52 protein-coding genes (1 of these 52 cut by a window edge) are annotated in these 56758 nt (G+C 68.6%); 16 read left to right on the forward strand and 36 right to left on the reverse strand.

Annotation, left to right across the window (positions count from 1 at the left end):
* Nucleotides 1–250: 250 nt before the first annotated feature.
* The 3 genes from ACIRGA_RS03680 to ACIRGA_RS03690 are packed head-to-tail and all read right to left on the reverse strand — an operon-like array spanning nucleotide 251 to nucleotide 3657.
* Entirely contained in the window at nucleotides 251–2014 is a 1764-nt protein-coding gene (locus ACIRGA_RS03680) for a gamma-glutamyltransferase family protein (protein ID WP_400936205.1), read from the reverse strand.
* Nucleotides 2015–2046: 32 nt separating this feature from the next.
* On the reverse strand, nucleotides 2047–2451 hold the full coding sequence (locus tag ACIRGA_RS03685; protein ID WP_400936790.1) for a hypothetical protein: 405 nt from the start codon (nucleotides 2449–2451) through the stop codon (nucleotides 2047–2049).
* Nucleotides 2452–2463: 12 nt separating this feature from the next.
* Nucleotides 2464–3657 carry an FAD-dependent monooxygenase gene (locus ACIRGA_RS03690; protein ID WP_400936207.1) on the reverse strand — a complete coding sequence of 398 codons (1194 nt, stop codon included), beginning with the start codon at nucleotides 3655–3657 and terminating at the stop codon, nucleotides 2464–2466.
* Nucleotides 3658–3768: 111 nt separating this feature from the next.
* Between ACIRGA_RS03690 and ACIRGA_RS03695 the strand changes: the two genes are divergently transcribed.
* Complete coding sequence (locus ACIRGA_RS03695; RefSeq protein WP_400936209.1) at nucleotides 3769–4347, forward strand: TetR/AcrR family transcriptional regulator; 579 nt, start codon at nucleotides 3769–3771, stop codon at nucleotides 4345–4347.
* On the opposite strand, the gene ACIRGA_RS03700 is transcribed toward ACIRGA_RS03695, so the two are convergent.
* Nucleotides 4342–5652 carry a UDP-glucose dehydrogenase family protein gene (locus ACIRGA_RS03700; RefSeq protein WP_400936211.1) on the reverse strand — a complete coding sequence of 437 codons (1311 nt, stop codon included), beginning with the start codon at nucleotides 5650–5652 and terminating at the stop codon, nucleotides 4342–4344. The two genes, ACIRGA_RS03695 and ACIRGA_RS03700, sit on opposite strands and share 6 nt — an antisense overlap.
* Before the next feature lie 158 nt (nucleotides 5653–5810).
* Between ACIRGA_RS03700 and ACIRGA_RS03705 the strand changes: the two genes are divergently transcribed.
* The gene (locus tag ACIRGA_RS03705) at nucleotides 5811–6569 is read left to right on the forward strand and encodes an SDR family NAD(P)-dependent oxidoreductase (protein ID WP_400936213.1); all 759 of its coding nucleotides are present in this window, start codon (nucleotides 5811–5813) and stop codon (nucleotides 6567–6569) included.
* A 69-nt stretch (nucleotides 6570–6638) separates the two neighbouring features.
* Here ACIRGA_RS03705 and ACIRGA_RS03710 read toward each other — a convergent pair whose 3' ends face one another.
* The 3 genes from ACIRGA_RS03710 to ACIRGA_RS03720 all read right to left on the reverse strand — a co-directional run bounded on the left by ACIRGA_RS03710 (nucleotide 6639) and on the right by ACIRGA_RS03720 (nucleotide 9802).
* Nucleotides 6639–7313, reverse strand: coding sequence for a class I SAM-dependent methyltransferase (locus ACIRGA_RS03710; RefSeq protein WP_400936215.1), 675 nt, complete (start codon nucleotides 7311–7313; stop codon nucleotides 6639–6641).
* Nucleotides 7314–7431: 118 nt separating this feature from the next.
* Nucleotides 7432–8076, reverse strand: a complete 645-nt coding sequence (locus ACIRGA_RS03715) for a PadR family transcriptional regulator (RefSeq protein WP_400936217.1) — start codon at nucleotides 8074–8076, stop codon at nucleotides 7432–7434.
* A 79-nt stretch (nucleotides 8077–8155) separates the two neighbouring features.
* Nucleotides 8156–9802: a TM0106 family RecB-like putative nuclease gene (locus tag ACIRGA_RS03720; protein ID WP_400936219.1), complete on the reverse strand. Its 1647-nt coding sequence runs from the start codon at nucleotides 9800–9802 to the stop codon at nucleotides 8156–8158.
* Between the two features lie 90 nt (nucleotides 9803–9892).
* Here ACIRGA_RS03720 and ACIRGA_RS03725 point away from each other — a divergent pair, with 90 nt between their 5' ends.
* Complete coding sequence (locus ACIRGA_RS03725) at nucleotides 9893–10357, forward strand: DUF6474 family protein (RefSeq protein WP_400936221.1); 465 nt, start codon at nucleotides 9893–9895, stop codon at nucleotides 10355–10357.
* A 54-nt stretch (nucleotides 10358–10411) separates the two neighbouring features.
* Here the strand turns inward: ACIRGA_RS03725 and ACIRGA_RS03730 are convergent, their stop codons facing one another.
* From ACIRGA_RS03730 to ACIRGA_RS03745, 4 genes are read right to left on the reverse strand one after another with little or no spacing between them, the layout of a single operon-like run.
* Entirely contained in the window at nucleotides 10412–11374 is a 963-nt protein-coding gene (locus ACIRGA_RS03730) for a glycine betaine ABC transporter substrate-binding protein (RefSeq protein WP_400936223.1), read from the reverse strand.
* 1 nt (nucleotide 11375) lies between these two features.
* Nucleotides 11376–12152, reverse strand: a complete 777-nt coding sequence (locus tag ACIRGA_RS03735; protein WP_400936225.1) for an ABC transporter permease — start codon at nucleotides 12150–12152, stop codon at nucleotides 11376–11378.
* Entirely contained in the window at nucleotides 12149–13333 is a 1185-nt protein-coding gene (locus tag ACIRGA_RS03740) for an ABC transporter ATP-binding protein (protein ID WP_400936227.1), read from the reverse strand. The genes ACIRGA_RS03735 and ACIRGA_RS03740 overlap by 4 nt, the downstream gene beginning before the upstream one ends.
* Complete coding sequence (locus tag ACIRGA_RS03745; protein WP_400936792.1) at nucleotides 13320–13967, reverse strand: ABC transporter permease; 648 nt, start codon at nucleotides 13965–13967, stop codon at nucleotides 13320–13322. The genes ACIRGA_RS03740 and ACIRGA_RS03745 overlap by 14 nt, the downstream gene beginning before the upstream one ends.
* A 302-nt stretch (nucleotides 13968–14269) precedes the next feature.
* Here ACIRGA_RS03745 and ACIRGA_RS03750 point away from each other — a divergent pair, with 302 nt between their 5' ends.
* The 4 genes from ACIRGA_RS03750 to ACIRGA_RS03765 all read left to right on the forward strand — a co-directional run bounded on the left by ACIRGA_RS03750 (nucleotide 14270) and on the right by ACIRGA_RS03765 (nucleotide 17186).
* Nucleotides 14270–14758, forward strand: coding sequence for a hypothetical protein (locus tag ACIRGA_RS03750; RefSeq protein WP_400936229.1), 489 nt, complete (start codon nucleotides 14270–14272; stop codon nucleotides 14756–14758).
* A gap of 68 nt (nucleotides 14759–14826) precedes the next feature.
* Entirely contained in the window at nucleotides 14827–15594 is a 768-nt protein-coding gene (locus tag ACIRGA_RS03755) for a YcnI family protein (RefSeq protein WP_400936231.1), read from the forward strand.
* Entirely contained in the window at nucleotides 15595–16158 is a 564-nt protein-coding gene (locus ACIRGA_RS03760; protein ID WP_400936233.1) for a copper resistance protein CopC, read from the forward strand.
* A complete protein-coding gene (locus ACIRGA_RS03765) occupies nucleotides 16155–17186 on the forward strand; it encodes a copper resistance D family protein (protein ID WP_038507174.1) in 1032 nt (343 codons plus the stop codon). The genes ACIRGA_RS03760 and ACIRGA_RS03765 overlap by 4 nt, the downstream gene beginning before the upstream one ends.
* Before the next feature lie 10 nt (nucleotides 17187–17196).
* On the opposite strand, the gene ACIRGA_RS03770 is transcribed toward ACIRGA_RS03765, so the two are convergent.
* Entirely contained in the window at nucleotides 17197–17763 is a 567-nt protein-coding gene (locus ACIRGA_RS03770) for a dihydrofolate reductase family protein (RefSeq protein ID WP_400936235.1), read from the reverse strand.
* A gap of 213 nt (nucleotides 17764–17976) precedes the next feature.
* On the opposite strand from ACIRGA_RS03770, the gene ACIRGA_RS03775 reads away from it, so the two are divergent.
* The gene (locus ACIRGA_RS03775; RefSeq protein WP_400936237.1) at nucleotides 17977–20052 is read left to right on the forward strand and encodes a tetratricopeptide repeat protein; all 2076 of its coding nucleotides are present in this window, start codon (nucleotides 17977–17979) and stop codon (nucleotides 20050–20052) included.
* Between the two features lie 212 nt (nucleotides 20053–20264).
* Here ACIRGA_RS03775 and ACIRGA_RS03780 read toward each other — a convergent pair whose 3' ends face one another.
* Nucleotides 20265–21203, reverse strand: a complete 939-nt coding sequence (locus ACIRGA_RS03780; protein ID WP_400936238.1) for a phosphotransferase family protein — start codon at nucleotides 21201–21203, stop codon at nucleotides 20265–20267.
* On the reverse strand, nucleotides 21163–22575 hold the full coding sequence (locus tag ACIRGA_RS03785) for a helix-turn-helix domain-containing protein (RefSeq protein WP_400936240.1): 1413 nt from the start codon (nucleotides 22573–22575) through the stop codon (nucleotides 21163–21165). Before ACIRGA_RS03785 ends, ACIRGA_RS03780 begins: the two co-directional genes overlap by 41 nt.
* A 318-nt stretch (nucleotides 22576–22893) precedes the next feature.
* Between ACIRGA_RS03785 and ACIRGA_RS03790 the strand changes: the two genes are divergently transcribed.
* Together ACIRGA_RS03790 and ACIRGA_RS03795 are read left to right on the forward strand one after the other, a co-directional pair.
* Nucleotides 22894–23268 (forward strand): hypothetical protein, encoded by a 375-nt coding sequence (locus ACIRGA_RS03790; protein ID WP_016330535.1) that lies wholly within the window; start codon nucleotides 22894–22896, stop codon nucleotides 23266–23268.
* A 13-nt stretch (nucleotides 23269–23281) separates the two neighbouring features.
* On the forward strand, nucleotides 23282–23692 hold the full coding sequence (locus ACIRGA_RS03795; protein ID WP_400936243.1) for a hypothetical protein: 411 nt from the start codon (nucleotides 23282–23284) through the stop codon (nucleotides 23690–23692).
* A gap of 315 nt (nucleotides 23693–24007) precedes the next feature.
* On the opposite strand, the gene ACIRGA_RS03800 is transcribed toward ACIRGA_RS03795, so the two are convergent.
* Both ACIRGA_RS03800 and ACIRGA_RS03805 read right to left on the reverse strand, forming a co-directional pair.
* Nucleotides 24008–25264, reverse strand: coding sequence for an MFS transporter (locus ACIRGA_RS03800; protein WP_400936245.1), 1257 nt, complete (start codon nucleotides 25262–25264; stop codon nucleotides 24008–24010).
* Nucleotides 25257–26579 carry a GH1 family beta-glucosidase gene (locus ACIRGA_RS03805; RefSeq protein WP_400936247.1) on the reverse strand — a complete coding sequence of 441 codons (1323 nt, stop codon included), beginning with the start codon at nucleotides 26577–26579 and terminating at the stop codon, nucleotides 25257–25259. The genes ACIRGA_RS03800 and ACIRGA_RS03805 overlap by 8 nt, the downstream gene beginning before the upstream one ends.
* 126 nt (nucleotides 26580–26705) lie before the next feature.
* On the opposite strand from ACIRGA_RS03805, the gene ACIRGA_RS03810 reads away from it, so the two are divergent.
* Nucleotides 26706–27350, forward strand: a complete 645-nt coding sequence (locus ACIRGA_RS03810; protein ID WP_400936248.1) for a TetR/AcrR family transcriptional regulator — start codon at nucleotides 26706–26708, stop codon at nucleotides 27348–27350.
* 448 nt (nucleotides 27351–27798) lie between these two features.
* Here the strand turns inward: ACIRGA_RS03810 and ACIRGA_RS03815 are convergent, their stop codons facing one another.
* On the reverse strand, nucleotides 27799–28983 hold the full coding sequence (locus ACIRGA_RS03815; protein WP_400936250.1) for an amino acid deaminase/aldolase: 1185 nt from the start codon (nucleotides 28981–28983) through the stop codon (nucleotides 27799–27801).
* A gap of 87 nt (nucleotides 28984–29070) precedes the next feature.
* Between ACIRGA_RS03815 and ACIRGA_RS03820 the strand changes: the two genes are divergently transcribed.
* Nucleotides 29071–30375 (forward strand): D-arabinono-1,4-lactone oxidase, encoded by a 1305-nt coding sequence (locus tag ACIRGA_RS03820; protein ID WP_400936252.1) that lies wholly within the window; start codon nucleotides 29071–29073, stop codon nucleotides 30373–30375.
* Here ACIRGA_RS03820 and ACIRGA_RS03825 read toward each other — a convergent pair.
* The 5 genes from ACIRGA_RS03825 to ACIRGA_RS03845 form a co-directional block, all read right to left on the reverse strand.
* A complete protein-coding gene (locus ACIRGA_RS03825) occupies nucleotides 30372–31319 on the reverse strand; it encodes a ribose-phosphate diphosphokinase (protein ID WP_400936254.1) in 948 nt (315 codons plus the stop codon). The two genes, ACIRGA_RS03820 and ACIRGA_RS03825, sit on opposite strands and share 4 nt — an antisense overlap.
* Nucleotides 31320–31369: 50 nt before the next feature.
* On the reverse strand, nucleotides 31370–32020 hold the full coding sequence (locus ACIRGA_RS03830) for an NAD(P)H-binding protein (RefSeq protein WP_400936256.1): 651 nt from the start codon (nucleotides 32018–32020) through the stop codon (nucleotides 31370–31372).
* Nucleotides 32021–32039: 19 nt separating this feature from the next.
* Nucleotides 32040–32690 (reverse strand): hypothetical protein, encoded by a 651-nt coding sequence (locus tag ACIRGA_RS03835; protein WP_395876830.1) that lies wholly within the window; start codon nucleotides 32688–32690, stop codon nucleotides 32040–32042.
* 319 nt (nucleotides 32691–33009) lie between these two features.
* Nucleotides 33010–35280 (reverse strand): serine/threonine-protein kinase, encoded by a 2271-nt coding sequence (locus tag ACIRGA_RS03840; RefSeq protein ID WP_400936258.1) that lies wholly within the window; start codon nucleotides 35278–35280, stop codon nucleotides 33010–33012.
* Nucleotides 35271–37517, reverse strand: a complete 2247-nt coding sequence (locus tag ACIRGA_RS03845) for a protein kinase (protein ID WP_400936260.1) — start codon at nucleotides 37515–37517, stop codon at nucleotides 35271–35273. Before ACIRGA_RS03845 ends, ACIRGA_RS03840 begins: the two co-directional genes overlap by 10 nt.
* 118 nt (nucleotides 37518–37635) lie before the next feature.
* Between ACIRGA_RS03845 and ACIRGA_RS03850 the strand changes: the two genes are divergently transcribed.
* Together ACIRGA_RS03850 and ACIRGA_RS03855 are read left to right on the forward strand one after the other, a co-directional pair.
* Nucleotides 37636–38706: an HpcH/HpaI aldolase/citrate lyase family protein gene (locus tag ACIRGA_RS03850; RefSeq protein ID WP_400936262.1), complete on the forward strand. Its 1071-nt coding sequence runs from the start codon at nucleotides 37636–37638 to the stop codon at nucleotides 38704–38706.
* A complete protein-coding gene (locus ACIRGA_RS03855; protein ID WP_400936264.1) occupies nucleotides 38703–39557 on the forward strand; it encodes an HpcH/HpaI aldolase/citrate lyase family protein in 855 nt (284 codons plus the stop codon). The genes ACIRGA_RS03850 and ACIRGA_RS03855 overlap by 4 nt, the downstream gene beginning before the upstream one ends.
* Here the strand turns inward: ACIRGA_RS03855 and ACIRGA_RS03860 are convergent.
* The 9 genes from ACIRGA_RS03860 to ACIRGA_RS03900 all read right to left on the reverse strand — a co-directional run bounded on the left by ACIRGA_RS03860 (nucleotide 39554) and on the right by ACIRGA_RS03900 (nucleotide 48744).
* Nucleotides 39554–40159, reverse strand: coding sequence for a hypothetical protein (locus ACIRGA_RS03860; RefSeq protein WP_400936265.1), 606 nt, complete (start codon nucleotides 40157–40159; stop codon nucleotides 39554–39556). The genes ACIRGA_RS03855 and ACIRGA_RS03860 overlap by 4 nt on opposite strands.
* 280 nt (nucleotides 40160–40439) lie before the next feature.
* Nucleotides 40440–41819: an amidase gene (locus tag ACIRGA_RS03865; RefSeq protein WP_400936267.1), complete on the reverse strand. Its 1380-nt coding sequence runs from the start codon at nucleotides 41817–41819 to the stop codon at nucleotides 40440–40442.
* 11 nt (nucleotides 41820–41830) lie between these two features.
* Nucleotides 41831–42589 carry an SDR family NAD(P)-dependent oxidoreductase gene (locus ACIRGA_RS03870; RefSeq protein WP_400936268.1) on the reverse strand — a complete coding sequence of 253 codons (759 nt, stop codon included), beginning with the start codon at nucleotides 42587–42589 and terminating at the stop codon, nucleotides 41831–41833.
* Nucleotides 42586–44007 carry an aldehyde dehydrogenase family protein gene (locus ACIRGA_RS03875; RefSeq protein ID WP_400936270.1) on the reverse strand — a complete coding sequence of 474 codons (1422 nt, stop codon included), beginning with the start codon at nucleotides 44005–44007 and terminating at the stop codon, nucleotides 42586–42588. The genes ACIRGA_RS03870 and ACIRGA_RS03875 overlap by 4 nt, the downstream gene beginning before the upstream one ends.
* Nucleotides 44000–44770, reverse strand: a complete 771-nt coding sequence (locus tag ACIRGA_RS03880) for an ABC transporter ATP-binding protein (protein ID WP_400936272.1) — start codon at nucleotides 44768–44770, stop codon at nucleotides 44000–44002. Before ACIRGA_RS03880 ends, ACIRGA_RS03875 begins: the two co-directional genes overlap by 8 nt.
* Nucleotides 44767–45504: an ATP-binding cassette domain-containing protein gene (locus ACIRGA_RS03885; RefSeq protein ID WP_400936274.1), complete on the reverse strand. Its 738-nt coding sequence runs from the start codon at nucleotides 45502–45504 to the stop codon at nucleotides 44767–44769. The genes ACIRGA_RS03880 and ACIRGA_RS03885 overlap by 4 nt, the downstream gene beginning before the upstream one ends.
* Nucleotides 45501–46313 (reverse strand): ABC transporter permease, encoded by an 813-nt coding sequence (locus ACIRGA_RS03890; RefSeq protein WP_400936276.1) that lies wholly within the window; start codon nucleotides 46311–46313, stop codon nucleotides 45501–45503. The genes ACIRGA_RS03885 and ACIRGA_RS03890 overlap by 4 nt, the downstream gene beginning before the upstream one ends.
* Nucleotides 46313–47257, reverse strand: a complete 945-nt coding sequence (locus ACIRGA_RS03895; protein WP_400936278.1) for an ABC transporter permease — start codon at nucleotides 47255–47257, stop codon at nucleotides 46313–46315. Before ACIRGA_RS03895 ends, ACIRGA_RS03890 begins: the two co-directional genes overlap by 1 nt.
* The gene (locus ACIRGA_RS03900; RefSeq protein WP_400936280.1) at nucleotides 47254–48744 is read right to left on the reverse strand and encodes an ABC transporter substrate-binding protein; all 1491 of its coding nucleotides are present in this window, start codon (nucleotides 48742–48744) and stop codon (nucleotides 47254–47256) included. Before ACIRGA_RS03900 ends, ACIRGA_RS03895 begins: the two co-directional genes overlap by 4 nt.
* Before the next feature lie 60 nt (nucleotides 48745–48804).
* Here ACIRGA_RS03900 and ACIRGA_RS03905 point away from each other — a divergent pair, with 60 nt between their 5' ends.
* Together ACIRGA_RS03905 and ACIRGA_RS03910 are read left to right on the forward strand one after the other, a co-directional pair.
* Nucleotides 48805–49548: a FadR/GntR family transcriptional regulator gene (locus tag ACIRGA_RS03905; protein WP_400936282.1), complete on the forward strand. Its 744-nt coding sequence runs from the start codon at nucleotides 48805–48807 to the stop codon at nucleotides 49546–49548.
* A gap of 21 nt (nucleotides 49549–49569) precedes the next feature.
* Complete coding sequence (locus ACIRGA_RS03910; RefSeq protein WP_400936284.1) at nucleotides 49570–50625, forward strand: patatin-like phospholipase family protein; 1056 nt, start codon at nucleotides 49570–49572, stop codon at nucleotides 50623–50625.
* A 42-nt stretch (nucleotides 50626–50667) separates the two neighbouring features.
* Here ACIRGA_RS03910 and ACIRGA_RS03915 read toward each other — a convergent pair whose 3' ends face one another.
* From ACIRGA_RS03915 to ACIRGA_RS03935, 5 genes are all read right to left on the reverse strand, one after another.
* Nucleotides 50668–51264 (reverse strand): class F sortase, encoded by a 597-nt coding sequence (locus ACIRGA_RS03915; RefSeq protein ID WP_400936285.1) that lies wholly within the window; start codon nucleotides 51262–51264, stop codon nucleotides 50668–50670.
* A 4-nt stretch (nucleotides 51265–51268) separates the two neighbouring features.
* The gene (locus tag ACIRGA_RS03920; protein ID WP_400936287.1) at nucleotides 51269–51940 is read right to left on the reverse strand and encodes a hypothetical protein; all 672 of its coding nucleotides are present in this window, start codon (nucleotides 51938–51940) and stop codon (nucleotides 51269–51271) included.
* Nucleotides 51941–52243: 303 nt separating this feature from the next.
* Nucleotides 52244–52576, reverse strand: a complete 333-nt coding sequence (locus ACIRGA_RS03925) for a hypothetical protein (protein ID WP_400936289.1) — start codon at nucleotides 52574–52576, stop codon at nucleotides 52244–52246.
* A 9-nt stretch (nucleotides 52577–52585) separates the two neighbouring features.
* The gene (locus tag ACIRGA_RS03930) at nucleotides 52586–53626 is read right to left on the reverse strand and encodes a trans-sulfuration enzyme family protein (RefSeq protein ID WP_400936291.1); all 1041 of its coding nucleotides are present in this window, start codon (nucleotides 53624–53626) and stop codon (nucleotides 52586–52588) included.
* A 25-nt stretch (nucleotides 53627–53651) separates the two neighbouring features.
* Nucleotides 53652–56758, reverse strand: the 3' portion of a protein-coding gene (locus tag ACIRGA_RS03935; RefSeq protein ID WP_400936293.1) for a penicillin acylase family protein. It continues 130 nt past the right edge of the window; only the last 3107 of its 3237 coding nucleotides appear in the window; its start codon lies off the right edge, out of view; it ends in the stop codon at nucleotides 53652–53654.

Below are 56758 nucleotides of genomic sequence, written 5' to 3' on the forward strand. Positions count from 1 at the left end.
TTGGTTTGTTTGGCCGGGGGGGGGGCGTTTTTTTTTGTTGTGGGGGGTTTTGTGGGGGGGTTTTGTTTTTTTAATTTGCCCAAAAAAACAAACAACCCCCCCCCCCACCCCAACGAGAACAGTACACAGAGGCATCAATCGGACACTCAATCGCTAGCCAGTGTCCCTTGTGGACAGTGAAGCCCGGGTATCAGCCCTACACTCTCGACTTTGCCGGGGTCCTGCGCCAGGCCTTCACGGCACGTGAGTGTCAGCGGCCGGCCGCGTAGCCCTGCATGCCGCGCGCGTTGGCGGCGGCGCGAAGCACGCCGCCGGAACGGGAAACGGCCGAAAGCCGTCCGAGCGCCCAAGGTCCCGCATCGACGACGTCGTGCCCGCGTGCGGCCAAAGCGTCCATTGTGGACTGGCCGAGCCGGGATTCGACGACCAGTTCCCGCGGCGTCCACGAACGCGGATAGAACGAGCTCGGGAACGCGGTGGTGTGCCAAGCGGGCGAGTCGATCGACTCCTGCAGGTTCAGCCCGCCGAGTGTGTGCGCCAGCCAGAAACACAGCTGCCACTGGTCCTGCTGATCGCCGCCCGGGGTCCCGAACGCGAGCACCGGCTCGCCGTCCCGCAGGCCCATCGACGGCGAAAGCGTGATCCGCGGCCGCTTCCGAGGCGCCAGCGAGTTCGGCAAACCCTGTTCCAGCCAGAACATCTGCCCACGGGAATCGAGACAGAAACCGAGCTCCGGGATCGTCGGGCTCGACTGCAGCCAGCCACCCGACGGCGTCACCGAGATCATGTTCCCCGCCGCGTCGACGACGTCGATGTGCACGGTGTCGCCGCGGGTCTCGCCCAGCGGCCCGACCGTCGGCTCCCCCGTCGCGCCGGAACCGGATTCCAGGCCGCGCAGCCTTTCAAGGATCGCGGGCAGCCGCGGCGAGGGGCCACCGGGACGGAGTTCGGCGGACGCTTCGTCGGTGATCAAGGAACGGCGGGCGTCCGCGTACTCGCGGGAGATCAGCAACTCGATCGGCACGTCGGGCGAATCCCCGTACCACGCCTCACGATCCGCGAACGCCAGCTTCGCCGCTTCGACGGCCAAGTGCACCGTGCGCTCCGTCGGGATTCCGTCCACATAGGACAGTTCGTCGCGCAGGCCGTCCAGCAACCGTGCCTGCTGCAGCAGCGCCGGGCCTTGCGTCCAGGCGCCCATCTTCACCAGGCCCCAGTCACCGAAATCGACCTGCAGCGCGTCCTCGTACGTCGCTTCCCAGCCCGCGATGTCCTCGCCGGTGAGGAGACCGGCGTGATCGCGGCCGGAGTCGTCACGGAATGCCTTGCGGCTGAACGCCTCGATCGCTTCGGCGACGAAACCTTGCGACCACGCGCGGCGTCCGGCGTCGATCTGCGCCTCGCGGCCGCTGACCGACTCGGCCTCGGCGAGCAGCCGCTCCCACGTGTCCGCGAGCGCCGGATTGCGATGCAGGCCCTCGACGGGCTTGCCGTCCGGCATCCAGAGCGCCGCCGACGTCGGCCAATGCTCGGTGAACAGGTCCTGGACCGCGCGGATGGTGTCGCCGACCCGGCTGACCAGCGGAATCCCGTTACGCGCGTAGGAAATCGCGTAGCCGAGCACATCGCGCAACGATTTCGTGCCGTGATCCCGCAGGAGCAGCAGCCAGCCGTCCCACGCGCCCGGGACGGTCGCGGGGAGCAAGCCGCTGCCGGGGATCAGGTCGAGCCCCAGCTCCGCGAAGTATTCGGGCGTCGCGGCCGCGGGCGAGACCCCCTGACCTGCGAGGACTCTCGGAGTCCGGTCCGTCGCGGTGACGAAGATGCCGGGGACCTGCCCCGCCGGGCCGCAGAGATGCGGCTCGGCGATCTGCAGGACGAACCCGGCCGCTACCGCCGCGTCGAAGGCGTTGCCGCCGTTTTCGAGCACCGCCATGCCGGTGGCCGAGGCCAGCCAATGCGTCGATGCCACCATGCCGTGGGTGCCGGCCAGTTCCGGCCTGGTCGTGAACACCTGGCCGATACTACGCTTTGCTAACTACTTTTTCAGTCCCAGCAATTGAAGATGACTTCACCGAGGTTCTCAGGTCGCCAATACCTGGCTTCGCGATCGTTCACCCACGGCGGCGCCGTGAGGTCGATCGGCGCTTCAAGCTCTGCCCGCGTGTACAACCTGTGCCCGGGAAGTAGCTCTCGCAGAACAGCCAGCAGTCCTGGCTCGTCAACGAAGGTGATCGATCCATAGTTGACGGGCGCTTCGGCGATTCCGAAGATCTCACACCGTCGGCCGTCCCACTCTTGTGCCCACAACACCGCGGCGGTCCGGTGCGGATAGGCGATCTCCGCCTGCTCGAAGTTCCCCGGCTCCTGGTACGACCGGAACCGGGTGACCCGGCCGCGTGTTCGCCGAGCCGCCTCGTAGCAGGCCCGGCGAAACTCCTTCTCCTCCATCACCCACCGAAACTATCCCCGCGCGGCCACCGGGGCGTCATAGTTTTCCAGCGTCGCCGCGTTCGCCGCCCGCGAGGTGATCCACGTGAACACCTTGGTCATCGGCCGCGAACCCAGCACGCGGTACAGGAAGTTGCGGTAGCCGACCATGAACCGCGTCTTCGGCGCGAGGAACGTGCCGATCCCGGCCGCCTGCTTCTGCGAGATCTTCACCGGACCGCGCAGTTTCTTTTCGTAGCGAGCGAAAGCGACTTCGTGGTCGCCGTGCGCGGCGGCGAGTTCCCCCGCCAGGATGTACGCGCCCATCATCGCGAGCCCCGTACCCGAACCGCCCGGACCCGCGCACCAGGCCGCGTCACCGAGCAGCACGACCCGGCCCTGTGACCACTTGTCGAGGTGGATTTGGCTGAGCGAGTCGAAGTACAGCGTGTCGGCGGCGCCGAGGCCTTCCAGCAGTTTCGGGATTTCCCAGCCGAAATCGGCGTAGCGCTCGGCGAGCACCTTCTTCTGCGCCTCGACATCGCGCCGGCGCACCTCCAGCGACTCCGAAGTGAAGACGAAGCTGACATTGAGAGCCGAGCGGTCGCGACCGCTGGCGACCATGACCGTCCGGCCGGGGACGCTGCAGATCTGGCCGAGATGGTCGAGGTCCAGGTGGTTGGGCGCGGTGAAGCCCGCGGTGTGGAAGCCGAGGTCGGTGCGGAACAGCTCTTCGTCGCCGAACGTCAGCCGCCGCACCCCGGAGTGCAGCCCGTCCGCGCCGACGACCAGGTCGAATCTGCGCGGCTCGCCATGGGCGAAGCTGACGTCGACGCCGTCCGAGACCTCGTCGAGCCCGGTGATCCAGTCGCCGAAGACGTACTCGACGTCGTCTTTCGTGTGGTCGTAGAGGATGCGCGTCAGGTCTCCGCGCTCGATCTCGACTTCGCCGCTGAAGAAGACCGACGGCATCTGCGCGACCTTCTTGCCTCGCGGGTCGACGATGACCTGCGCACCCATCGCGGTTTCCTTCGCGCGGATGTCGTCGAGGATTCCCATGCGCTTCAGCAGGGTCATCTGCTCGCCGCGGAAGTCGACCGCGCTGCCGCCTTCACGCAGAGCCGGGGCGCGTTCGACGACGGTCGGCGCGAAACCGCGCTTCCGCAGCCAGAAGGCGAGGGCCGGACCCGCGATGCCGGCGCCGGAGATCAGAACGGTGGTCGTCATGGCTGCTCCCTGGTTCGTGGTGATGGGAACGACCGTACGGCAGATTTGCACGCTTGGTCAAGCCGCTTGGTCAAACCAAATGGATAAACCGCGTGGTCTAGGATCTCGGGCATGGGTAATCGCGAGGACCTGATGGCGGGCGCCATCGAGTGTTTGAAGGAAAAAGGCTGGTCACGCACGACGGTGCGGGACATCGCGACGGCGGCGGGCGTCAGCCACGCGGCGATCGGCTACCACTTCGGATCGCGCGAAGCCCTGCTGCTGACGGCGTTCTCGCAGGCGATGGACGACTGGGGCAAGGAGATCCAGGTCGAGATGCGGGGCGCCGTCGACCCCGGCGCCTCACCGTCCGAGCAGTACGCGGCTTCCTGGCGCGCGATGATCGACTCCTACGGGCGCAACCGGCAGCTGTGGATCGCCTCGATCGAGGCGTTCGTGCAATCCGAGCATCACCCTGAGCTGCGGAAACAGCTCGCCGCCGCGCAGCGCGAGGGCCGCCGGGGAATGGCGGCGGGCATCCTCGGGATCGACGAGGACACCCTCACCGAAGCGGATGAGCGCCGGATCGGCGCGGTGGCGACAGCGCTGAATTCGGGCGTGATGCTGCAGCACATGCTCGCCCCGGAGAACGGTCCGACGGCCGAGGAGGTCGTGGAAGGGCTGCTCAAGCTCGTTTCACTGGTGTCATGAGACGGCGACCTTCCGCCGCAGCGCCGCCCGCGGCCGCCCGACGCCCTGCCACGACAGGCCTGCGTCCAGGATGCGTTGCGGGTCAAGGAGATTGCGCGTGTCGACGACCGAATCGCCGTCCATCTGCTCGGCCATGTAGGTCCAGTCGAGCCGTTTGAACTCGTCCCATTCCGTCAGCACGACGACGGCGTCGGCCGCCTTCGCGACCTGGTACGGGTCGTCGACCACGGTCATGCCGTCGATATGCCCGCCGACGGCGGGGTCGTAGGCGGTCAGTTCCGCGCCGAGCGCGCCCAGAACGGAGGCGACCGCGAGCGCGGGTGAGTCGCGCAGGTCGTTCGTCCCGGCCTTGAACGCCAGCCCGAGGACGCCGATCCGCGAACCGGCCAGCGTGCCACCGACGGCGCCGGCGATCTTCGCGACGATCCGGTCCCGCTGCGCGATGTTCTCTTCGATCGCCGAGGTGAGCAGCGTGAAATCGTATTGCACCGACTCGGCGACCTTGACCAGCGCGCTGGTGTCCTTCGGCAGGCACGAGCCGCCCCAGCCGGGGCCGGGTTTGAGGAACGAGCGGCCGATGCGGCGGTCGTACCCCATGCCCTCGGTGACCAGGTCGATGTCCGCGCCGAGGCGTTCGCACAGTTCGGCGATCGAGTTCACATAGGACAGTTTCATCGCGAGGAAGCAGTTCGCCGCGTACTTCACCAGTTCCGCGCTGGCCGCGTCGGCGACGACGACCGGGGCGGCGAGGTCGGCGTAGAGATCGCCGACCCAGCGAGCGGCCGCGACGTCGTCCGAACCGACGACGATCCGGTCGGGGCCCAGGAAGTCCTCGACCGCGGTGCCCTCGCGCAGGAATTCCGGATTCGACACGACCGGCACGTCCGTGCGGCCGAGCATCGCCTGGATGCGCTTCGACGTCCCCACCGGGACGGTCGATTTGGTGACCAGCGCGCAACCCGAAGGAATGACGTCGCCGATCTCGGTGGTCACGGCTTCGACGGCCCGCAGGTCCGCCGAGCCGCCCGCGCCCATCGGCGTTGGCACACAAAGGAAAACGGCCTCCGCGCCGCGAACGGCCTCGCGCGCGCCGACCACGAACTCAAGTCTTCCGCTGGTCAGCCCCCTCGACACCAGCTCCGACAATCCCGGCTCCAGGATGTCCACCCGTCCGGCGGAAAGCCTTGCGACCTTGGCCTGGTCGACATCGACGCAAGTGACTCGATGCCCCAGGCCGGCCAGGCAGGCCCCCGTGGTCAATCCGACGTAACCGGTCCCCACCACCACGATCCGAGCAGCGCTCATGCTGCTGAAGGTGACAGCCGGAGTTGACCTCCGAGCGAACGGAATGCTTCAGGCCCGAATACTCCTCACGACATGCTTCGCACCGGAGTGAGCCATCCCACCTGGGCCCGATGCGAACGAGCGTTAACCTATGAACGGTTGCCGACGAAAGGGAGAACATGCAGATCACCGATACCGCGGCGCTCGTCACGGGTGGCGCGTCCGGGCTCGGCGGCGCGACCGCGAAGGCGCTCGCCGCGAAGGGCGCGCGGGTCTTCGCGCTGGACCTCGCCGGTGCCATCGCCAACGCCGAGCAGGTCGAGGGCATCACCTACGTCGAGGCGGACGTGACCGACCCCGAGCAGGTACGGGCCGCCGTCGCGACCGCGGCCGAATCCGGGGTGCCGCTGCGGACCGTGGTGAACTGCGCCGGGATCGGGCCGTCCGCGCGGATCCTTTCGAAGAAGGGCCCGCACGACCTCGCCCTGTACGCGAAGGTCGTCCAGATCAACCTGATCGGCTCCTTCAACGTGCTGACGCTGGCCGCCGAGGCCATCGCCAAAACCGAGCCGCTGGCCGACAACGCGCGCGGCGTCATCATCAACACCGCGTCGGTCGCCGCCTTCGACGGCCAGATCGGGCAGGTCGCGTACTCGTCGTCCAAGGGCGGCATCGTCGGGATGACCCTGCCCGCCGCGCGCGACCTCGCGTCGCACGGGATCCGCGTGCTGACCATCGCGCCGGGCATCGTCGACACCCCGATGCTGGCGACGGTGAGCGAGGAGTTCCGCGCTTCGCTGGCCGAGGGCGTGCCGTTCCCGAAGCGGCTCGCGCGGCCGGACGAGTACGCGCAGCTCGCGCTGTCGCTGATCGACCACGACTACCTGAACGGCGAGGTCATCCGGATGGACGGCTCGCTGCGCATGGCTCCTCGCTGAGCCTCTCCCGCGTGCTGTGAAAGGCCCGTTGCTTGCAAATTTTGCAAGCAACGGGCCTTTCACAGCATCTCAGGGACGGGTGAGGCGCACGTCCATGCCGATGCCCGCGGTGGTGACCTCGCAGGTCCGGAACGCGGTTTCGGCGACCAGTCCGCCGAAACCGACAGGCGTGTAGGCACGCCGCCGGAGCCCGCCGAGTGCCTGCCGGACACCGAGCGCGGCGAGTTTGCCGAGCTTCATGCTCTCGACCTCACGCACGATGTCGCCGTCGGTCGCGTCCCGGTTCATGTCCTGGACCACGGCCGTGCCACCCGGACGCAGTACGCGGTACATCTCGTCGAGCGACTTCACCGGCCACACGAAGTTCTTGAACGCGGCCTGGCAGACGACGAAGTCGAACGACTCGTCCTCGAACGGCATACCGGCGACGTCCCCTTCGCGGAACTCGGCGTCGACGCCTTGGTTTCGCGCGTACTCACTCGCGATCTCGACGAACGCCGGTGCGACGTCGAGGCCGGTGACGGAGAACCCGAGCCTCGCCAGTTCGACGGCGAAGTAGCCGGGACCGAAGGCGACTTCGAGGATCTTCGTGTCTTCCGGCAGGTCCGCGGTGAGTTCGCGGGCCTGCTTCCGCCAGAGTTCGATCTGCGGTTCGGTTCCGCGCTGTTTGGCGTAGTTCCGTGCCAACGCGCCGCCCATCTCCGGGATGAGCTTGAACCGCTTCCTGTCCTTGATGTTCGTCATGGTCTCTCCAGGTTGATTCCCGGAGCCCGGTTATCCTCGAAGTGCCGTCTCGTGGCCGGGTTCCGGTTGCGGGATCGTTCGCCCCGGCGGGGTGCTGCAACACCTCGCCGGGGTTCTTTCAGCCGGTCGTGCTCCCCCTTTCGACAAGCTCGGCCACATCGGCCGGAAGTACTCCGGTCTCGTGGAAGGTCCGCCAGTCGGCGAGACCGGGCATCGAACCGGAAGTCAGTTCCCCGAGGATCGAGCGGACCCAGTCCGCTTCCGCCTGCCGCATGGCCAGGTGATACTCGGCTTCGAGCAGCACCAGCCGCGGGATCTCCTCGAGGAGCCGCGCCAGTTCCGCGCGCCCCGCGGCGATCTCCTCGTCCAGCGCCACCAGCCGGGTGCGGAACAGGGTGATCACCTCGTCCGGGCCGAGCCATCCCAGCACCGACAGCCCGGCGACGAACTTCGGCTCCTCCGGTGCGAGCTCGGCCAGCAGTTCGCGCAACCAGTCGAGCATTTCGTCACGGCCGGCGTCGGTGATCCGGTACACCGTGCGCTCGGGGCGAGCGCCGTCGCGAGTGCTCTCGACGGCCTCGATGAAACCGTGTTTCCCCAGGTTGCCGACGACGGTGTAGAACGAGCCCCATTTGATCCCCATGTCGCGGTCCTTGCCGCGCGCCTTCAGGATCGAGGCCATTTCGTACGGATGCATCGGCCGCTCGTTCAGCGTGGACAGGATCGCCAGCGCCAGCAGATTCCCGACCTTGCGCCGCTTCACCCAGCCTCCTCGTAGACGAGTACTCGTCTACGAGTATCCACAGGGGCACGAGTGATCGCAAGGTCGGCGAGAGCCGGGGTCAGAGGTCGTTCATGTACGGCACGGACGTCTGCGCGTGGTCGGTCATCCAGTTCCGCAGCGCGTATGTCGCCAGGACGTCGTCCTCGTTGTAGCGCAGCAGGCGCTCCCGCTGGACGTCGTCGGGGACACCGCCGTCCATGCCGACGGCGTCGCGGTACCACCTCATCGACGCCTCGCCGCCCGCTTCCGGGTCGCGCCAGGCGAATCCGGCGACCGGCGCGATCACCTTGAGCCCCTTGCCCTGCGAGCACAGGAACTGGTCGGTGACGCTGCGGAAGAGGTCGATCCATTCCTCGGAGTCCACAAAGGACGCGATCTCGGCCTTCTTGGGGACGCCGGGGTGATCGCCGAACCGGCTCGCGGAGCCGAAGAGCCAGCGGTTCTCGGCGAGCGCGTTGTAGCAGTAGGCGCGGAAGGTCAGGCCCGCGGCGAGCGTGCGCTCGCGGACTTCGGTGAACCAGGCCCAGAACTCGGCGAACGACCGGGCCTCGTCCGCGGTCGGCAACGGCTCCCAGGTCGCGAACGCCCGGTAGCCCTGCTCCATCCCGATGTCGGCGCCGGTCAGCAGTGAACCCCACAGGTACGCGCCGGAATCACCGAAGCTCTCCATGTCGACGTCGACCTCGACATCGCCGCGCGAGACCTCGACGCGGTCGACCTTGCGCACCATCGTGAGATCGGCGAGCCAGGCGCGCGCCAGGATGATCGAGTCGGCGAAGGTGCCGCCGGTCCAGTTCATCGGCGGGGGCTCGTCGGCGGGATCGAGCGCGGCCAGCTTGTCCACTGTGGACACACCGGCGCGGCGCAGCTCCATCGCGTCCTCGCCGCGGACGACCAGGCTGACGTCGCGGGTTTCGGTGAGCACGACCTCGCACGTCGGCCACCAAGGGCAGCGCCGGCATTCGAGGACACGAGACGGTTCGGCGAGCGGCTCGTCCCCTTCGGCGGCGGCGTTCGCGATGGCGAGCCTGTCGGCGAAGCGGCTCTGGTACTCCGTCAGCGCGCTTCGGCCACCAGGCCAGGTGGCCGCGGACAGGTCGTGCCAGACGACGACGTCCGCGTCGAGCCCGATGACGCCGCCGACGGCGCGGTGTCCTTCGTGCTTTCCGAGCGCTTCGAGCATCCGGTAGAGGTGCGCGAGCCGCATCTGGTCCCGCGGCTGCGAACGGACCTTTCGCGCCGGGTCGGGCAGCCGGTTCGCCGGGTCGAGGTCGGTCATCGCCGTGGTCGGCGCGCCCGCGCCGCGATCGGTGATGCGATGCCGCACGACCAGCACCGGCACGTAGCCGTCGCCGGTGTGGACCAGGAGTTCGGAGCCGCCACGCCGGTGACCGGCACGATCGACCGGCAACAGCGCGCCCCAGATGTAGCGCGCTTCGGCGGCGAAGGCCTCTTCGGTGAGCTGCACGCGCTCGGCGGCCGGGAGGTCGCGGGGGATCTTGACCCAGGTCGCGCCGGGTCCCGTCGCGTCCATGAGCTGCCGCACGATCGCGTCGCGATGCGCCGACGCGTCGGCGATCCGCTGCTGCGCGGCGGGGTCGGGCGGGGCGAGCGGCACCTCGCGCATCGCCGGATCGTGTTCGAGGTGCACGCGACGCCGGCAGCGGCTCACCGCTCCCGCGTCCAGTAGCACCTCGTTACTCACGGACAACACTCTAGAAGGCCACCGGCAAGCCGACATGCCCGCCACATCGGGGACCAGTAAGTTCGACTGTGACACAGCGTGGGAGGTGCCATGGCGCGCAAGGCCAAAGCCATCGAGGGCGAAGGCAGGATCACCCCGAAGAAGGCGAAGAACGCCGTCGCGGTGGCCAAAGTGCTCGGACCGGCCGTACTGCCGGTGATCGCGCCGTACGCCGTTCGAGCGGCGGGTGCCGCACGAGAGCTATACGACCGTTATCAAGCGAAGAAACTCGGCGTCGCCGTCGACCAGCTCGGCGAGTACAGCGGGCGCGGTGCCGCACTGCACGCGCGGATCGCGGGGCTGACGCAGGGGCTCGCGGAGCTGAAGAGGTCCGCGAAGGCGACCGACGCCGACGCGGCCTTCGCGAAGGACACCCAGGGGACGCTGGAGCAGCTTTCGGCGACCGTTCGCGCTTCGGAGCGGATGCCCGCCGCGCGGCGGAAGGCGGCGCACCGGGCCGTGGCCGGCGAGCTGGACCAGCTCGAGGGAAAGCTGCTGCACCGACTGGGGATCTGACTCGGGCTCGTGAGTGGCTAGGACGGTTAGAACCGCCCTAGCCACTCACGAGGACTACTTGATGAAACCCTTCTTCTTCATCCACTCGTAGGCGACCTCGCCCTGGTCACGACCGTCGACGTCGACCTGCTTGCACAGCTCGATCATCTGCTCGTTGTCGAGGGCCGCGCTGACGGCTTCCAGCGGTCCGCGGATTTCCGGGTGCTGGTTCAGGAATTCCGTCCGCAGCGTCGCCACGGCGTTGTACTGCGGGAACGCCTTCTTGTCGTCTTCGAGGACGCGGAGCTTCAGCCCGGCGATCCGGCCGTCGGTCGTGAAGATCTCGCCGATCGGGCAGGTCCCGCTCGCCACGGCCGAGTAGATCGTCCCGATGCCGAAGTTCTTGATCACCGGGTTCTGGAACCCGTACGCCCGCACGGCGGCGGGGAAACCGTCCTGACGGCTGGTGAACTCGGTCTCCAGGCAGAACACGTTCTGGTCAGGCTTCTTCTTGAGGAACGCCGCCAGGTCCGACGTCGTCTTCAGGTTGTTCGCCGCGCCGTAGGCCTCGGTGACCGCGAAGGCGTACTGGTCGTTGAGCGGTGAGTAGTTCAGCCAGGTGACGCCGAATTTCGCCTCGTCGGCCGCCTTCGTGGCTTCGTACTGGGCTTGTTCCCCGCCGGGGACGGGGAGTTCGTTGCCCTGGTAGTTGATCCAGCCGGTGCCGGTGTACTCCCAGGTGACGTCGGTCTGGCCGGCGAGCAGCGCCTGCCGCGAGGAGTTCGACCCCTTGATGTCGGTCAGGTCGACGACGTCCGCGCCCGCCGCGGAAAGCGCCATCTCGGCCATGTAGCCCAGGATGATGTTCTCGGTGAAGTCCTTCGAGCCCACCGTCACCTTGACGCCCTTGAGCGACTCGATGGGCTGGATCGAACCGGGTTCGATCTTGTACGGCAGCGCGGTGTTGACCTCGAGCCCGCACGCGGAAAGCGTGCCGCACAACAGGACCGCGCCGAACAGTGCTTTCAGACGTCGCATGTCAGCGCAGTCCCTTCGGTCCGAAGAACTGTTCCGCCACCGCGCCGAGCCAGTCCACCAGCAGCGCCAGCGCGACGGCGAGCACCGAGCCGGTGATCAGCACCTTCGTCAGGTTGAGCTTGTAGCCGGTGTCGATGAGCAGGCCGAAACCGCCGGCGTTGACGAACATGCCGAAGGTCGCCGTGCCGACGGCCAGCACCAGCGAGGTCCGCAGGCCGGCCAGGATCAGCGGGACGGCCAGCGGGAGCTCCACCCGCCACAGCACACCGGAGGCCGACATGCCGATCCCGCGGCCGGCGTCGATCAGCGCGGGCTCGACCTGCTGGATACCGACCATCGTGTTCCGCAGCACCGGAAGCAGCGAGTAGAACGCCAGTGGCAGCGCGGCGACCCACAGCCCGCCGGTGGCGCCGGTGACGATGAACCACAGCACCAGCACGCCGAGCGCGGGCGCGGCTTGGCCGATGTTCGCGACCGCCAGGAAGACCGGCGCCGCCCATTTCGCCCAGGGCCGCGTCACGAGCACGCCGAGCGGTACCGCCACGGCGACCACGATCGCGGTGACCACGACGGTCATCGCCAGGTGGTCGCGCAGCGCGGCGAACAGCCCGGCGGCGTTGAGGGTCTCCTTCTCCGTCGCGGTGAGGTCACTGCTGAACACCCAGATCAGCACCCCGGCGACGATCAGCAGCACCGCGGCGGGCTGGGCGAACAGCCGGACCCGTTCGGCGCTTCTCGACGAGGACTCGGTGGAGAAGCCGGTATCGACGGCCGTCATGCGGTCACACCTTCCGCCGGGTTGTCGTCGGAGTGCTCCTCGCGCAGCTGCTGGATCGTCGCGATGACGGTGTCGAGCTCGATCGTCCCGGCGTATTCGCCGCGAGCGCCGGTCACCGGGACGCTGCCGCCCTCGGCGAGCATGGCTTCGAGCGCGTCCTGCAGGGTCGACTGGAGGCTGACGTAGTCGCGCAACGGTTTGCCCGCGGTGGCCAGCGAGGTCGCCTTGGTCAGCTCGCGGACGTGCACCCACCGCATCGGACGGCGGCGCTGGTCGAGCACCAGCACGAAATGCTTGCGCTGCTGGGTCAGCTTCTCGCGGACCTCGGAGGGCGATTCGCTGACCGTCGCCGTCAGCGCGTCCTGCTTCAGCTCGACGTCGCGGACCCGCAGCAGCGTCAACTGCTTCAGCGAGGCACCGGCGCCGACGAAACCGGCGACCGTGTCGTCGGCCGGGTTGGCGAGGATCGCGTCCGGGGTGTCGTACTGGAGGATCTTCGACTGGTTGCCGAGCACCGCGATCTTGTCGCCGAGCTTCACGGCCTCGTCGAAGTCGTGGGTGACGAAGACGATCGTCTTCTTCAGCTCGGTCTGCAGCCGCAGCAGTTCGTCCTGCAGGTTGCCGCGGGTGATCGGGTCGACCGCGCCGAACGGCTCGTCCATCAGCAGCACCGGCGGGTCGGCCGCGAGCGCCCGCGCGACGCCGACGCGCTGCTGCTGCCCACCGGACAGCTGACGCGGGAACCGGTCGCGGAAATCGGCCGGGTCCAGCCCGACCAGGTCCATCATCTCCTCGACCCGGTCGTTGACCTTCTTCTTGTCCCAGCCGAGCAGCCCCGGCACCACCGCGATGTTCTGCGCGACGGTGAAATGCGGGAAGAGCCCGGCCTGCTGGATCGCGTAGCCGATGCGGCGGCGCAGGGTGTCGACGTCGAGCTTCAGCGCGTCGTCACCGCCGATGGTGATGCGGCCCGACGTCGGCTCGATCAGCCGGTTGATCATCCGCATGGTCGTGGTCTTGCCACAGCCGGACGGGCCGACGAAGACCACGATCTTGCCCGCGGGCACCACCATCGAGAAGTCGTCGACCGCGGGCTCACGGGTGCCGGGGTAGCGCTTCGTGACGTTCTCCAGCTCGATTTCGACGCCGGATACGGTTTCAGGAGACTCAGCCACGGACACCCCTAGAGACGGTCAAACGGTTGATCAGGACGTAAACGGCGTCGAGGATCAGCGCGAGGACGACGACCCCGAGCGTCCCGGTGAGTGCCTGGTTGAGGGAGTTCGTGCTCCCCGCGTTGGTGAGGCCGGAGAAGACCTCGGAGCCGAGGCCCGGGCCCTTCGCGTAGGCCGCGATGACCGCGATGCCCATGAGCATCTGCGTCGCGACCCGCATGCCGGCGAGGATCGCGGGCCAGGCGAGCCGCAGCTCCACCCTGGTCAGCACGCCGAACCGGCTCATGCCGATCCCGCGCGCCGCGTCACTGACCGCCGGATCCACGCCGCTCAGCCCGACGATCGTGTTCCGCACGATCGGCAGCAGCGCGTAGAGCACCAGGGCGATGACGGTGGTGTTCGCGCCGAGGCCGAACACCGGGATGAGAAGCCCCAGGAGGGCGAAGGAGGGGACGGTGAGGATCGTGCTCGCCAACGCCGTCGCCACGGCCGACCCGACCGGGCTGCGGTAGACGGCGACGCCGATCACCACGCCGAGGACGGCGGCCAGGATCGTGCACTGCACGACCGCGCTGACATGGAGGAGCCCTTGGAGGGCGAGTCTGTCCCACCGATCCGAGATGTACTCGAAGAGATTCATCGCGTGCTGGTTCTCCCGCCGCCTCTGGGTGAGACTCCTCACCCATTCGGAGTAGCTGTATCGGGAGCCTGACTACCCAAAAGCCGCGCGGTCAAACCCCGGTTTACCGCCTTTTATCCTGCAAACCTTCCCCATTCGGCCTAAATGGGCAAACGCACGCGCCGTTCCGGCGGTGTCTTTCCCACTGCTCAACAGCCGGGAGGAGATCGACCACCCGGGCGTACGTCGAATACTCTTCACCCGTGAGTAAGGGCAGCCATCACCGAAGCGCGTTACGCGTTGTGCGTGGTGGCTTGCTGGGCGTGAGCTCCGCGGCGCTGGCCGTGACCGCTCACCTGATCGGCGACGGCGATCTCCCCGATACGGCGATGACGCTGTTGCTCACCGTGCTGATCGGCTGGAACGCCGCCGCGCTCGCCGCGAAGGCCCGCGGGCCGCTGGCCACCATCGTCGACCTCGGCGCCGGTCAGGTCGTGATGCACCTCGTGCTCAGCTCGCTGAGCAGTCACGAACCACACGGCGGCCCCGGACCCGTTTCGGGCGGGCTCGCGATGACCGCCGCGCACGTCATCGCCACGCTGGTCACCGCGTTGCTGCTGGCCAAGGCCGACGGGCTGCTGCTCGGCGTCCTCTCCTGCCTGCGCGCGCTGGTCCCCTTCATCCTCAACGCGCTCCCGGTGCCCGTCGCGGTGGCGTCCCCGGTGCTCGCCCGTCCGGCGGGCCCCGGTCACCTCGTCCGGGTGGACCTCCGCCGCGTCCACGGCAGGCGCGGCCCGCCGCTGTTCTCCTGAATCCCAGCTCTTCCCCCGTAATCGGCGAGGCCCCGAGCCCGCCGTCTCACTCACGTTCAGGAGTTTTCGTGTCCAAGCACGTCTTCAAGCGCGCCGGTTTCCTGGCCGCCACCGTCGGTATCGCCGGCCTGCTGTCCGCCGGGGTCGCCTCGGCCCACGTCACCGCCAACGTCTACGGCCCCCAGCCGGAAAAGGGCGGCTACGGGTCGATCTTCTTCCGCGTCCCCAACGAGGAGAAGGACGCCGGGACGGTCAAGGTCGAGATCACGGTCAAGCCCGAGTACGCGCTCAGCTCCGTGCGGACGAAGCCGATCCCCGGCTGGAAGTCCGAGGTCGTCAAGTCCAAGCTGCCCGCCCCGGTGACCACCGCGTCCGGCACGCAGATCACCGAGGCCGTCACCAAGGTCTCCTGGACCGCGGAGCCCGGCACCAAGATCGCCGCCGGTTCGAGCGAGTTCCAGGAGTTCCAGATCAGCGCGGGCCAGTTCCCGACCACGGTCGACGCGATCGAGTTCCCGGCCACCCAGACGTACGAGAACGGCAAGGTCGTCGAGTGGAACCAGCCGACCCCGGCCTCCGGTGAGGAGCCGGAGCACCCCGCGCCGAGCGTGAAGCTCGCCGAGAAGACCGGCGACGGGCACGGCGGCGGCCACGGCACCGACGCGAAGGCCTCCGAGGAATCCCACGCCGCGTCGTCGTCTTCCGACAACACCGCCCGCTGGCTCGGCGGCGCCGGCCTGGTCGTCGGCGCGCTCGGCCTCGGCGTCGGCGCCGGTGCCACCCTGCGCGCCCGCCGCGCGACCGCCGCTTCCAGCAAGACCGAGGGAACCGAATAAATGCGTAAGGCGCTCATCGCGCTGGCGATCACCGGGGTGGCGTGGCTCGCCACCGCCACCCCGGCGCTGGCGCACAACGTCCTGATCTCCTCGGACCCGGCGAAGGGTGCTTCGCTCGCCGCCGGGCCCGCGAAGGTCACGCTCACGTTCGACCAGTACGTCCAGAACGCGAACGTCAACCAGATCGCGGTCATCGGACCGGGCGGCGGCCAGTGGGCCGAAGGCCAGGTCGAGGTCCGCGACAGCGTCGTGACCGTGCCGCTGCGGCCGCTCGGCCCGGCGGGCGAGTACAAGATCGGCTACCGGATCCTGTCCGCGGACGGGCACGCCGTGACCGGTGAGGTGCCGTTCACCCTCACCGCCGCGGGCACCGGGACCCCGGCGAGCGCCGACGCCGCGCGCAGCAACGCGGGCCAGGCCGACACGACCAAGGCGACCGGCGGTGAGAGCTCGTCCGGCGTGCCGATCTGGGTGTGGATCGCGGGCGCCGTCGTGCTGCTCGCCGTCGGACTGACCGTCGCACTGCGCACCGGCGCCGGTGACAAGGAGAAGAGCGGCTCATGACCCAGGCCGAGACCACCTCGCGCGCCCGCGTCGCCGTCCTGTTCTGCGTGGTGACGGCGGGGATCGTCGGCGCCCTGATCGGTGTCGCGCTGACGGCCACCGCCCCGGTGCCCGGGGTCGCGCAGGTCAGCGAGGTGGTCTCGGTCTCGATCCCGATCGTGCGGGTGCTGCTGGACATCTCGGCGGTCGCCACGATCGGGCTGGCGCTGCTTTCGGTACTGGTCGGCTACGACCGGCCGAAGCTCTCCGAGCCGATCATGCGGATCGCGCGGCCCGCGAGCGTCGCGGCCGCGCTGGTCTGGGCGACCACCGCGCTCGTCGCGCTGATCCTGCAGACCGCCGAATACCGGCCGGGGTCCAGCACGCTGTCGATGTCGGACGTCGGGAGCTACATCGCCGACGTCGGCGCAGGGAAGGCGCTGCTGATCGTCGCGGTCCTGGCCCTGCTGCACGCGGGACTCGGGATCCTCGCGCTGAAACACGGCGAGAAGGTGCCCGCCGAGGTCCGCGTCGGGCTGGGCCTGTTCGCGCTGCTGCCGCTGCCGGTCACCGGGCACGCGTCGAACTGGAACTACCACGACTACACGATGATCTCGATGGAACTGCACGTGATGAGCGCCGTCGCCTGGACCGGAGGGCTCGGGGCGATGGCGGTGCTGCTCGTCGGGAACCGGACACTGCTGGCGCACGCGCTGCCGCGGTTCTCCAAACTGGCGACGCTGTGCCTGATCCTGGGCGCGGCGACCGGGCTGTTCAACGGGCTGATCGAGATCTCGCTCAACCCGTCGCTCGGGTTCTGGGAAGGCGTCTTCACCACGCCGTACGGGCAGCTGGTGCTGCTGAAACTGTTGTGCACCGGCGTGATCGCGAGCCTCGGCGCGTACACGCGCTGGAAGCTGATGCCGCAGATCGTGCGGCACAACCGGACCGCGCTGGCGGCGTGGGCGACGCTGGAGCTGACGGTGATGGGGCTCGCGTTCGGCTTCGCCGTCGTCCTCACGCGAGCCCCGGTCGTGCCGACGACCTAGGCGGCGGCGCCTAGTTCCCGACCGCGTACCGCAGGATCACTACTCCGTTCTCGAACGCGGTGGCCTCGATCGGCTTCAGGTCGCGCCGGTCTTCGAACAAGCGCGTCCCCTTGCCGCGCGACACCGGGCTGACCATCATCCGGAACTCGTCGACGAGACCGGCGTCCAGCAGCGACCGCATGAGCGTCAGGCTCCCCCACAGCCACAGGTCCTTGCCGGGCCGCTCCTTGAGTTCGCGGACGGTGGCAGCCGCGTCGCGGGTCACGGTCGCGGCGGGGAAGCCGCCCCACGGGGCGTCCTCCAGCTTGGACGAGGCGACGAACTTGGTGAGCCCGTTGACCTTCTCGCCGTATTCACCCTGCTCTTCGGCGTGAGGCCAGTAGTCCTTGGCCATGGCGTAGGTGTTCGCGCCCAGGATCATCGTGTCGACCGAATCGACGAGCCCCATCACGCTCGCCTTGAACGCCGGCTCGGTCTTCTCGGAGAACGGCTCTCCCGAGACGAAGCTCAGGCCGCCGTCCTCCTCCGCGACGATGCCGTCGACCGTGACCCATTGCTGAACGATGAGCTTGCGCATGTCCGTCCCTCCGGTTCGCGCGGCCGCTCCGGCCGCGATCGCCCCGGGGACGACACCGTCGCGCCGGTCTCGACATCGCGAGCCACACATTCGGGGAAGCTGTTACACACCTTGCTCCATCCGGCCGCATTTGGCCGGTTTCCCTGTCCTCTTCGGACCTTCACCGCGATGCTCTACGCGTTCGCTGGGGTTAACCCGAAGAGGGGATGGTCGATGGGCGGCCCGTTGCCGGGTGAAAGTGAAGTCAGCACGCCACAGGTACCGCGGCAGCGATCGGCGGTGAAGCTCACCCGGCAGGTGAGTTCGGGCCCGCGCCAGCTCCCGCCCGCGCCCGCGCATTTCACCAACCGCACCGCCGAACTCGCGTTGCTCGAAAAGCTGCTGACCCAGCACGACACCGACGGGCCGGTCGTCCAGCTGATCAGCGGTCAGGGCGGGATCGGGAAGACCGCGCTGGCCACCGCGTGGGGACGCCGGCTCGGTGACCGCTTCCCGGACGGGCACCTGTGGGCGGATCTCGGCGGGTTCAGTACCAACGGCCCGCTCTCGGCGAACGAAGCACTCGGCCGGTTCCTCCGCGCGCTGGGTGTTCCGCCGGAGGGGCTGCCCTCGGACGTCGAGGAGCTCACCGCCCTGTACCGCACGACGACCGCCGAGCGACCGTTGCTCGTGCTGCTCGACAACGCGGGATCGACCGAACAGGTGCTTCCGCTGCTGCCCGCCGGCGAAGGAAGCCTCGTGATCGTGACTTCGCGGCGGCGTCTGGGCAGGCTCCAGACCGAACATCGCGCGCGGCTGGTCGAGCTGGCCCCGTTCGGTTCCGCGCACAGCGCCGAACTGCTGGGCCGCGCGGTCGGCGCGGAGCGGGTCGGTGCCGAAGCCGCACAAGCGCGCGACATCGCCGAGCTGTGCGGCGGCCTGCCGATCGCCCTCACCACGGTGAGCGCCAAGCTGGCCGGACGGCCGAAGATGTCGCTGGAGAAGATCGCCACCGAACTGGGGAAGGAATATCGTCGACTGGCCACGCTGTCGACGAAAGAGGCGCAATCGGTGGAAGCCAGCTTCAACCTCTCCTACGACGAGCTCCCCTCGGACGCGGCGGCGCTGTACGCGGCGCTCGGGCTTCATCCCGGCCCTGATTTCGGGGTCGGGGTGGCGGCCGCGTCGATCGCCGTCCGCGAGGAGGTCGCCGACGACCTGCTGGACCAGCTCGTCGACGTCGGCCTGTTGATCGACCGCGGCGACGACCGGTACACCTTCCACGATCTCGCGCGGCTGCACGCCAAGGAGAAGACGGCGGGCAACGAGTACGACCGCGACATCGCGGTGCGCCGCATGCTCGAGTGGTACCTCTTCGCCGCCTCGAAGGCCACCGCCGTGACGGTCCCCGACCAGGACCCCATCCCGTACCGCTACGAGTACCGGCCACCGACGGCGGTCTCGTTCGCGTCCCCCGACGAGGAACTCGCCTGGCTCGAACTGGAACGCGAGAACCTCATCGCGGCCGTCAAGACCGCCGAAACGTGGCAGCTGCCCGAACTCGGCTGGCAGCTCGCCGCCGCGATGTGGCCGCTCTTCCTGCTGCGCAAGCACTATCCGGATTTCCTGGAGGTGAGCCAGGCAGGCGTGCGCTGCGCGCGGGCTTGGGGCAACGCCTCCGCGGAGGCCCTGATGCACAACCGCTCCGGCGCCGCCTGCCGCGGCACCGGCCGGTACGACGAAGCCGTCTCGCACTACGAGGCGGGACGCGAAGCCGCGCGGAAGGCGGGCAACGAGGTCGTCGAGATCCGGTCGGTGGAAGGCCTCGGCCTGGTCGCGCTGGCACAGGGCAGGCTCGACGACGCGGTGAACTGGTTCACCGAAGACCACCGGTTGAGCGAACGCCAGAACCGGACGCACGACGTCGGACTCGCGCTGATCAACCTCGGCTCGACCCAGCTCCGGGCCGGTCGGCCCGAACCGGCGATCGAGCACCTCACCCGCGCTCGCGAGGCACTGGCCGCCGACCCGTACAACGTGGCCCGCGCCCGCACCGAGCTCGGCCGCGCCCTCACCGCGACCGGGGAGCTCGCGGCCGCGCGGACCGAACTCGAAGCGTCGCTCGCCACCATGGAGGCCAGCGGGTCGAGGTTCGAGGTGGCCAGGGCCTTGTCCGCGTTCGGTGAAGTCGCCGAAGCGGAAGGAAATCCCGACGAGGCCAGGCGGTACTACGACCGGGCGTTGCCCATCCTCGTCGGCCTCGGCCGCCCGGAGGCTGACGCTCTGCGCACGCGGCTGGAAGGGCTGTGACCCGACGGCACCGATCGGTAGGCGGCGACCGGGTGAACTCCCCGCTCTGAATAACTCAGCGTAGCTGCAAGTTGCACATTTGGGGGAGCATTGGGCCGAGAGAAGTGATTAGCCCGGGCGAATTCGTCACCGATTGATCGACGAATTCGGACAAGCGACGAACGGTCATTCGCCGTCGGCGAATGCACGTGCAGATGCCTTTCCCGGGTGAGTCACCGATACCGGTTCCAGCGGGCTCCGGTGCGTCCGTTCCGGAGATCGTTCAATCGTTTTCGCAGCTCATCCCGCACGCTGGGATGACTCCGGAGAATGGGAAGAACACTCGTGGTGAGCTTCAGTTCACGGATCGCGCGCAGTACCGAGTACCCGGACCACGTGGTGACGTCGAATCCGTACCGCTGCGCGAACACGCGATAGCGGGCCGGTGGATCACCGAACCGTTCATGGCCGACGGCGAGCGGGGTCAGATCCCATTCCGGCGGCCCGACACAGGAGGAATCGAAATCGCACAGCACCGGCCCGTCCGGTCCGGGGATCAGGTTCCCGGTGTGCGCGTCCCCGTGGACGAGGCCGCGGGGCAGGGGGAAGTCGAGGTCCGCTAGCGCGGCTTCGACCTCGGCGCAGCGTTCGAGCAGGAACCGGCGGTCGCCGTCGTCCAGCTCCTCCGCGTCCCAGACCCGGGCGCGGACGGCTGCGAACGGCGCCCATTCGGCGAGCCCCTCGGGCGGCGGGAGCGCGTGGACCCGGCGCAGCAGCACGGCTAGATCGGCCGCCTTCGGCTTACGACCCCCCGCCGGCACCTTCCACCAGACCGTCACGAGCTGTTCGCCGACCGGCAGCGGCTGGTCGAGGCCGGGAACGAGACGGATGGCGGGCACGTCGTGCCGTTCGAAATGCCGCGCGACCCGCACGACCGTGCCGACGCGATGCCGCAGGCGGGTGGAGCCGACGATGCGGACGACGAACGGCGCGCTCGCCAGCTCGTAGACGGCGTTGTTGGTGAACCTCAGCAGGCGGGCGCCTTCGGGGTCCACGCCCAGCAGATCGCACGTCCGCCCGAGGGCGTCGCGCAGGATGGCGGGGGTGAACCGGCCGCCCGGTCCGGTCGGCTCAGGCGGCGTAGAAGGAGTTGAGGCGGTCGGCGAGGTCACGGGCGTCGGCGTTGTTCCGGCGGCGTTCCGCCTCGACCTGCAGCGGTCGCATCCGGTCCTTCACCCGCTCCGACTTGATGCCCTCGGCACAGTCGATGGCCTTCGTGCCCACCTTGGCGCCGTGGTCGAGATCGCCTTCGAGCAGGTGGTTCGTGGCCAGGGCGCTGAGCATGAACGTCTTGCTGCGGGCCATGTCGTCGGTGTAGGACTCGACGGCCTTGGTCAGCGCGGGGATCGCGTACTTGGTGTGCTCGGCGTTCTTCTCGGCGAGCACGGTGTGCACGGTGCCGATCATGGCGTAGACGTCGGTCTCGGTGAAGAACTTGACCCAGGATTCGGCCTCGGCCAGATCGGCGCGGGCGAACTCGTCCTTGCTCCGGCCGAGCAGCTTCGTGGCCTGCTCTTCGTTGCCCATCATCGCGTAGGCCCACGCCTCGTTGGCGCAGAGCACGGCGACCGCCAGCTCGGAGCCCGATTCCTGGGCGGCGATCTGACCGAGCTGGAACAGCTTCAACGCGTCGTTCGGCGCGTCGTTGTGCAGGTAGACCCGGCCCATCCGGTACAGCACGTTGGCCACCAGCGGGTGGCTGTCGCCCTGTTTGGCCAGGTCCAGCGCGTTCGCGAAATGCCCGCGGGCGGAATCCATGAGGCCGGTGTCGAAGGAGGTCCAGCCTGCCAGGCTGTGCAGGTCGGCGAGGGCGACGTACAGGCGGTTCTTGACCATCTCGGTGCCGTTGGACTCGAGCATCTGCTGTCCCCAGGACAGCTGCGCGACCACGGCGTCGCGGCAGAAACCGCCGCCGTACTGGTAGTCGAGGGACCGGAGCGCTCTGGTCGCGGCTTCCACCTGGCGGACGTCGGTCATGCCGATGCGCCCGGGGGCGGGCGTCTTCGCGGGCCCCGCCGACCACGTACCCGATTCCGGACCGAACACCGCCGCACCCATCGTGACCTGGGCGGCGTGCGCGAGGAACCTCCGTCGCTTCACGGACTCGTCCTCCTCCGCCTGCTGGCCGTCGGCAGCGCCGACGACCTTTATCGCTGTCGCCTCGTCATAGGCGAGACCCATGTATCCCCGGGGGACACCAAGGCCGTCAGCGATGCGGGTGAGCACGTCGTACGCCATCACCTGGCGACCCTTGAGGATCTCGGACACCTCGGACTGCGACTGGCCGGTCATCGCGGCGATCTGACGCTGCGAAACACCGTGCTTGCGCAACAGCCGGTACACGGAGGAGATCTCCCGTGTGGCCAGTGCGGCTCGCATCTCCGGCTGCTCCCAGGCATCCGGCGGCACGGGGTGACTCTGGCGGCCCGAAGCACCTGAAGCGTCCGAGCCGGCGACAGCGCCGCCACCGATACTGGCGTCCATTGCGCCCCCTCACAGTTCCGTTGGGGTCGAGAAACAGCGTAGGCACACCTATTCAACCGTGCGAAACACCGGATCGCCCGTCGTGATCGGCCCGGCAGAAGTCGTTTGACCGCTTACCGTGAAACCTCGTCCGGTCACCGCTATGACGGCGGTTCGACCTTCTATCGCACTCGGTTTCACATCACTGTAGTTGTCAGATCTCCGTGACCGACCGGCCACCGGCCGCGATCACAGAGAGCTACCAAGTCTCCGAACCCCCTAAAGGTGCGGACACGCGGATACGAAGACGACGTGGAACGAGAGAGCGGAGAAGAGCCAGTGGAGTTCGTGGACTCGATCGCAACAGGCTCCATCACCGCGGGACGGCCCGGTATGGCCACGCGCCACCTGCGTGCGGCCGGCCCCGCCGGTCAGCAGACGGTCGCCGTCGCCCCCGGCGCCAACCGTCCGGTCTCCCCTTCCGCCCCGGTCGACCCCCGTACCGCGAGTGTGCGCCGTTACGAAGGCGGACAGCTGGTCTGGCGGGTGCAGTGCGGCGATCTCATCAGCCGCGAACGCGCCGTGACCGTGTTCGTCGAAGACAACCAGGTGGTTCTCGTCTCGCCGCCAGGAGAGACCGCGCGCCTGACGTCCGGCCAGCTCGGGCAGCTCAGGGCAGCGCTCAACGAAGCCGCCAAGATGGCGGAAAGGTAACGGTGAGTTCTCCGTGGATCAGGTCCTAGGGCAAGTCCTCCGCAACGCGGTTTGGGAACGCCTCGACATGCTCTCCGATCTCGCGAACCGGGCCGACGCGCAGTCGCTCGTATCGGTCGCCCGCTCGGAGCTCCCCCGGCTCGCCGAAGGCTGGCGCGCGATGCTCCAGGCGCACGAGCCCGACGAGCGCGGGGACTGCCCCACCTGCTCGACCCGGTGGCACAAGTGCAAGGCCCCCTGCTCGGTATGGCAGGTCGCGCACGAGCACCTGGTCGCCGGCGGCCTCGCCCCCCAGCAGACCGCGGCCACCCAGGTCCACCGGCGCCGTGTTCCCGGGCAGACCAGGGTGAGTGCGGCCGAAACCACCGGCAGGCACGCGCTGGTCAACCCGCGTCGTGCCGCCATCGGCGGCGTGCACGCTTAGAAAGCCGGGCGAGTGAACGGCGGTCCGAGCGCCCCCTCGGCAACCACGCCACGATCTCGCCTTCGCCGGCAGCGGCTCGCGCGTACCCCCGAACGTCACGAGCCGCTCTCGGTAATCATCCCGGTCCCCACCGCGATTAATCGAAAATTCTCGGCAGAACACCTAGCGAAGGCAGTAATCGGTCGCTAGGTTGATGATCACAAACGCAGCGCGATATCCGTCCCCGAGGTCCGCGCTGCCATCCCCCGAACCCCGCGGGCCGGTGCCGTTGCACTCCCCTCCCCCGACCGGCACCGGTCCGCGGTCTCCAATCTTCTAGCGGACACCCTTCACCCGCGTGACCAGCACCGCGGCGATGACGGTGGACAGCGCCGAAGCCGCGAAGAGGCTCGAATATCCGCCCAGGTAGGCCAGGATCGGCGCGGTCAGCATCGGCGCCACCACCTGCGGCAGCGAGTTCGCGATGTTGATGACGCCGAGGTCCTTCGCCCGGTCCTGCGCGGTGGGCAGCACCTGCGTGAGCATCGCCAGCGCGACGGCCATGTACGCGCCGAAACCGACGCCCAGCAATGGTGACGCCGCGAGCGCGGCCGTCCAGTTCTGCCAGACGACCAGCAGCAGGGCGGCGACGGCCATCACCGCCGACGCCGCGAGGACGTACGGCTTCCGGCGTCCCGACTTGTCGGAGAAGTGCCCGGCGATGAGCGCGCCGACGATGAGCGCGGCACCGTAGAGGCCCATCATGATCAGCAGCCCGGTGTCCGGGTCTTCGTAGTGCACCGCGTCCTTGAGGAAGAACAGCAAGTACAGCGTCCCGAAGGCGTTGCCGAGGTTGATCATGAAGTGGCAGCCCCACGCCCAGGCGAAGTCCGGATGCCGGCGCGGGGAGATCCACAGGTTCGCGAGCACGTCCCTGGTCCGGGCGGACGGCCGGAACGCGACCGGCAGCCGCGCGTCCGGCGTGCGCAGGACGAACGCCGCCGCGCCCGCCAGCACGATGGCCGCGCACACCGCGTATCCCAGCGGGAGACCGGCGAGGTCGAGCATCACCACGACCACCACCGCGCCGAGCACGGTCCCGAGCATCTGGGCGATGCCGACCAGCCCGCCGACCTGCGCGCGCTGGGGTACGGGCACCCGGTCGGCGATGGCCGACACCAGCATCGCGAGCATTCCGTTCAGTCCCGCCTGGACCAGGCACCAGCCGAGCACCATGACCGCGACGTTCGGCGCGAACGCGAGGACGAGGAGTCCGGCGGCGGCGACCGCCGCGCCGGCCGCCGTCCACGGATGACGGCGGCCCCTCGCGGAACAGGTCCGGTCGGAGAGCAGGCCGACGGCCGGGTTGGCGATCAGCGCGACGACCGCGCCGACGCCGGTGACCACGCTGAACACGGCTTCCTTGTTGGCGGCGTCCAGTAGTTCGGCCTGTTTCGGCAGCAGGACCTGGATCGGCGCGTAGACCCCTAGCCAGAGCGCGATGTTCGCGAAGAACAGCAGGCTCATCCACCCCGCGCGGACCCGGGCGACCGGCTCGGCGAGCGCCTCGGGCACTTCCCGGACCTCACTCATGGCGGATCAGTTCCCGGTACCAGCCGAAGGAGTCCTTCGGCGTGCGCTTCTGCGTCTCGTAGTCGATGTGCACCAGGCCGAAGCGCGGCTGGTAGCCCTTCGACCATTCGAAGTTGTCCATCAGCGACCAGACGAAGTACCCGCGGATGTCGACCCCGGCGTCCATCGCCTCGCGCACGGCGACCAGGTGGCTGTCGAGGAAGTCGATGCGTTCCTGGTCGTGGACGTGCCCGTCTTCGGCGACGACGTCGTCGAAGCTGCACCCGTTTTCGGTGATGTACACGGGCGGGAGGTGCTCTCGGTAGCGCTCGTGGAAGCCGACGAGCAGATCGCGCAGGCCGTGCGGAACGATCGGGGAATCGTTGGTGGTCATGGGATATCCCTCGATCGCCCTAAGCTCGAAGGGCAGTGGATTGCCTTCGCCGGGCGCGGCGACGCCTTGCGGCTCGTAGTAGTTCACCCCGTAGAAGTCGAGCGGCTGCGCGATGGTCGGCAGATCCTCGGCGAAACCCGCGGGCAGATGCTCGACGACTTGTTCGGGATAACGGCCGAGCAGCACCGGATCCGCGTAAGTGCGATTGATGAGAGCGTCGATCCATTCGCCCGCGGCCTGGTCTTCCGGCGAATCGGAGGCGGGCCAGATCGGTGAATGATTGTTGGCCGTGCCGACGTTCCGGGCGCCGGCCGCGCGGAGGGCTTGGACCGCGAGACCGTGCGCGAGATTCTGGTAGTGCGCGGTGGGCAGGGCGTCGAGCAGGAGCGTCTTGCCGGGCGCGTACTCGCCGATCGCGTAGCCGAAGATCGACATGACCATGGGCTCGTTGAGCGGAATCCACATTTTCACCCGATCGGAGAACCGCTCGCCCACGATGGCGGCGTACTCCCCGAACCGTTCGGCGGTGTCGCGAGCGAGCCAGCCGCCCTTGTCCTCGAGGGCCTGCGGGAGGTCCCAATGGAAGAGCGTCCCGGCCGGCGCGATCCCGGCGGCGCAGACCTCGTCGAGCAATTTGTCATAGAAGGCAAGACCTTCGGCGTTCGGCTTGCCGTCGCCGTCGGGCTGGATCCTGGGCCAGGCGAAGGACATGCGGTAGGCGCCGACGCCGAGTTCGGCCATCAGCGCGATGTCCTCGGAGTAGCGGTGGAAGTGATCGGCCGCTACCTTGGCGTGCTCAGCCCGCGCGATCTTTCCCTCCGTTTCGGTGAACGTGTCCCAAATGGACTGTCCCCGGCCGCCTTCCCCGGTCGCCCCCTCGATCTGGAAGGCGGAGGTCGATACACCCCACAGGAATTCGGACGGGAAGGTCGGATTCTCCACCGGCGGCACACCTTTCCTCTTCAGACTCGGCCGAACATGAAAAGTTCTCAGATACTATGCCTTCACTCGACCGGGGGGAACCCTGTCGGCACGATAAAGTCGCAGATCAGCGAAGGAGGAGCCCGAGTGTCCGACATCCAGGCCGCGAAACCGCAAGCGGAGACCACTCCGCTCCGGCGGCAGCCCGTCCAGCAGCGCAGCGCCAAGCGGGTGGAGCAGATGCTCGACGCCAGCGCCCACCTGATCGACGAACTCGGTTACGACGCATTGACGACCACGCTGATCGCGAAGCGCGCCGGAGTGGCCGTCGGTTCGCTGTACCAGTTCTTCCCCGACAAGCGGGCCGTGGTGCAGGCGCTGACGCAGCGGAACCTCGAACGGTTCGTCGCCTCGGTGTCGGAAACCCTGAACGAGCTCGCGCCCGAGCACTGGTGGGACATCGTGGACTCGATCCTCGACATCTATCTCGCCATGCACCGCGAGGTTCCCGGCTTCTCGAAGGTCCACTTCGGTGACGTCGTGGACAGGCAGCTCCTGGACGAGACCCGCGACAACAACGCGGTCATCGTCGACGCGCTCACCGACGTGCTTTCCGCGCGGATCCAGTCGCCGCCGGACGACATCCGGTTCGCGCTGACGATCGCGAACGAGACCGCCGACGCTTTGCTCAAGCTGGCGTTCCGCCGTGACCCGCGCGGGGACGAGCGGATCGTGGCGGAGGCGAAGTCGGTGGTGAAGGGGTATCTGGCGAGCAAGTTCGGGGAGGCCTGAGGTCTCCTTCGCTGGCTGACGCTCGCTCGGTCGCGCTGCTCGGGGCTGAAGGACGCTTTCCCCGCGTCTGATGCGGCGAAGGACGCCTTCGGCCCAGGTCCGTCCATTATGGACCCGAAGCCGCCCCGCGAGACGTCGCGAAGGTGCCCGTCGAGACGCTCAACATCCCGACGGGCACCTTCGCGTCACCGGTGGATCCCCCTTGCTCCATTCGTGTCCACCGACGCCCGGACCCCACGCACCACCAGTCACACAACCCCCAGGAACCACGCCCACGTAGCCCGTGACCTGGCCTTACCGACTTATCCACACAACTTGTCCACACCCACCCACAGTTGTGGACAACCCGGCCCCTCACTCGCCGGATCCCCGCTCCCCGACACCCCCTCCCGATACGCTGGTGCGGGGCGCGCCCCCCAGGGATGGGTGGGGGGTGGGGTCGCGCGGGTCAGCCGAAGTTTTGGGCTTCGCCTCGGTAAGTGGGGACGGTCCGGTCGACCCGGTCGCCGACGACGACGTGGTAGTGCGTGAAGCGTTCGGCGAGTTCGCCGGCCTTCGCGTGGCGCAGCCAGACGCGGTCGCCGAGCCGCAGGTGGCGGGCCGCCTCGCCGGCGACGGGGGTCTGGACTTCGCCCGCGCCCTCGAATCCGAGCAGCGAGAGACCTTCGGGCAGGTAAGGCCTCGGGAGCCGTGAAGACTCCGCGGGGCCCGAAGCGATGTAGCCGCCGGAGAACAGCGTCGCGACCTTCGGCGCCGGGCGGCGGACGACGGGGAGCGCGAACATCGCGGCCGGGCGCGGCGAAAAGTGCGCGTAGCCGTCGAAGAGCGTCGGCCCGATCAAGCCCGAGCCCGCCGCGATCTCGGTGACGGCCGCTTCGGCGCCGGTCGATTCGACGCTGCCGCTGCCGCCGCCGTTGACGAACTCCAGATCCGCCAGCGCACGGACGGCGCGAACCGCGGCCGCGCGGCGTTTCGCGATTTCCACAATGGACTTTCGCTGCATCCAGCCGATGACGGAGTTCTTGACCCCGCTGCCCGCGGCGTCGCCGAGCCCGGCGATCTGACCTTCGTACGCCATCATCCCGACGAGCCGGAAACCCTTGCGGGACAAGATGGTCCGCGCCAGATCCGCGGCCTGGCGCGGGCTGAACACCGGCGAGCGCCGGGTGCCGATGTGCACGCCGGGCAGCGGCCGCCACGAAGCGTCGAGCTCCAGGCAGACGCGGATTTCGGGATGCCCCTGCCCCAGCGCGGCGTCGACCAGGTCGAGATGTTCGGGCGAGTCGACCATGATCGAGATCGCCGCCCGCGCGCGGTCGTTCGCCGCCAGCCGCCGCAGCGCGCCGTGGTCGGCGGTCGGGTACGCCACCACGATGTCGTCGGACGTCCCCTGCTCGACATGCCAGACGGCTTCGGCGAGCGAGTAGCACATGAGGCCTTCGAAGCCGGGCCGCGCGAGAACCCGTTCGAGCAGATAGCGGCAGCGCACGGATTTGCTGACCACGCGGATCGGTTTGCCGCCTGCCCGCCGCAGCAGGTCGGCGCCGTTCGCGTCGAACGCATCCAAGTCGACAATCGCGAACGGAGGATCCAGGTCCTTCGTCGCCAAGTCGTACACCGTCGCACTGGTCACCCGAACTAAGGTACGACAGAAGGGCTTGAAACGCGAATACTATTCACTTACTGTTTCGGCACTCACAAGAGACGGTTAGGTGGGCGCATGACACGGTGGAGCAACTGGGCCGGCACCGCGACGGCGTCGCCGCTGCGGGTGCATCGGCCGCGTGACACGGACGCGATCGCCGAGGCGATCGGCCGGTCCGCCGCGGACGGACGGCGCCTGCGCCCGCTGGGCAGCGGCCATTCGTTCACCGCGATCGCCGCGGCGAATTCGGACGCCATGGACCTCACCGGCTGGACCGGCATCGCGTCGGCCGACGTCGCGAAAGGCCTGGTCACGGTCCGTTCGGGCACCACGCTCAAGCATCTCAACGCCGAACTCGACGCGCTGGGCCTGGCGATGACCAACCTCGGCGACATCGACGCGCAGACCGTCGCGGGCGCGATCTCCACCGGCACCCACGGCACCGGCGCCCGGCTCGGCGGGATCGCCACCCAGATCGCCGAGCTCGAACTCGTGCTCGCCGACGGCACCGTGGTCACCTGTTCGGCGGACGAACGCCCCGACCTCTTCGCCGCGGCGAGGGTCGGGCTCGGCGCGCTCGGCGTCATCAGCACGGTCACCCTGCAGTGTGAACCGTCGTTCCTGCTCTCCGCCCAGGAGCGGCCGGAACCACTCGAACAGGTCCTCGAAGGCTTCGACCAGTTCGCCGACGAGAACGATCACTTCGAGTTCTACTGGTTCCCCTACGGCAAGAACGCCCTGGTCAAACGCAACAACCGGCTTCCGGCCGGCAGCGAACACCGGCCGCTGGGCAAGCTGAAGGAATTCGTCGACTACGAGGTCACGGAGAACGTCGCGTTCGGCGGCCTGTGCCGTCTCGGCCGCGCGGTGCCGAAACTCGTCCAGCCGCTCGGCCGGTTCGCCTCGAACATCCTCTCCGCCCGCGAGTACAGCGACACGTCGCATCGCGTCTTCGTGACCCATCGCGGCGTGCGGTTCGTCGAGTCGGAGTTCGCGATCCCCCGCGAAGCACTGCACGACGTCTTCGCCGAACTCCGCGCGTTCGTCCCGAAGCTGGAGAACCCGGTCGCGTTCCCGGTCGAGGTGCGCGTCGCCGCCGCGGACGACATCTGGCTGTCGACCGCGAACGGCCGCGACTCCGCCTACATCGCGATCCACCAGTTCGTCGGCATGCCCTATCGCGAGTACTTCGCCGGCTTCGCGTCGATCGTCGGTGAGGTCGGCGGCCGCCCGCATTGGGGCAAGATGCACGACCTCGACGCCGCGACCCTGCGCTCGCGGTACCCGCGCTTCGACGACTTCCTGCGGGTCCGCAAGGAGGTGGACCCGGCCGGGGTCTTCACGAACACCTACCTCGACCGGGTCCTCGGCACCGTCTAAGCGGTTTCGAACAGCGCGCTGACCGATTCCCCGTTGTGGATCCGGCGCATCGCCTCCGCCAGTGCGGGCGCGATCGACAGGACCCGCAGCTTCGGGCTCTGCTCCTCCGGCGGGATCGGCACCGTGTTCGTGCAGACGACCTCCAGCACGTCGGGCTGGCTGCCGATCCGATCGAGCGCGCCGCTGGAGAAAAGGCCGTGCGTGCAGGCGACGCGGATCGAGCGCGGCTTCAGCTCCCGGAGCTTGCCGAGCAGCTCGATCACCGTGCTGCCCTTGGCGATCTCGTCGTCGAGGACGATCACGTCGCGGCCGGTGATCTCACCGATCACCGAGCTGATCTCGACCCTGTCGTCGGCGAAGCGCTGCTTCGCGCCAGCCGCGACCTGGACGCCGAGCAGCCGGGCGAAATGCGCGGCCTCCTTGGCGTTGCCGAGATCCGGCGAGACGACGGTGGTGGCGGAAAGGTCGTACTGGCGGAAGTGCTTCGCCAGTTCCTGCAACGCGTGCAGGTGATCGACCGGAACGCTGAAGAACCCGTGCACCTGCGGCGAATGCAGTGTCATCGCGAGGACGCGATCGGCGCCGGCGGTCGCCATCAGGTCGGCGACGAGACGGCCGCCGATCGAGATCCGCGGCGCGTCCTTCTTGTCAGACCGGGCGTACGAGTAGTGCGGCATGACGACGGTGATCCGCTTCGCCGACGCGCCCCGCGCGGCGTCCAGCATCAGCAGCAGTTCGACGAGATGTTCCTGCACCGGCCGCACCAACGGCTGGATCAGGAAGACGTCGCGCTCGCGGCAGTTCGCTTCGAGCTGGACTTCGAGACAGTCGTTGGCGAACCGCTGCACCTTCACGGGATGCAGGGGAACACCGAGATGGGCGCAGATCTCTTCGGCGAGCTCGGGATGTGCGCTGCCACTGAAGACCGCGATGTCCTCGCGCAAGGACCTTCTCCGTTCAGTCAAAAGACGGATTACGTCCACACACTAGAGTTTCACAGAGCGGAAATGGCCTGAGAGATAGCAGTATCACCCGAGATCACGGTGAGGATGCGTCCCGCCGTCGACGGATTGTCGAGCAGGGCGACGAGGATCGCGGCGACGTCCTGACGGGGGATGGGGCCGCGCTCGGTGGATTCGGCGATCAGGACCTTGCCGGTGCCTTCGTCGTTGGTGAGCTGTCCCGGCCGCAGGATCGTCCAGTCGAGATCGCGGGCGCGGAGATCGTCTTCAGCCGCTTTCTTGGCTTTGAGGTAGATCCGGAAATCTTCCGGTACGTCCGCGGTCTCCCACACGTCGGCGTTGATGGAGCCGACCTGGATGTGCCGCCGGACGCCCGCCCGCTCGGAGGCCGCCGCGAAGAGTTCCGCGGCGGCTCTGTCCACAGTGTCCTTACGAGCCGTCCCACTGCCCGGCCCGGCGCCTGCCGCGAAGACGGCGGCGTCGGCACCGTCGAGCACCTTGGCGACGGCGTCCACATCGGACTTTTCCAGATCGAGGACGACCGCTTCGGCGCCGGCCGCCTCGAGATCGGCGACGTGGCCGGGGTTGCGCACGATCCCCACCGCCTGATCACCGCGTGCGGAGAGCAGTTTCTCCAGCTTCAGCGCGATTTGTCCGTGTCCACCCGCAATGACGACTCGCATACTGACGAGCCTAATGCGTTCAGTCCACTTCGGCAGGAAGCTCGGTCTCGCGCAGCAGCTGGTCGTAGACGATCTCGTTGACCAGGCGGGAGACCGGGTCCTCGTCGAGGATCATGCGCTCGCTGTGGCCCTCGAGATCGAGGTCGGCCACCGCGTTGGGGTCGGCGGTGACGATGCCGAGCCCGTAGGCGCGGGCACGCGGCAGGCAGTTGCCGACATAGTCTTCCGTCAGCACGGCAGGCGATGGGAGAACCATCGCGGCCTCGCCGTAACGTGCGAACGGAACCGCGGAGGCCATCGCGGTGCGCCAGTGCCGGGCGACCGCGAGGACGCCGATGATCTCGGCGGCCGGCGCGGGTGCGGTCGCGGCCAGCTCTGGCCATGTCCAGGTGTCGACGGTGGCGCGATCGACGACGGGACCCATGCCCATCGCGATGCGCTCCGCGTGCACGTCGGTGCGGAGCCGGGCGACCACGCAGATCTTGCGGCCGAGCACGGTGGTCTCCGGCAAGACGATGCCGTTCCAGCCGAGCAGGGCCGCCGCCTTGCGCGAAAGCTCCCCGACGCTCGCGGGCAGTTCGATCGGCGGCACCACCCGGCTCGGCAGTGACCGGCTGCGCTTCGCGCCACCGGCGACCGTCGAGCTCTCCATGTTCGGTGTAGCCGCCACGTTCCGCCTCCTTCGAACCTGGTTTCCCTAGGGCTCGTCATCCCCGTGCCACCTCGGTGGAAGCGGCACATGAACTGTCTAACAGGGCGGGGAGGCGGGGGCGCCGGACAACGGGAGTGGCTGCGATCGGCGGCGCCTTGTCATCGGTGACCGGTCGGTAGGCGGTCATCGGACTTCAGTCCGACCGTGCCGCCAACCGAGTGAGGGAGAGGTAAGTGGTGTTACCCGGTGTCTCCGAACGGTCACGGGCGACGAAGAAGGACGTTAGGCCATTCAGCCCAACGAATACTCATTCCACAGTGGACTTTCGCAGGTCAGGTCAGGTGATCGTCGCGGTACGAAGAAGTTCTTCGACGCCCGGCGTCCGCCACTCGTCCATCACCGCGATTTGCCTGTCCGCAAGGAACCAGATCCGCTGGGTCACTCGCGCCTCGCCGCTTCCGCCCGTCTGTCCACGGGGAACACACTGGATGGTCCACTCCTCGTAGGTCGCCGTCGCGCCGCCCACCGGTGCGGTCGCGGAAGCCGAGCGGACGGCGTCACCCTCTTGGCGGAGGTCCTTGCGCCCGGCGGCGTTGCAGGCCCGGCCGCCCGCGCTGCGCCGGTAGAACTCGCCGGGCCGGTACGGCGGCTGCTCGGCGGACTGCTGGGTGTTGTCGGTGATGAGGACGTACTTGCAGTTGAAGTACTTCTTGGGATCCGGGCAGCCCGGCGCGACGAGCACTTTCTCCAGCCCCTGCGAGACCACGGACCAGTCCTGCGGCAGATGCAGGGTGAGCGCGCCCGCCGAGACGTCGGTGACCCCCTGTGCGGGCGGGGCGGACGACGACGTGCCTTTGACCACCTTTCCGCTGGTCACGCCGTCGACGATGGCGGGATTCAGTAGATCGCCCACCTTGTCGTACGGCAGCGTGAGGTCCTGGACGCCGCAAGCGGTGGTGAAGCCGAGATCGGTCAGGTTGACCGTGACTTCGAGGGCCGTCGGGGCGAACGCGAGCCACACCTTCGGGTCTTCGGTGAGGTCCGCGGTCTGGAGCGGCCGGTACGGGAAAGTGGTGGTCGGGGCGCCGCACTGCTCCTTGTCTGGCCAGAGGAGCTCGGTCAGCTCCCGCAGTCCGTCGTCGGTGAACTTCCCGGGGGCGAACAGCTCGGCGGGGGTGAGCGCCTTGCCCTCTTTCAGGTCGATGGTCACCGCGGCGCGGCCGTAACTCCAGGTCGGATGCGGTTTGTTCTCGAGGTCGTGTGTGTAGCGCACCGAGAGATACCGCTCGTTCTGCGAGCGGATGTCGGCCTTCGTGAGGAGCTTGTACGGGCCGCGTTCCGGCTCCAGTTTGGCGGCGCCCGGACCGGTTTTGCGGTTCCAGTCGTCGATCGGCGCGGTCAGGGCGTCGTTGACGCGTTTCAGCCAGGCTTGATCGGGCGAGCCGGTCACCTCGGGATGGTCCCCGCTGTAGGGGATGTTCGTGCCGGGCACGGTTCCGGTCCGGGTCTTCATGGCGACCTTGAGCGCGACGGCCTGCTGAGTGGTCGGCGGAGACGGCGGCGGCGTGCTCGCGTCGGAGAAGACGACCACCGAACCGACCACGGCGGCCGTCGCCGCGACGACACCGACGGCGATCTTCAGCCCGAGCGCGATCCCGCCGGTCGACGCGGCCGTCGCTCCCGTCCCGGCGGCGGCGATCCCGGGCGCGGCCGCCGTACCGGCGCTGAGCAGGACCAACGGCGTCGCCGCGGCGAGCACGCCCGCCGCCTTCGCCAGCCGTGACCAGCCCTTGCGTTCCCATTCGTCGCCGTAACCGGCGCGGGCGACACGTTCCAGTTCGCTGACGAACATGAGCGCGTCGACCGGTCGTTTCGACGGGTCCTTCGCCATCCCCAGCGCGACGATCTCGTGCACCGGTTGGGGGACTTCGCCGAACGGGATGGGCGCGTGTTCGTGCAGCGTGCGCAGCACTTCGGTCTGTTCGGCCTCGTACGGCCGGTGCCCGGCGACGCACTGGAAGAACACGCAGGTCGCGGCGTAGACGTCGGTCGCGGGGGTGGCCTCCCCGCCCGACCACTGCTCGGGCGCCATGTACGCGGGCGTGCCGACGGACGGGCCGCGTTCACCCGACAGGACGGCCGTGCCGAAGTCGACCAGCTTGCTCTCGCCGGTGTCGGCGACGAGGACGTTGGCCGGTTTGTAGTCGCGGTGGACGACGTGGGCGGAGTGCGCCGCGGCCAGCCCGAGCAGCGAACCTTTCAGCACCGCGAGGGCGGCTTCGGGTTCGAGAGCGCCTTCGGCCTGGAGCACCGAACGCAGGGAGACACCGTTGATCGCCTCCATGACGATCGCCGCGCCCTGCGGCGTCTCGAAGAACTCGTACAGCTTCACGACGTTCGGGCTCGACACCCGGTGCAGCGCCAGCGCCTCCTGGCGGAACGCGTCGAGGTAGGCGGGCTCGGCGGCGAAGCGGGAGAAGAGGTACTTGATCGCGACGACGTGGCCGGTGTTGTCCTGGCGTGCGAGCACCACGCGGCCGAAGGTGCCCGTGCCCAGCTGCTCCAGCTCGGTGAAGCCGGGCAGTCTCCACTCGTCGTTCAGTTCCATCGGGCCTCTTCCAGGATCTTGTCGAGGCCTGGAGTGTTCCACTCGTCCACGATCACGAGCTGCGTTTTCGGCAGGAACCAGACCCGCTGGGTGACCGTACCGCCGCCGGAACACGTGAGTCGCCACTCTTCGTACGCGGCCCTCTTCGTCCCGACCGGGCGAAGCTCCTTCGTCTGCAGGACGGGTGACCCCTGGGTCTCGCCGGGCGCGCCGAGGGAGTGACACGGACGCGGGCCGTTGGATCGGTTGTACGGCTTGCCCGGTTCATACGCCGGGGTGGCCGGATCGACGCGCGAGTTGTCGCTGAAGACGACACCCGCGCAGTGGAACGGCTGCATCCCGCTGTTCGAGCACTGGTCGGCGGTCACCAGATAGCGCTCGATGGGGGCGCTGGAGAGCAGCCACCAGTGTTCCGGCGTGGTGATGGTGAAGGCGCCGACGTTGTCCTCTTTGGTGCGTTTGCCCTGCGTGCCGCCGTTGGCCAGGCCGAGCAGGTTCAGGACCGTGGGGCTCATCAGGTCGAGCAGGCGGGGATAGGCGATGGTGACCTCGGTCGGATCACAGACGCGCGGGTAGCCGAGCGCGGAACCGTAGACGTAGAACCGCATCCCGTCGGCGGTGGGCGCCGCCTGCACGATGGAGTCGTAGTCGAAGGTGTACCGCTCCGACATCGACGTCGCCGGGAGGTGCTCGGTCGAATTCCGCGCGCCGGCGAGGCAGTCGCCCGGTTTCACGGACTCGAGGAGCCGGTCTTCGAGCGTCCGCATGCGCGCGGAGGTGCCGTCGACGTTGTCGAAGAGGTGCGCGGTGGAGATCTGCTCGCCCTTGGTCAGGTCGATGACGATCGGGCGGACGCTGAACCCGCCGTGATTGCCGAACTGGGTGGAATCGATCGAGCGTTTGTAGACGACGGAGAGCAGCTTGTCGTCCTTGCGCAGCACTTCGGCCTCGGTCTTCATATGCGGGACGTCGCCGTCCGGTTCCCGCTGCGGCTGGTAGCTGTCGGGCCAGAAGTTCTCGAGCCAGCCGTCGATCGGCGCCATCAGCGCCTTGTTGACCCGCTCTTCGGCGGCCTTGTCCTTCAACCCGCTGATCCGGACGTACTTGCCGTTGTAGTCGAAGCCGTCGAACTTCTCGGTGCGCGTGAGGAGGTCGACCTGCATCGCGGCGACGGTCGTCGTTCGCGGCGGCGCTTCGTCGTCGCTGTTGGCGTTGACCACCACGACCGTCCCGACGGCGACCGCGGTGGCGGCGGCGACCGCTGCGGTCACCTTGAGGCCGATCGCGATCCCGCCACCGGTGGTGGCCGCGACACCGCCCGCCGCCCCGCCCGCGACGACCGGCGCGGCCGCGGTTCCCGCGCCGAGCAGGGCCAGCGGCGACAGCGCGACCAGGACACCGGCGCCCTTGGCGAGCCAATGCCAGCCGTTGCGCTCCCAGTCCTCGCCGTAGGCCTTCCTGGCGGACGACTCCAGCTCGGCGACGAACTCGGCCGCGCCCGACGGCCGCTGAGCGACGTCCTTCGCCATGCCGCGCGCGATGAGGTCGCGGACCGGCTCGGGGACCTCGCCGAACGGGATCGGGGCGTATTCGTGCAGCGTGCGGAGCACTTCGGTCTGCTCGGCCTCGTACGGCCGGTGCCCGGCGACGCACTGGAAGAACACGCAGGTCGCGGCGTAGACGTCGGTCGCGGGGGTGGCGACGCCGCCCGCCCACTGCTCGGGCGCCATGTACGCGGGCGTGCCCGCGGCGACCCCGGTCTGCCCGGCGAGCACGGCGATGCCGAAGTCGACGAGTTTGCTCTGCCCCTCCCGGGTGACCAGGACGTTGGCCGGTTTGTAGTCGCGGTGGACGGTGCCCGCGGCGTGCGCGCCGGCGAGACCGAGCAGTGAGCCCTTGAGGATGGCCAGCGCGGCTTCGGGTTCGAGCTTCTCCTGGCGGCCGAGGACCTCTTTCAGGGAGATTCCGTGAACGGCTTCCATGATGATCGCGGCCCCTTGCGGGGTCTCCACGAACTGGTGCAGACGGGCGATGTGGGGCCCCGAAACGCGGCTCAGGATCTGGGCCTCGTGGCGGAATTCGGCCAGGCGCTGAGGGTCCGCCGCGAACCTCGCGTACAGGTATTTGATGGCCACGACCTGCGCGGATTCGTCGTGCCGGGCCAGCACGACCCGTCCGAAACCGCCTTCGCCCAGCGACCCCATCTCGGTGAAACCCGGCAAGGCCCAGTCGTCCACAGATTCCTCCGCGATTCGCGATCGTGTCCCCTTGGAGGTGAGCTGCGCCGCAGCGGTTCCCCGCCTTCCGGGTTTAGGGTTACTCGTCGGTCACTTAGCCCGTTGCGATGGAGGAACGATGCGTTCGCCGAAGGATTTCTTCGCCCCGCTCGCCGTGGGGGCGCCGGAACCGCTCCGCCAGATCCCCGTGCCTCCTTCGCGGATGATCCACTTCTTCGATCCGAGCAACGAGAAAATGGCCGCCAAGGTCCCGGATCTTGCCAAGAAGGTCGACGTCCTGCTCGGCAATCTCGAAGACGCCGTGCGCGCCGACCGCAAGGAGGCCGCGCGGAACGGGCTCGTCTCCATCGCGAAGTCGACCGACTTCGGCAAGACGCAGCTGTGGACCCGCGTCAACAGCCTCGACTCGCCGTGGGTGCTCGACGACCTGATCACGCTGGTCACCGAGATCGGCGACGAACTCGACGTGATCATGGTGCCGAAGGTCGAGGGCGCGCAGGACATCCACTACGTCGACAGGCTGCTCGCGCAGCTCGAAGCGCGGGCGGGCCTGACGAAACCGCTGCTGGTGCACGCGATCCTGGAGACCGCCAGCGGCGTCGCGAACGTCGAGGAGATCGCCGGCGCGAGCCCCCGGATGCAGGGCATCTCGCTCGGCCCGGCCGACCTCGCCGCGAGCCGCCGGATGAAGACCACCCGGGTGGGTGGCGGGCACCCCGGTTACCTGGTGCGCACGGACCCGACCGGCGAAGACCTGAACGAGGGACGCACGACGTATCAGCAGGATCTGTGGCACTACACCGTCGCGCGGATGGTCGACGCCTGCGCGGCCAACGGGATCCTGCCGTACTACGGGCCGTTCGGCGACATCCGCGACGTCGTGGCCTGCGAGGACCAGTTCCGCAACGCGTTCCTGCTCGGCTGTGTGGGCGCCTGGAGCCTGCACCCGGTGCAGATCGACATCGCCAAGAAGGTGTTCTCGCCCTCGCCCGAGGACGTCGCGTGGGCACGGCGCGTGATCGCCGCGATGGGTGATGGCACCGGTGCGGTGATGATCGACGGGAAGATGCAGGACGACGCCTCGGTGAAGCAGTGCCGGGTGGTCGCCGAACTCGCGGACGCCCTCGCCGCGGACGATCCTGAACTCGCCGCAGCCTACGACGCCGCCACGAAGGAGATTTCCGAATGAACCCCCGGCGTTCCGTCCTCTACATGCCCGGTGCGAACGAAAGAGCGCTCGAAAAGGCCAAGACGCTGGACGCGGACGGGCTGATCCTCGACCTCGAAGACGCCGTCGCGCCCGACGCGAAGGAAGCCGCACGTGAACGCGTTTGCGCGGCCGCTTCGTCGAAGGAGTACGGCTCGCGCGAGGTGACCATCCGCGTCAACGGCCTCGACACCGAATGGCACGACGCCGACCTGCGTGCCGCCGCGCAGGCCGGCCCGGCCGCGATCGTGGTGCCGAAGGTGAACTCCGCCGCCGAAGTGCACAACATCGAGCGCGCGCTGGAACTCGGCGGCGCGCCGGACCACACGAAGATCTGGGCGATGGTCGAAACCCCGGTCGCGATGCTGCACGCCGAGGAGATCGCCGCGGCGTCGGAGCGGCTGACCGTGCTGGTCATGGGCACGAACGACCTGGCGAAGGAACTGCACGCCGAGTTCGTCCCCGGCCGCGCGCCGCTGCTGGGCGGGCTTTCCCTCGCGCTGCTGGCCGCGCGCGCGACCGGCAAGGCGATCCTCGACGGCGTCTACAACGACGTGAAGGACCTCGAAGGCTTCGAGGCGGAATGCCTGCAAGGGCGTCAGTTCGGCTTCGACGGCAAGACGCTGATCCACCCGGCACAGCTGGAGCCGTGCAACCGGATCTTCGCGCCGTCCGAGGAGGAGATCACGCGGTCGCGCAAGATCATCTCGGCGTTCGAGGAGGCACAGGCGGCCGGGCAGGGCGTCGTGACCGTGGACGGGCGGATGATCGAGAACCTGCACGTGGAGAACGCGCGGCGGATCTTGGCGCTGGCTGAAGCGATCGGCGGCTAGCAGGGGCGGGCGGCCAACAGCCGTGCGCACGAGCTGTTGGCCGCGATATAGGCGGCGACCTGGGGAGAGATGAGCGCGGCGAGATCCCGGACGTCTTTCCAGTGTTCGTGGACATCGAGAGCGAGTAGTGGCTCATGATGAGCGACGCGGTTCCGAAGTCTGTGCAGCCGCTCGACGTGCTTGTCGACGTCGCGGCGGTCAGTCCCGGCACGAAAACCCAGGTGCAGGTAGGGAACCCACAGCGGGTCGTGATGACGTCTGGCGGAAAGGTACCGCCAGAAACCGAAACTCAACTCGGCGATCACCTTCCCGGGCGACGGTGACACAGCCGGATCAGAGGGACGCCTGATCTTCGGAGTCGCGTTTTTGACGGCTTCGGCCAGCAGCCTTCGGCTTGTCTCATTGACGTCGTACCGCGTTCCGTTCGCCGCCTTCTGCCATCGCGACGGGAAGATCCTCGTCGCCTGAAAGACCCAATGTGTCCCTCCTACGGCAGCGTGGCCCAGTGCCCGGTCATAGGCGTTGCGGAGAGCCACTTCCAGGTGGGACAGGTCGTGATGGAACGCCGCGGATACAGCCGCGTTCCACTCGTACAACCGCATGGCCTGCTCCCGGTCCTGGTTCGCCGCTTGCAAGTAGACCGCGAACCTCGGCTTCGACAGCCAGGCCTCGACCCAATCCCCCGCGCGAGCGCTGGTCACTCTCGTAGCTCCTCTGCTAAACTGACCGACGAATAGCCCCGGATGGCCCCTGACCTGTTGGTCATGTCACCGGGGCTTTGATCTTTCTGTTGCCGGTCGGCAAAGCAACTGACGCATTTCGTCCTCTGAATGCGGTAGTTGCGCGTGCAAGGACCGCGTTTAGAGGACGAAATGCGGGGTGTCAGGGCCAGGGGCGCGGAGTAGGGCGAAGGGCTTCGTAGGCGGCAGCGGCGCGAAGGACGTCGAGGTCGGCGAAGCGGCGGCCGCTGATCTGGAGGCCGATGGGCTGGTCGTCGCTCGTGTAGCCGCAGTTGATCGAGACCGCGGGCTGGCCGGACATGTTGTACGGCACGGTGAACGCGATGTGCTCGAACGGGCGGCGCGGGTCGTTGGTCGGCGAGGGCCAGTCGGCGGGCGGGGCCGAGACCGGGCACGTCGGGGACAGGACGACGTCGAAGCGTTCGGTCGCGCGCAGGGTCGCGACGGCGATGGCGTCGATCTGCGCGAAGCCGCGATAGGCGTCGACACCGCTGACGTCGGCGCCGCCGGCGGCCCAGTCGGCGATGTACGGCAGGACCTTCGCGCGGCGCTCCTCAGGCAGCGCCGACATGTCCGACCAGGCTCGGACGCGCCAGAAGGTGTCGAGCCCATCGAGCATTTCCCGGCGCAGGAACGGCGAAATCTCCTCCACCACCGCACCGGCGCTCTCGAACAGCCGCGCGGCTTCGGTGACCGCCGCGAGGATGTCGGACGAGACCGGGAGCCCGACACCAGGATCGAGGTGCAGTCCGACCCGCAGACCCTTGACCTCGCCGGACAACGAAGCCCAGTCGAGCGAAGACGGCGGCAGCGAGAGGTGATCGCGACCGTCCACACCGGACAGAACGCTCATCAGCAGCGCGGTGTCGGCCACGGTCCGCGTCATCGGCCCGGCGACGCGGCCCAGGAACGGCGGATCCACCGGCACCCGGCCGAAACTCGGCTTCAGCCCGACCAGGCCGCACCAGCCGGCGGGCAGCCGGATCGAGCCGCCGATGTCCGTGCCGACGTGCAGCGGGCCGTAGCCGGCGGCGGCCGCCGAACCGGCACCGGCGCTGGAGCCGCCGGGCGTACGCGTGGTGTCCCACGGATTCCGCGACGCGGTGTGGAAACTCGACAGCCCGGACGTCAGCATCCCGTAGTCCGGCATGGTCGTCTTGCCCAGCAGGACCCCGCCGGACTCGCGCACGCGAGCGCCCGCCGGGGCGTCTTCGAGCGCGGGTGTCAGCGACGTGGCGGCCGTGCCGAGCGGGACCGGGGTGCCGCGGGTCGCGATGTTCTCCTTGAGCGTCAAGGGAACACCATCGATCGGGCCGAGCGGTTCGCCAGCGTGCCATCGGCTTTCGGACGCTTTCGCGTCTCCGCGCGCGCCGCTCGGGTCGTACGCGTAGAGCGCGTGCAACTCGGGTTCACGCGCCTCGACGCGGGCGAGGACCGCTTCGGTGACCTCGACCGGCGACAGCGTCTTCGCGCGGTACTGGGCGACCAGTTCGACGGCGGTCAGGTCGGGCAATTCCGGCACAGCAGGGCTCCTCACGTCGCGGGCGGTTCGAAGCGGCCGTCGACCGCGGTCCAGCCGCCGTCCACCGCCAGCACGGACCCGGTGACGAACGACGACGCGTCCGACGCCAGGTAGACGACGGCGCCCGCGAGTTCGTCCGGACGCGCCCATCGGCCGAGCGCGCCCTTGGTCGCGTACGCGTCGTACCAGGCCGGATTCGCCTTGATCTGCGCGGTCAGCGGGGTTTCGACGACGCCGGGCGCGATCGCGTTGACCCGCACCCCCGCCGGGCCGAACTCCGCCGCGGCCGTGCGGAACAGCTGCACCAGCCCGGCTTTCGTCGCCGCGTACGGGCCTTGGCCGGGCTCGACGGTGGTGCCGCGGATCGACGAGAACCCGACGATGCTCCCCCGCCCGCGCTCGACCATCCCGGCGCCGAACGCGCGGACGACCTCGAAGGTCGCGCCGAGGTTCAGCGCGATCACCCGGTCGAATTCCTCGCGCGAGTACTCGAGAAGCCGTTTGCGCACGTTGGTGGCGGCGGTCAGCACGACGACGTCGATCTCGCCGAGTTCCTCCGCCGCTCGCGCGGCCGCGCCTTCCGAGAGCAGGTCGATCTCGTACGCCTCACCAACGCCGGTTTCCTTGGCGGCGGCGACATCGCGGTCCGCGACGATCACTTCGGCGCCGTGGGCGGCCAGTGCCTTCGCGGATTCGCGGCCGATCCCGCTGCCGCCGCCGAGGACGACGGCCCGCTTCCCGTCGAGCCGGAACAGGTTTTCATACGTCACGGGCGCAGCACCGCCATCCTGGTCACGGTCAGTTCTTCGACCGCGAACCGCGGCCCTTCCCGCCCGATCCCGGAGTCCTTCACGCCGCCGTACGGCATGGTGTCGGACCGGAAACCGGGTACCTCGTTGACCACCACACCGCCGACTTCGAGCTCGTCGAGCGCGCGGAACGCCGTCTTCAAGGACGTACTGAACACCGAGGCGTGCAGCCCGTAGCGCGACGCGTTGACCGCGTCGAACGCTTCGTCCACAGAGGACACGGTGCGGACGCAGACCACCGGGCCGAAGATCTCCTCGTCCCAGCATTCGAGGCCGTCGGACACGTCGAGCAGCACGGTCGGCCGGATGACCGTGCCCTCCACACCGCCTCCGACCAGGCGAGCACCCGCCGAAGTCGCTTTGTCGACCCATTCCTGAACGCGCTGCGTGGATCCCGGATCGATCAGCGCCGAGACTCGCGTCTTCTCGTCTCGCGGATCACCGGTGACGACCTCGCCGAGCCGCGCGAGCACCCGTTCGGTGAATTCCTCGGCGACGGCGTCGACGACCAGTACGCGTTGCACCGAGATGCAGGCCTGTCCGGACGCGTAGAACCCGCCGCGCAGCACGGCGTCCGCGGCCGCGTCGAGGTCCGCGTCCTCCGCGACCACCAAAGCCGCGTTGGAGCCCAGCTCCAGCAACGTCTTCGTGGGCGCGGCGTCGCGCGCGATCCGGTGCCCGACCAGCGCGGACCCGGTGAACGACACCGCGCCGACGCGCCTGTCCGTGACCAGCGCCGAGCCGACGGCCGCGTCCCCGGTGACCAGCTGGACCATCGCGGGCAGCTCGGTCAGCGAGCGCACCAGATGCACGAGCCACAACGTCGCCAGCGGGGTCTGCGGCGCGGGTTTCACCACCACCGGGCAGCCCGCGGCGATGGCGGGCGCGATCTTGTGCGACGCCAGGAGCAGCGGATAGTTGAACCCGGCGATGCCGACCACGACACCGATCGGCTTGCGTTTCCAGAACCCGACCAGCCCGTCGCCGGACGGCAGCAGGTCGAGCGGGACGGTCTCGCCGTGCAGCCGCGAGACCTCCTCGGCGGCGGCCTGCCAGGTGACGATCGTGCGCGCGACCTCTACCCGGCAATCGACGAGCGGCTTGCCCGTCTCCAGGACAAGCAGCTGCTCGAACTCGGAGCGCCGGGCCTCCAGAGCGGTGGCGACGTCGTTCAGAAGCGAGCGCCGGGTACGCGACGGCAGGGCCGCGACCTGATTGAACACCGCGACCGCCTCGTCGATCGCGCGCGTGGCCAGCTCCGGCGTCCCGACCGGCGCCCGGCCGATCTCGCTCCCGTCGTACGGGAAGTTCACCGGCGCGGTGTCCACAGTGGACATCCAGCCGTCACCGATCGGCAGTCCTTCCGGGTATTCAGCCATCGTCCCCTCCCCGCAACCGCGCCAGCTCGGCCCGCAGATTCGGCGCGGCCGCCAGCAGTTCCCTGGTGTACTCGTGTTCCGGCGCGTCGTAGACCTGGTCGACGTCGCCGATCTCGACGATCTCGCCGCGCCGCATCACCGCGACCCGGTCGCAGACGTGCCGCACCACGCCGAGGTCGTGCGAGACGAAGACCAGCGTCAGCGAGTACATCTCCACCAGCGACGCGAGCAGGTCGAGGATCTGCTTTCGCACCGACACGTCGAGCGCGCTGACCGGCTCGTCCGCGATGAGGACGCTCGGATTCGGCGCGAGCGCCCGCGCGATCGAGATGCGCTGCCGTTGCCCGCCGGAGAACTGGTGCGGATACCGTCCCGCGGCATCCGAAGGCAGGCCGACGGCCTTCAGCAACTCCGAGACCCGGGCAGGATCCCGGCGGCCCAACGGTTCGGAGATGATGTCGCGCACCCGCATCCGCGGATCGAGCGAACCCATCGGATCCTGGAAGACGATCTGCAGTTCCGACCGCAGGAAGCCGAGTTTGCGTTCCGGCAGCGTGTCGACGCGCTTGCCCTGGAACGAGACGCTGCCCGCCGTCGGCTTGTCCAGCGCGGCCAGCAATCTGACCAAAGTGGACTTTCCCGAACCCGATTCGCCGACGATCCCGAACCGCTGACCGGCCTCGACGTCGAACGAGACACCGCGCAGGGCGTGCACATCGCGCCGCGTGTACCGGCGTTCCAGGTCCCGCACCGAGATCATCATCGGCTCGCCTCCAGATCCGAAGCGGCCAACAGCTTCTTCGTGTACTCGTGCTGTGGCGCGGTGAGGACGTCGCGCGTGGTGCCGGATTCGACGATCTCGCCGTCGAGCATCACCAGCACCCGCTCGCACACCGACGCCACGACGGCGAGATCGTGCGTGATGAACAGCAGCGCGCTCTCCCGCTCCCGCACGCCCTCAAGGATCAGTTCCAGGATCTGCGCCTGCACGGTGACGTCGAGCGCCGTCGTCGGCTCGTCGCAGATCAGCAGCTTCGGGTCGTTGGCCAGCGCGATCGCGAGGACGACCCGTTGCCGCTGCCCGCCGGACAGTTGATGCGGATACGCGCGAGCGACCCCAGGCAGCCCGACGGAGGCCAGCAAAGCCTCGGGATCCTTCCTGACGTTTCGGTGGATCCGCATCGGCTCGGCCACCTGCGCGCCGATCCGCATCGCCGGGTTCAGCGCGGTCATCGGCTCCTGGAACACCATCGAGAGTTCGTTGCCGCGCAGCCGTGACAGTTCTCGCTCCGGCGCGCCCAGCAACTCGCGGCCGTCGAGTTTCACCGATCCGGACGCGGCGAGTTCTTCGGGCAGCAGCCCCATGATCGACAGCGCCGTCAACGACTTCCCGGAACCCGACTCGCCGATCAGTCCGACACGCTCACCGCGCGCGATGGCGAACGAGACGTCTCGGACCAGCCCGGAGATGCCGAGGCCTTGGACTTCGAGTGTCATAACCGCGCCGCCAATCGGGGGTCGAGGCGATCGCGGAGGCCGTCACCGAGCAGGTTGAAACCGAGGACGGCGATGGCGATCGCGACACCGGGCACGAGCGCGAGCCGCGGGTGCAGGGTCAGGAACACCTGGGATTCCTGCAGCATCCGGCCCCACGACGGCGTCGGCGGCCGCGTGCCGAAGCCGAGGAACGACAACGCCGCTTCCGCTAGCACGGCGATCGCGAACGACACCGACGCCTGCACGATCAGCAGCCCGGAGATGTTCGGCAGCACGTGGCGCGCCGCGATGTTCAGCCGGGAGCGTCCTGCCGACCGCGCGGCCAGCACGAACTCGCTGCTCATCACCTGCAGCGTCCCCGACCGCGCGATCCGCGCGAACGACGGGATGGTCGCGATGCCGATCGCCACCATCGCCGTCAGCGTGTCGGCCCCGAACACCGCGCCGAACATGATCGCCAGCAGCAACGCGGGGAACGCGAGCACGAGATCGTTGACGCGCATGACGAACTCGCCGAGCCATCGCGACGACATCCCGGCGAGGATCCCCAGCGGCGTCCCGATCAGCGCGGCGATCCCGACCGCGACCACGCCGACGTACAGCGTCGTCCGCGCGCCGACCATGAGCTGGCTCAGCACGTCGCGGCCGAAGCTGTCGGTGCCGAGCGGGTTCGAACCGCTGAAGTCGTGCAGCCGGTTGGCCGCGTCGACCTTCACCGGGTCGAACGGCGTCCACACGAACGAAAGCAGCGCGGCGAGCACGATCAGCGCGATGAGCACGCCGCCGAGCACGAGACTGCGGCTACGCATCAGGACCCCCGCAATCTCGGGTCGAGCACCGTGTACAGGACGTCGACCACGAAGTTCACCAGCAGCACGCCGACCACCAGGACCAGCACGATCCCCTGCACGGACAACAGATCCCGCGACGCCACCGAGTCCAGCAGCATGCTGCCCAGCCCCGGCAGGACGAACACGCGCTCGACGACGACGGCGCCGATGAGCAGCGTCGCCAGCTGCAGGCCGAGCACCGTCACCACCGGCACGGCGGCGTTGCGCAGACCGTGGCGGAACAGCGCCGGGAACGGGCGGAGCCCCTTGGACCGTGCTGTGCGCAGATAGTCCTGTCCGAGCGTGTCGAGCACCGCGGACCGGACATACCGCGTGAGCACGGCGCCCTGCACGAGCCCCAGCGACAGAGCGGGGAGGACGAGACCGCGGAGGAATTCGCCGGGGTCCTGCACCGGTGGTGTCCAGCCGCCGGAGGGCAGCCAGCGCAACTGCACCGCGAAGATCTGCACCAGGATGATGCCGGCGAGGAACGCGGGGATCGCGACGCCGATCTGCGACAGCCCGGAAAGCGCGGTGCCGTCGGCCTTCCGGTGCCGCACCGCGGCGAACGTCCCGGCCGGGACGGCGATCACCAGCGCCACCAGCATCCCGGCCCCGACCAGCCACAACGTGACGCCGAGCCGGTCGGTCAGCGCCGGGCCGATCTCTTCGCGGGTGACGTACGAGCGGCCGAAGTCGCCGTGCAGGACGCCGCCGATCCAGTCGAAGTACTGCGTCACGAGCGGCCTGTCGATGCCGAATTCGGCGCGGGTCTTCGCGACCAGTTCCGGGGTCGCGTTGACGCCGAGCGCGACCTGCGCCGGATCACCCGGCAGCACCGCCATGAACAGGAACACCACGATGGACGCGACCAGCACGCTGGCCACGAGAATCCCGAGTCTGCGGAGCACCTTGACCGTCATCGCGGCGCCAATCCCGTGAGATCGAAGGACTCGCTGACCTGGTTGCGGACGAACCCGGTCACCTTGTTCTTCGCCACGATCACGTTGGGGAACAGGAAGAGCCAGTCCGCGGCGGCGTCTTCGGACAGCCGCCGCGCGACCTGGCGCATCGCGTCGATCTGCTCCTGGGGCGTTCCGGCGTCGGCCTTCGCCAGGTTCTGCTGGACGGGTTTGCCGTCGTAACCCCAGTAGTACTTCGGCCTGCCGAAGGTGACGATGTCGCGCGCTTCGACGTGCTGGATGATCGACAGGTCGTAGTCGTGGTCGGTGAAGACCTGCTTGAGCCACACCGCCGGGAAGTCCAGCGGCTCGATCGTCACCGTGACCCCGACGTCCGCCAGTTGCGAGGCGACCACCTGCGCGGCCGACACCGCGTACGGCAGGTTCGGGATCCGCAGCCGCAGCTTCGGATTCGGTTGCCCCGCTTCGGCGAGCAGCGCTTTCGCCTTCGCCGGATCGAACGGATACGCGTTCGACAGGTCCTCGTACCAAGGATCCGTCGGCGGGACCATGCTGCCGATGAGCGTGCCGCGGCCTGCCCAAGCCGTGTCCAGCAACGCTTTCCGGTCGATCGCGTACGACAGCGCTTTTCGTACCCGGACGTCGTTCAGCGGTGGGCGCGCGTTGTTGAACGCGAGCGTGACCTCGCTGTTGGTCGTGCCTTCGACGACGGTGAACCGGTCGTCGCTCTGGAACTGCGGGATCGAATCCGGCACGGTGATCGCGGAGATGACGTCGATCCCGTTGCTGAGCAAGGCGTTGTTGAGCGCCGTCGGATCCTTGATGTACTTGAGGACCACCGTCGAGTAGGCCGGTTTCCGGCCCCAGTAGGCGGGATTCTCCTTGAGCACGATCGAATCGCCGCGCCGTCGCGAGGACACCGTGTACGGCCCCGTGCCGACCGGTTTGTTCGCCAGATCCGCGACTCCCGTCGGGCTGAACATCGCGCCGAGACGGCTCGTGAGGCTGAACAGCCAGCCGTTGCTGGGTTTCGTGAGCACGACCCGCGCGTGGTCCGGCGCCACGACGTCGACCCGGTCGACGACGTCCATTGTGGACTTGATCGACACGGTCCAGTCGCTCTTCACGCGCATCAGCGAGAACTTGACGTCCTCGGCGGTGAACGGTGCCCCGTTGCTGAACTTCGCGTCCTTACGGAGCTTGAAGTCGTAGGTCTTGCGATCTTCCGAGACCGTCCACGATTCGGCCAGCAGCGGCACGATCTTCGCGTCCGCGTCGAGTTTCACCAGGCCCTCGTAGACGTTGTAGAGCAACGCCTGCGGAATGGCGGCGCCATCCGTGCGGGTGAAGTCGAAGTTCGCGGGTTCGGCGGTGTACCCGATGGCTAACGTGCCGGGATCCTTGGCCACCGTGGCACTCGATCCGGCGGAGCAGCCGGACGTCACCAGCAGCAGTGCGAGTGCCGCCGCTTGGATCCGGGCTTTCATCCTGCCCCCTGACCGGTAGACTGGTCTGACCAGTAAACCAGACGAGACGGCAGGGTCAAGATGGAATTCGAGCCGGTCTCCCCTGTCCGCGCGTACCAGCGTGTCGTCGAACAGATCGAGGAAGCCGTGTTCAGCGGCCGGATCAAACCGGGTGACCGGCTGCCGAGCGAACGCGAGCTGATGGTCCAGTTCGACGTCGGCCGCTCGACCGTGCGCGAGGCGCTGCGGGTGCTGCAAGCCGCGGAAATGATCCGCTCGCGGCCCGGGGATCCGCGCGGGCCCGAGGTTCTGGCCGCCTCCCCCGCCGCGTTGCACCGGTCGATGCACCGGCTGGCGCGGGCCGACCATCTCGGGTTGTCCGAACTCCTGCAGTTCCGCATGGTGCTCGACGGTTCCGCACATCTGCTCGCCGCGCAGCTCAGGACCGAAGACCATCTCGCCGAGCTGAACGCGGCACTGGAAGCGATGCGGGCGGCGGTCTCCCAGGGATTCGACGAGTTCAGCCACGCGGATGTCGCGTTCCACGAGGCGATCGCCCGTGCCACCGGGAATCCGCTGCTGGTGATCAGCGGCGAGGTCGTCCGCGGCGTCGTACTGGAACTCATCGAGGACAAACTGGAGCATGCCGACGACCGGACGGCGTTGATGCGCAACTGGCTGGCACATCACGAAGAGGTGCTCGGCGCGATCCGGGATTCCGACGGCGAACGCGCGTCGCGGCTGGCCAAGCAGGCGCTCTACGACAACTACGCCGAGTACGTCCCCGAAGAGCAACGCCGGCTCTTACAGCCACTGCTCGCTTGACCCACCCCTACACTCGCTCGGGTGGGGGATACCAACAAGCCTTCGACAACCCGCCAAGGCGTCGGTCTCGCGCTGTCCGGCGGCGGCTACCGCGCGATGTTGTTCCACACCGGAGCCCTGTGGCGGCTCAACGAACTCGGCTGGCTGTCGAAGATCTCGACGTTCTCCAGTGTTTCGGGCGGCTCGATCGCTGCGGGCGTGCTCGCGCACGCTTGGTCGGACCTGAGGTTCGAAAACGGTGTCGCGGACAACTTCTACGACGAGGTCGTCGCGCCGGTCCGGAACCTGGCACGCAAACGGCTCGACATCCCGGTCACCTTGCTCGCCATGGCCGTTCCGTGGCGGAGCGCCGGCGAGGAACTCGCGCGGGTGTACGCGAAACACCTGTTCGGCGACTGCTGCCTGAAGGACATCGACCCCACGGGCCCGCAGTTCGTCTTCACCGCGACGAACCTCCAGGACGGCGCGCAGTGGTGGTTCTTCCGGCAGAACGGCCCGCACGGGAACATCCCGCTCGCGACCGCGGTGGCCGCGTCTTCGGCGTTCCCGCCGATGCTTTCGCCCGTGGTGATCCAGGATCCGCATTCCGCCGAGCGGAAACGCAAGATCGTGCTGAGCGACGCCGGCGTCTACGACAACCTCGGCCTGGACCCGGTCGAAGGGCACGCGACGGTGCTGGTGAGCGACGCGGGCAAGCGGATGAAGGTCACGCGGAACGTCAAACGCGACTGGGGGCGGCAGCTGCTGCGCGTCCTCGACGTGATCGACAACCAGGTGCGCGAGCTGCGGCGCGGCGCGCTGCTGAAGTCCTATGTGGAGAAGGATTTCACGGGCGCCTACTGGGGGTCCTACGTCGATCTCGCGAATTTCCAGCTCGAAGATTCGCTGGCGGCGCCCGTCGATCGCACCCACGAGCTGGCGGAAACCCCGACGCGCCTGACGAAACTGCCGGAAGTGCTGCAGGAGCGGTTGATCAACTGGGGTTACGCGGCCTGTGACGCGGGGATGCGGAAGTGGGTCGACACCGAGGCGGCGGCTCCGGGCGGGTTCCCGTTCCCGGCCGCCGGGGTGGGCTGAACGCGTCCTTCACCGCATCGCATGCGGTGAAGGACGCGTTCGTCAGGCGACCAGATTCGCGTAGACGACGATGTTGTCCTTGTAGCTGTGCTCTTCCTTGTCGAAGACACCGCCACAGGTGATCAGCCGCAGCTGCGCCTTGTCCGTGTTGCCGTAGACCGCTTCCTCGGGGAACTGGTCCTTGGGGACCTGGTCCTTCTTCTCGACCACGAACTTCAGGCTTTTGCCGTCACTGCGCTCGACGAGCACCTCGTCACCGGGGTTCACGTCCTTGAGCTTGTAGAAGACGCCCGGCTGCTTGTTGCCGTCGACGTGGCCGAGCAGGATCGACGGGCCGATGTCGCCGGGGACCGGCGAAAGCCGGTACCAGGCGGCCTGCATCGGGTTCTTCGCCGACGGGACGGACATCTTGCCGTCCTTGCCGATCGCGACCGTGACCAGACTCGATTCCGCGCCGATCTTGGGGATCTTCACGTTCGTCGGACGGGTCCCGTTGTACGGCTTCACCACCGGCGGAGCCGATTCCGACGGTGCCGCCGCGGCGGGCGGGGCGGGTTCGTCGGTGCCACATCCCGTCAGCGCGAGGGAAAGCACAAGGGCGGCCGCGACCAGGCGGCCGCCCTGCGTCAGAAGCTTCATCGGATCAGGCCGCGGTGGCGCCGAAACCGGTCTCGACGCCGCCCTTGGGCTTCAGCTTGACCTGCTTCGCCGGCTTGGTGCCCGGTGCGGTCGCGCCGCCGCCGACCGTGCCCTCGATCTCGATGTCACCCTTGCCCGGCTTGCCGTCGCAGGTCCAGGTGAAGGTGCTCGAGGTGCCCTTGAAGCCGGGCTTGGCCTCGATGACGTAGATCCACAGGTAGGCGTCGCCACCGTCCTGGAACGAGTCGACGATGGTGAAGTCCGGCGCGGTGACGCCGGTGGGCTCCGAACCGCAGAGGATCGCCAGCGCACCCTCGTTGCCCTCGACGTACCCGGCGCCGACGTTCAGCTCCGGCTTCGGCGGGGTGGTGGTGGTCGGCTTCTCCGAGGTGGAGGTCGACGGCTTGCCGGAAGTGGGCGTGCCGCTGGTCGAGGTCGGGGCACTGGTCTCGGACGACGGCGGAACCGACGTCACCTTGCCGCCCGACCACGAGGGCGGGTTGCTGACCGGACCGCCGGACCACGAGGGCGAAGGCGCCGTGCTGGGCGCCTCGCTCGTCGGAGCGGGAGGCGTGGTCGTCGTTTCGGTCTGCGCCATCGCGGCCGGCGTCACGGCCAGCGAAAGGACGGCGCCGGCCAGCACCGCGCCCGCGAGGCGGCCCAACGTCTTCTTCAAAATGATCTCCCAGTGGCAAAGAATCGCAACGCACGGTGACCCCCACCGTGCGACCACCCAACGGAATCCCACGTTCGGGTGACAGCGCGATACTGCCGGAAAACCGCCGGTCGACCGTAGTGAATGGACGGTGACAAGAACCACCGTGAAAGCGGGTAACGCGGAGGTGGCCTCACTCGATACAAGGGCCTGAAAGTCGCTCCGCGAAAGGGAAAACCCCGCGGCGACGAGGGAACGTTAACACCCGGACGGCCCGAACGGACCCCATCCCGGAAGTATTTCTCCCCGCCTCTCAGGTCACGATCAGAACACCAGGAACAAGGACACGGCGAGCGACAGCACGCCGACGAGGCCCGCGACGAACAGCCACGGCTTCGGCGACGTCCGCTTCCGCACCGCCCGGCCGCCGCCCACCCCCGCGATCAGGAGGCCGAGGCCGAACCCGATCCCGGGGATGAAGGTGGCGAGAGTCCGGTTCTCCGCGTCGCAGGCCCAGACCCCGTCACCCGGGCAGGGCGTCGCCGCGAGTTCGGCCAGCAGGCCCGCCGCGACGATCGCGAGAAAGCCGAGCACCAGGAGCCAGAACAGGCCCCACAGCCATTGCCCGAGCCGCCGAGGCGGTTTCGTCTCGTCCACGTGCCCAAGCTAGCCGAGCGCGGTGGCCAGATCCGTCCAGAGATCTTCCGGGTCTTCGAGTCCGACGCTGAACCTGACCAGCCCGGCGGGCACGTGGGCGTCGCCCGCCATCCAGGCCCGTCGCTCGACCAGGCTCTCGACCCCGCCGAGGCTGGTGGCGGCGCGGATCAGCCGCAGCGACCCGATGACCTTGTCCGCGGTCTCGGCGTCCGGGAGTTCGAACGCGATCATCGTGCCGGAGCCGGGATAACGCACCCGGGTGATCGCGGGGTGGTCGAGCAGCCGCGCCGCCAGCAGCGCGGCCGTGCGCGTCTGCTCGGCCAGCCGGACCGGCAGGGTCCGCAGCCCGCGCAGGGCCAGCCACGCTTCGAGCGCGCCCGGTGTCGCCCCCAGCCTGGTGCGCGCGTCGCGCAGGCCTTGCGCGATGCCTTCGTCGGCCGCGATGGTGAGGCCGAGCAGAAGGTCACTGTGACCGCCGATGAGTTTCGTCGCGCTGTGCACGACGATGTCGGCGCCGAGCTCCAGCGGCCGCTGCCCGAGCGGGGTGGCGAACGTGTTGTCCACGGCGACCAGCCCGTTCGCGGCGGCGGCGATCGTCTCGATGTCGATGACGTCGAGCGTCGGGTTGGTCGGCGATTCGAGCCAGAGCAGGTCGGCGTCCGCCGCGGCGACCCAGGCGGCCGTGTCCTCCGGCTCGATCTCGGTCACCACCAGTCGGCCGGTGCCGTGCGCGTGCGCGAGCAGGCCGCGCGACCCGGCGTAGGAGAACGTCGGCACACAGACCTTCGCCCCGACCTTCAAGGTGTCGACGACCGCGCTGAGCGTCGCGATCCCCGAGGCGAACGCCGTGGCGTGCCCGCCTTCGAGCGCGCCGATCGCGGCTTCGAGGGCCTCCCAGGTCGGGGTGCCGTCCTGGCGCGAGTACGCGCGGTCGGCGCCGGCGTCGAAGGTGCTCGCCGCGACGATCGGGACGTTCAGCGGCTCGCCGGGGCCCTCCGGGCGTCCGGCGGCGACGGCGAGGGTGCGGGGTGACCAGTCGTTCGTGTCCACCCCGCCACCGTAAACCGTGCCGTCGCTAGTGGGCGTACACCTCGAACTCGTAGAGGGAGTAGCCGTACTTCGTGCCGCGGTGGAGCCCGGCCATCCGGACATAACGGCCGTCCACCGCCTCGAAGGCGACGTTGTCGGTCCCGCCGTCTCCGTCCACTATGGACGCGGCATCCCGCCAGTTCGTCCCGTCGGCCGAGACCTGCACCTTGTACGCCTTGCCGTACGCGGATTCCCACTTCAGGACCACGCGGGAAACGCGCTGCACCGAACCGAGATCGACGGTGATCGACTGGTTGTCGCTCCAGTCGCTCGCCCAGCGCGTCGACAGGTTCACGTCGATCGCGTTGGACGGCGGCGAGTTGTACCAGCCGGTCTCGTGGCTGGTCGCGCTCACCGAGCGGCCGGTGGCGAGGTTGGCGATGTTGTCGCCGCGTTTCGCCGGGAACTCCACGACCTGCTGGAAGGTCGGCCGGTTCTGGGTGCTCATCTTGTCCTGCGTGATCCCGCCGAGCGCGCGGTGGATGATCGTGTCGGCACACCACTGGTCGCCCGCGGCGCAGTCGCCGTCACCGGGATACACGGTGTTCGCGGGCTGCGCGGCCGCCTGGGTCAGCGAGTCGAGCAGCACCTGGCGGCAGGCGTTGACGTCGCCGCCACCGCAGTACTTCACGGGCAGCGGGCCGGCGACGTTCTGCCCGAGGACCGAGCGGATGTCCTTGTGCACGTAGCCCCACCAGCCCGCCTGGTACGACGAACCCGCGTGCGCCTGGCCCACGTGCTTGCCGGGAACCTCGTTCTGCCAGCCGGACGGCGACTCGTTGATCTTCAGCACCCCGACCATGGCGGCGTAGGCGGCGTCACCCATGCCGGGTTTGAACTGGGCGTTGACCAGCAGCGGCCACCAGGCGTCCATGATGCGGATCGCGTCGGCGTTGGCGTAGGCCTTGCTGCCCGGCGAAGTCTCCGAGCGCAGACCGCCCGCGGCGAGCCAGGTCTTCAGCTTCGCCACCGCGTCCGCGGCCGGACCGGTCACCGGCGCCTTGTCGATCACCTTGAACAGTTCCGGCAGCACCTTCTCCGCGCGAAGATCGGCCAGCGCCGCCTCCTCCATCGCCTGCGTGAGGTTCACCCGCGTCACCTTGGTGCCGCTGGCGACCATCTTCTTGACCCGCGCGTCGATCAGATCGCCGCGGTGCACGGAACTCTTGTCCGCGCCACTGGCCGCGTAACCGTTGGTCTGCGCGTTGTTCCAGCTGATGTAGTAGTCCTGGTTGATCGACTGCGGATGCTGCGACGACGGCGTGTAGTTCGCGAGGTTGCCGTCGGGATTCCAGCCCTGCCAGTCGAATCCGGCGTCGGCCTTCACCGGCATGGCCGGGTCGACGTTCGGATTGCGGACCGGGTTCGAGCCGGAGTTGAAGTACGCGACGTCCCGCGAGTCGGCGTAGAACCAGTTGTAGGTCTGGTTGACGTCGACCGCCGCGGCCTGGAAGTCCTGCGCGGATTTGATCGCGTCCGGATCGTTGAACTTCTGGAAACCGATGATCGTGTCGATCTCGTGCTGGAAGGTCGACCGCAGCGACGCGTACGCCACCGGCTTGCCGCCGACCAGCGCCCGGCTCGTCACCGGCCCGTACTTGGTGCGGAAGCTGCGCAGCGTGTACGAACCCTCGGCCGTGCCGTCGGCGATCGTGGGCTTCCACGCGTTCTTGCGTTCGACGATCTCGAACGGCAGGCACTGGCCGCGGAACCGGTAGAAGTTCGAGTTCTTCGTCGGCGCGGAACCGTTCTGCTCGCACAGTTCGACGGCATAGGTGTCGGTGATGTCCTGCGACGCCGAGGTCGCGCTCCACGAGTAGTCCTTGCCGCGGCCGAGCAGCACGTACATGCTGATGCCCGCGAACGAGGCGCCGCGCGCGCTGATGCCGGGGCCCTGGAGTTCCTGCAGCATCAGCAGTTGCGGCGCGAAGTAGCCGGCCTGCGGGCCGAAGACGGCGACCGGGTGACCGCTCGCGGTCTTGGCGCCGGAGACCACCAGCGCGTTGGACATGCCGTGCTTCTCCGACAGCAGGTTCCCCGGCAGGACGCCGTCGTCGAAGATGCCGCGGACGGCCTTCTGGTCCTCGGGCGCGGGAACGTCCACCTTGGCGGGCGTCGCCGTCCCGGCGGAACCGGTCGGGTCGAAGACCAGCTGCTGCCCGGTGACCGAACCCTTGTCCGGCATCGCCGCGCCCTGCGGGTTCGACGGCGCCTTGCCGTAGTCGAACGTCTGTCCATTGTGGAGAGTCTTGACGGTCTCGGGATCGTCCTCGGACCGCAGGCTCTTCCAGACCTTGTCGCCTTGTTCGAGGCCGTACTTCTCCTGCATCGCCATCTTCGCGATGGCGTTCTGCACCTCACCGCCACCACCGGCGCCGAACTGCGCCCCGACGACGGCGGCGAGCACGACGAGGTCGGTGAGCTTGAACGGCTCGATGGTCCCGGCGTTCGTGATCGCGTCGACGTGCCCGGTGAGCACGTACTCGCCGGGGAAGTAGCGGCCGCTGTGCGCGTCGGAGATGTACTTGTTGACGCCCTGCACGTAGGCCTCGGCGTCGGCCTTGCCCTGCGCGCCGCGCGGGCCACTGGCCGCGGCGTTGTCGATCTGCTTCTGCAGTTCCTGTTCGGTGTACGGCGCCGAGCTGAAGAAACTCTGCTCGAGTTCGCGGTTGCCCTGCGCGCCACCGGCGTACGAGGTCAGCTGGCCGCGGCCGACGCGGCGCATGATGTCCATCAGCCACAGGCGGTCCTGCGCGGCGGCGTACCCGGCGCCGTACATCGTGCCCGGCCGCGTCGTGCCGACGATCCGGGGCACGCCGATCCCCTTGTCGCGGGTGATCGTCACGTCCGAACGCGGTTTGATGGTGCTCTCGACCTGCCCGGACGGCACGCCGAACGAGGCGTCGTTGAAGAACTGGTTGATCTTGTCCGTGGTCAGCGTCTTGTAGCCGTCGGCGAGCGAGGCGTACTTGCCGAGCTGATCGGCCGAATGCGCGGGCCGGGTGCCCAGCGCCTTGTGCGCCAGGATCTCGGCGAGGGTGGCGTTCCCCTTGGTGCCGGGCGGGAGGATGTCACCGCACTGGCCGCCGCAGT

This window comes from Amycolatopsis sp. NPDC102389, assembly GCF_044765885.1.
Taxonomy (GTDB): domain Bacteria; phylum Actinomycetota; class Actinomycetes; order Mycobacteriales; family Pseudonocardiaceae; genus Amycolatopsis.

Coding starts and splice junctions, on each gene's coding strand:
- ACIRGA_RS03730 (WP_400936223.1), bottom strand. CDS start 11,374: ATGCGACGTCTGAAAGCACTGTTCGGCGCGGTCCTGTTGTGCGGCACG.
- ACIRGA_RS03860 (WP_400936265.1), bottom strand. CDS start 40,159: ATGCGGTTGTACGAGTGGAACGCGGCTGTATCCGCGGCGTTCCATCAC.
- ACIRGA_RS03725 (WP_400936221.1), top strand. CDS start 9,893: ATGGCGCGCAAGGCCAAAGCCATCGAGGGCGAAGGCAGGATCACCCCG.
- ACIRGA_RS03855 (WP_400936264.1), top strand. CDS start 38,703: ATGAACCCCCGGCGTTCCGTCCTCTACATGCCCGGTGCGAACGAAAGA.
- ACIRGA_RS03770 (WP_400936235.1), bottom strand. CDS start 17,763: ATGCGCAAGCTCATCGTTCAGCAATGGGTCACGGTCGACGGCATCGTC.
- ACIRGA_RS03850 (WP_400936262.1), top strand. CDS start 37,636: ATGCGTTCGCCGAAGGATTTCTTCGCCCCGCTCGCCGTGGGGGCGCCG.
- ACIRGA_RS03710 (WP_400936215.1), bottom strand. CDS start 7,313: ATGACGAACATCAAGGACAGGAAGCGGTTCAAGCTCATCCCGGAGATG.
- ACIRGA_RS03820 (WP_400936252.1), top strand. CDS start 29,071: ATGACACGGTGGAGCAACTGGGCCGGCACCGCGACGGCGTCGCCGCTG.
- ACIRGA_RS03895 (WP_400936278.1), bottom strand. CDS start 47,257: ATGACGGTCAAGGTGCTCCGCAGACTCGGGATTCTCGTGGCCAGCGTG.
- ACIRGA_RS03905 (WP_400936282.1), top strand. CDS start 48,805: ATGGAATTCGAGCCGGTCTCCCCTGTCCGCGCGTACCAGCGTGTCGTC.
- ACIRGA_RS03775 (WP_400936237.1), top strand. CDS start 17,977: ATGGGCGGCCCGTTGCCGGGTGAAAGTGAAGTCAGCACGCCACAGGTA.
- ACIRGA_RS03745 (WP_400936792.1), bottom strand. CDS start 13,967: ATGAATCTCTTCGAGTACATCTCGGATCGGTGGGACAGACTCGCCCTC.
- ACIRGA_RS03915 (WP_400936285.1), bottom strand. CDS start 51,264: ATGAAGCTTCTGACGCAGGGCGGCCGCCTGGTCGCGGCCGCCCTTGTG.
- ACIRGA_RS03830 (WP_400936256.1), bottom strand. CDS start 32,020: ATGCGAGTCGTCATTGCGGGTGGACACGGACAAATCGCGCTGAAGCTG.
- ACIRGA_RS03705 (WP_400936213.1), top strand. CDS start 5,811: ATGCAGATCACCGATACCGCGGCGCTCGTCACGGGTGGCGCGTCCGGG.
- ACIRGA_RS03840 (WP_400936258.1), bottom strand. CDS start 35,280: ATGGAACTGAACGACGAGTGGAGACTGCCCGGCTTCACCGAGCTGGAG.
- ACIRGA_RS03900 (WP_400936280.1), bottom strand. CDS start 48,744: ATGAAAGCCCGGATCCAAGCGGCGGCACTCGCACTGCTGCTGGTGACG.
- ACIRGA_RS03760 (WP_400936233.1), top strand. CDS start 15,595: ATGCGTAAGGCGCTCATCGCGCTGGCGATCACCGGGGTGGCGTGGCTC.
- ACIRGA_RS03800 (WP_400936245.1), bottom strand. CDS start 25,264: ATGAGTGAGGTCCGGGAAGTGCCCGAGGCGCTCGCCGAGCCGGTCGCC.
- ACIRGA_RS03885 (WP_400936274.1), bottom strand. CDS start 45,504: ATGACACTCGAAGTCCAAGGCCTCGGCATCTCCGGGCTGGTCCGAGAC.
- ACIRGA_RS03765 (WP_038507174.1), top strand. CDS start 16,155: ATGACCCAGGCCGAGACCACCTCGCGCGCCCGCGTCGCCGTCCTGTTC.
- ACIRGA_RS03880 (WP_400936272.1), bottom strand. CDS start 44,770: ATGATGATCTCGGTGCGGGACCTGGAACGCCGGTACACGCGGCGCGAT.
- ACIRGA_RS03875 (WP_400936270.1), bottom strand. CDS start 44,007: ATGGCTGAATACCCGGAAGGACTGCCGATCGGTGACGGCTGGATGTCC.
- ACIRGA_RS03735 (WP_400936225.1), bottom strand. CDS start 12,152: ATGACGGCCGTCGATACCGGCTTCTCCACCGAGTCCTCGTCGAGAAGC.
- ACIRGA_RS03690 (WP_400936207.1), bottom strand. CDS start 3,657: ATGACGACCACCGTTCTGATCTCCGGCGCCGGCATCGCGGGTCCGGCC.
- ACIRGA_RS03890 (WP_400936276.1), bottom strand. CDS start 46,313: ATGCGTAGCCGCAGTCTCGTGCTCGGCGGCGTGCTCATCGCGCTGATC.
- ACIRGA_RS03785 (WP_400936240.1), bottom strand. CDS start 22,575: ATGGACGCCAGTATCGGTGGCGGCGCTGTCGCCGGCTCGGACGCTTCA.
- ACIRGA_RS03700 (WP_400936211.1), bottom strand. CDS start 5,652: ATGAGCGCTGCTCGGATCGTGGTGGTGGGGACCGGTTACGTCGGATTG.
- ACIRGA_RS03695 (WP_400936209.1), top strand. CDS start 3,769: ATGGGTAATCGCGAGGACCTGATGGCGGGCGCCATCGAGTGTTTGAAG.
- ACIRGA_RS03685 (WP_400936790.1), bottom strand. CDS start 2,451: ATGGAGGAGAAGGAGTTTCGCCGGGCCTGCTACGAGGCGGCTCGGCGA.